Genomic DNA, 57,358 nt, shown 5'->3' on the forward strand with positions numbered 1-57,358 from the left:
TCACCAGGTACGGCGACCAGGAGCCGAAGTTCTGGATCCGGCCCACCCGGGCCGCCGGGTCGTGCACGTAGATCCAGTTGTCCGGGAACGAGAACTCCTCCGGCACCACCAGCGCCACGGTCAGGAAGTCCCGGTACCGCAGGTCGTCGGCGGCGGCCCGCACCTCGGGCGGCGCCTCCGGGCGCATCGCCCGCACCAGCGCGGAGATCGGCATCGAGGAGATCACGTGCGCAGCCGGCTCGGTGCGCGCCCCGCCCGCGTCGGCCACCGTCACGGCGGTGGCCCGCCGCGCGGCCGGATCCCGCTGCACCTCGGTCACCCAGACGCCGGTACGAACGGTGCCGCCGCGCTTGGCGACCTCCTCGGCGCAGCGCTCCCACATCATCCCGGGGCCGTGCTTCGGGTACTGGAACTCCTCGATCAGGCTGGTCACGTCGGTGCGGTTGCGCCGGGGCAGCAGCGCGTTGCGCATCGCCGTGGCCAGCGACAGGTTCTTGATCCGCTGGGCGGCCCAGTCGGCCTGCAACCGGTCCGCCGGCATCCCCCAGACCTTCTCCGTGTACGTCTTGAAGAAGATCGAGTAGAGCCGCCAGCCGAACCGCGCCGACACCCACCCCTCGAAGTGCGACTGGTCCTTCGGCGGGCGCAGCCGGGCCCGGCCGTACGAGCCCAGACAGCGCGCCGCCTCCAGCAGGCCGAGGTTGCGCAGCGCGTTGCCGGCGCTGAGCGGGTAGTCGAACAGCGCGCCCCGGTAGTAGATCCGGCTCATCCGTGGCCGGAGCAGGAAGTCCTCGTCGGGGAGGATCTCGTGCCAGAAGTCCTCGACCCGGGACACCTTGGTGAAGAAGCGGTGCCCGCCGATGTCGAAGCGCCAGCCGTCGCGCTCCACCGTCCGGCTGATCCCGCCCACCACGTCGTCGGCCTCGTAGACCCGGACCGGCTCGCCGTGCCGCAGCAGCTCGTACGCGGCGGTCAGCCCGGCCGGCCCCGCCCCGATGATCACGGTCCCGTCGCCGTCGCCCATGCCGTACGCGCCCCCCGCCTGCCGATGCGGCAGCGCGCATACCCACCCTGACGGCTTCCTCACCTGCCGATCAGCGCCGATCCGCGACGGCTGCGCCGGGTGTGGACCGGTCCGGACGGGGAACGCGCACCGGGTTTTGCGGCCGGGCGAGTCGGCCCGAGGGCCGGACGGTGGGAGCGCGATGGCGGACGAACGGCGGGTCGACCCCGGCGGCGGGGCGTGCGCCGGGCGTACCCGGTGGTGGTCGCGGGGAGTCTCGGTCGCCCGCCGGCTGCCCGAGCCGTGGGGATTCGTGCTCGCCGTCTTCGTCGGTTCGAAGCTCGTGCTCAGCCTGATCGGCGTGCTGGTGCTCACCGCCTGGGGCGGAGTGCCGGGCGCGCCGCCGGCCGACGAGACCGCGATGCGGGCCCAGCAGGACGCGATCTCGTCCCACCGTTGGTTCTCGCTCTGGTTCGCCTGGGACTCGTTCCTCTACGAGCACCTGGCCCGGCTGCCGCTGGACCGGCCCTGGCCCGACTTCGGCTTCCCGCTGCTGTACCCGTTCCTGGCCCGGCCGCTCGCGCCGCTGCTCGGCGGGCACACCGCATGGGCGCTGCTGCTCGTGAGCAACGTGGCGCTGGTGTTCCAGCTCTACTACGCGTACCGGCTGGGGGGCCGGCTGCTCGGCGGCGCGGGAGCGGCCGACGGCCGGCGAGCGGTCCGGTACCTGCTGCTCCTGCCGACGGCGTTCCTGTTCCAGGCGGCGCTGACCGAGTCGCTGTTCGTCTGCCTCGCGCTGGCCGCCTTCTGGTACGCCGAGCGGAGCCGCTGGCTGCTCGTCGGCGTCGTCGGCTACTTCCTGGCGATGAGCCGCTCGGTCGGCTTCCTCGTGGTGGTGCCGCTGGCGCTGGTGCTGCTGCGTGAACACGGCTGGCGGGCCGGACCCCGGGCGTGGCCGCGGCTGCTGCGACAGGGCTGGCCGCTGCTGCTGGTCCCGGCGGGCTGGCTGACGTTCATGGCCTTCTGCCGCTGGCAGAGCGGCGACTGGTTCGCCTACCAGCACGCCCAGGAGACCGGCTGGGGGATCCGGCTGCAGAACCCGATCGCGACGGCCGCGTCCGCGTTGACCGGCGGCAACTCGGCCGACGCGCTGCGGGTCTGGATCGCGGTGGCGACGCTGGCGGTGGCGGTCGTCGGGCTGCGCCGCCGCGCCGACTGGCCGTACCTGGTCTACACGCTCGTCATGGTGCTGGTGCCGCTGTCGATGGGGCCGCCGGTGTACAAGAGCCTGCTGCGCTATCTGCTCGCCGCCTTCCCGGTCGCGTTCGTGCTGGCCCGCTGGTCGCGGCGGCCCGGCCTCGACAGCTGGCTCACCGCCGCGCTGGCGCTGCTCCAGGGCGCGTTGTTCGCGGTCTGGCTCACGTACTGGACCCACCTGATCATCTGACCGCCGTGGCTTTGGCCGTGGGCGCTGCCCGGCGGTTGACACCCGACGACGCCAGCCCGTGCGACGACGTGCCGGCTCAGGCGGCCAGGGCGGCGGTGAGCCGGCGGGCCTCGGCGACGAGCCGGCTGCCGCCGCCCCGGGCCACCACGTCGGCCAGCCCCGGTACCTCGATCCGCACGCCCGTCGCGGTCGCCGTGTCCGCCGCCAGCGCCAGCAGGTCCGGCGTGCCCCGGGGCGGCGTCGGCGCGCCGAGCAGCGGCGGCAACGCCGCGGCGAGAAGCCGCCACACGCTCAGCGGGGCGCCCGCCGCCACCGCGTCGCGCAGCGGCGTGACCGCCCGGGTCAGCGTCACCTGCCCGCCGGCCGCCAGCGCGCCGAGGTGCCCGCCGGTCGCCGGCGCGTCCAGGTCACCGGCGGCGGCCAGGATCAGCACCGCGTCGAGCGTGGCCACCCGGTCCGCCTCGTGGCGGGCGCACAACCCGTAGGCCAGCGCCAGATCGAGGGCCGGTCCGCCCGCGCCCGTGCACTCGGCCAGCACCGGCAGGGCGGCGGCGTGCCCGAGGGTGTCCTCCTGCGCCGCGCCGGCCACCTCGGGCAGCAGGTGCGCGGCGACCACGCCCCGGTGGCCGGGCAGGACGGCCGGCCAGACGTCACCCCAGCCGTCGGTCCACCGGCCGATCGGCGTGGGCGTCAGGGTGAGCAGGCCGAGCCGGTCCTCGACGCCGTCCGGCGGGGTGAGCGCGACGAGCGTCCGGCCCTCGGGCAACTGGTCGTAGCCCCAGTCGTACCCGGCCGACCGCGCCCGCCGGCCCACCGTCACCACCTGCTGCGCGGGGGCCGGCACGGCGTCGCCGCGCAGCCAGCGGGCCAGCTCGTCACCAGCCGGCGTGCGCAGCGCCGCGGCGCGTTCGGCCAGCGGCCCGTCGACGCCGGCCGGCAGGCGCAGCAGAGCCTGCGCGAGATCCCAGCGCCACACCGGACGGTCACCCAGCGCCGCCAGCCGTTCGTAGAGTGCCACCGGCTCGATCGCCCCGGTGACCGAGGTCGGCGCGGACAGCAGGCCCGGATCGTCGCGGCCGTCCAGCCGCTGCCCGATCTCGGCCAGCCGGGTGCAGGCGAGCTGGACGGGCGCGGGCCGGCGTGTGGCCGGAACCGGCGGACCACCCCGGAACGGGAGCGGCGCGCGCGGGCGGGACTCGGCCAGCAGCGTGCTCCACTGGTCGCGGCGGGTCGCCGCCTCGGCCTCGCCGCAGACGGCCAGCAGGAGCCCGTGCATCTGGACCGAGCGGTTGAACACCGACCAGGGATGGTCGTACGCGCCGACCCGCTCGCGGCGCACCACAGGCAGGAGCGCCGCCGCGAGCCGTTCGCGGTCGGCGGTGCCGAGCCGGACCAGCCCGTCCATGACGCGTTCCGCCGTCAGCGCGGGCCAGCGTCGGCCGAGCGACGCCGCGACCTCCTCCACCAGTTCGTCCACGTCCTGGATCGGCGGCGGCGCGGCCGCTGCCGGCAGCGGCGGCGGCAGGTCGTCGCGGGCCTCGGCCACTGAGGCGACGGCCACCGGCCGGTGACCGTGGCGCTGCGCCAGCGTCAGCGCGCGCTCACGCAGGCCGGCGTCCGGATGGCCGGCCGCCACGGCGAGCACCGCACCGATCTCCGGGGCCCGGTCCGGGTGCTGCCGGGCCAGCCGGTCGAGCCAGGACACCTGCGCCCGGACCAGCGCCTTCTCCGGCCGGGCCAGCACCGTCCGGGCGGCCTCCCACAGCGCCTCGGGCTCGGCGACGTCACCGGCCTGCCGCAGCGTCCGCTGGGCGGCGCGGGCCACCGGCCCCGGCCCGTCGGCGAGCAGCCGCAGATAGGCGCTCGACCGCACCGCCACCTCGTCCGGGGTCGGCGCCAGCAGGTCGTGCAGGACCAGGAACGGGCGCAGCGCGCCCGGCCGGTCGCCGCGCAGCAGCCGGCCCAGGACGCCGTTGAGCAGGACCGCCCGGTCGAGCCGGCCCTCCGCCGCCAGCGCCACCAGCGCCCGGGGCACCGCCTCCGTGCCCGTACCGTCGCCGCGGGCCAGCTCGGTGCCCACCCCGTCCACCTCGAACAGGCGCGGCAACAGCGCGTCGAGGAACGGGTCCGCGCGCAGCCGGTCCACGGTCGGCGGTCGCGTCCCGCGTGGGTCCGGCCAGCCCTGCGCGGCGGCCCAGCCTCGCACGAAGTCGTCCCCGGTCGGCGGCGGAGCCTTCTCGGCCGTCAGGAGGCCAGCGACGAACCGCCAGCCCGCGACCATCCGGTCCCGGGGGAGCCGGTCGGCCAGCTTGTACGCCACGTCGGCCAGCCAGGTCACCCCGCGTTCCCGGGCGACGTCGACCACCGGTGCCGCGTCGACGCCGTTCAGCCAGACCGAGCGGCGGCCGAGCAGCGCGGCCACCTTCGTCGGGGTGCTCAGCGTCCCCACCGCTGCGACCGCCAGCGTCGCCGCCTCGCCCTGCCACCACCAGGCGTCCCGCCTGCGGCGCACGTCGGCGACCAGCTCGTCGCCGAGTGCCCGCCGGGCCGGCTCGTCCAACCCGGCCAGGGCCGACCGGACCTGCGACATCCTGCCGCGCACCACCGCCTCGACGAAGCCGGTCACGACAGCGCCCCCACCGGCGCCGCGACCATCGACACGGCCAGCGCGTGCCTGCACGGCCCCCGCTGCCCGCGGTGCCGCGCCCACCAGCGGCAGGAACAGGAGTACGCGCCGTCCGGGTGCCGGCGTACCCGGTAGGTCTCGGCGTCGGTGCGTACCGTCGCGTTCTCGCCGTCGCGCTCGACGGCGCCGCGCTCGACGAGCGCACGCGCGCCGACCAGCCGCGGGTTGTCCCGCTCCGCGCGGCCCGCGTCGTAGGGCATCACCCGGTGGAAGTACGCCCCGTCCGCCACGTCGTACCCGACCCGCCCGGCGGTGCCCAGCTGGGCGAGCGCGGCACGCACCCGCTCGTCGGGCAGCGCGGCGGCGTCGGCCAGCGCGGCCACGTCGATCGCCGGATCCCAGTTGAGCAGCGCGCCCACCAGCTCCGCGTCGTCGACCACGTCGTCACCGGCGAGCGCCGCCAGGGCAGCGCCCTCACCGGAGAAACCCCGGTACGGCTCGGGGGACAGCGTCAGCGACAGCCGCAACGCCCCGGTGTCCAGCTCCCACGTGCTCGGCACGGCGGGGGAACCGGCGCGCACCGCCGGGCCGTACACCCGCAGGGTGCGCGCGTGCCGCAGCACGCCGCGCAGCGCCGCGAGCCGGCCCGCGCCGGCCAGGCAGACAGCGCCCGGCACCGGGCGGGAGGTCAGCCGCAGCGTACGCCCGGCGGGCACCGCCCACAGCACACTCCGGTCACCGGCGGCGGGCAGCCGGCGCAGGAACGCCGCCGCCTCCGCCGCCGCGATCTCGGCGCGCGGCTCGAAGCCGGCGGTGAGCACGTGCACCTCGGCGAAGCCGCGCAGCCAGCGGCCGGGCAGCGGCACCTTCCGCTCGACCACCGAGCCGTCCATGGTGGAGACGGTCAGGTCGTCCGGGCCGACCGCCACGTGCAGCGGCTCGATGCCGTCCACCCGGGCCAGCGCCTCCCGCAGCGGCGGGTTCACGTCCACGTTCGTGGTGCCGTGGCCGCTGATCTCCCCGTCCAGCCCGGCCGGCAGCACGTCCATCCGCGCGTACACCCCGCAGCAGCCGGAGAACGACTCGAACCGCAGGCGGCCGCGGCTGCCGGTCACCACCGGGTCCAGACTGGCCGGGTTGACCGGCTGGTGGTAGCGGGTGCGGGCCACCTCGGCGACGGCGAGCAGCCCGGCCGCCGCCGCGGCGGGAGCGGTGAGGAAACCGGCGAAGAAGCGCGGGTTGGCCGCCGGGCCGCCGCAGGTCTGCAGGTCGAGACCGGCGGCGCGCAGCGCGGACGGCTGAAGATATCGGTACGTCTGGACGGCGTTCACGGCGCAGACCGTAGAGGGACCGACCGACAAAAGCGCGACGGTCCTGCTAGCTTCCCCTGATGTTCGCCCACGCCCTCACCGACGACGCCGAGCTGCGTCCACTGTCGCCCTGGCACGCCGACGAGTTCCTGGCCAACCTCGACCGCTGCCGCGACCACATCTCGCCCTGGGTCGGCGCGTCCTTCGTCGCCACCGACGCCGAGTCGGCCCGCAAGGTCCTCCAGGCGTACGCCGACCGGTGGGCCCGCGACGACGGCGGCATCTGGGGCATCTGGCAGCGCGGCACGCTCGTCGGCGGCGTGCTGTTCGTGTCGCTGAGCACCGAACGCGGGGTGTGCGAGGCCGGCTGCTGGCTGGAACCCGGCGCCGAGGGGCAGGGCCTGGTCACCCGCGCCGCCCGCTTCGTCATCGACTGGGCGGTACGGGAGCGCGGCATCCACCGCGTCGAGTGGGTCACGAAGGCCGGCAACGACCGCAGCATCGCCGTCGCGCGGCGGCTCGGCATGAGCCGCGACGGCGTCATGCGCGGCGCCGCACCGACGCCCGACGGCCGCGCCGACCTGGAGGTCTGGTCCGTGCTGGCGCCGGAGTGGACCGCCTGACCGGGAAATTGTCGTACCCGGACGTGAACATCTGTCCATGGCTGTCCCCGCACTGGCCGACCGGTCCCCCCAGCCGCGCGCCCTGCCGCTGCGCGAGGTCCGCACCCGGCTCACCCAGCTCGTCTCCCTGGCCGAGCTGACCGACACCGTCACAGTCGTCACCCGCGACGGCGACCCCCGGCCGGTCGCCGCGATCGTGCCCGCGTCCGCCGCCCGCACCGGCGCCCAGGCCCGCGCCGACGCCGAACGCGTCGCCGCGATCAGCGCCGGCTGGGCCCGCCGCCTGGAGGAGCTGCACCGGCAGTCCAGCCGGCGGCACGCCGCCGAGTTGCGGGCGCTGGCCGACGCGCTCGCCGAGGCGTGGGCCGAACTGGACCGCCGCGCGCCGGCCGGCGACGCGGCGCTGGCCCGGCTGCGCGCCGCGCACGCCGATCTGCTGCGCCGCTGACCCGTGGCGTCCCGCCGGTCTACGCGGGACGCCATGGACGTGCGGTCAGCTCCGGCCGCGCTCGGCCCGGTAGCGGCGGATCAGCTCGGCGGTCGAGGTGTCCACGTCGGCCAGGTCCGGGTCCGGCCCGGTGAGCTTCCGCGCGAGCTGGTTGGCCATCACCTTGCCCAGCTCCACACCCCACTGGTCGAAGGCGTTGATGTCCCAGATCGCGGCCTCGGTGAACGTGATGTGCTCGTAGAGCGCGATCAGCTGACCCAGCGTCGCCGGGGTGAGCTTCGGCGCCAGGATCGAGGTGGTCGGGTGGTTGCCCGCCATCACCCGGTGCGCCACCACCTCGGGCGCGGTGCCCTCGGCCTCCACCTGCTCCCGGGTCCGCCCGAACGCCAGCGCGGCGGTCTGGGCGAAGAAGTTCGACATGAACAGGTCGTGCATGTCGCCCAGGTCGTGGTTGGGCCGGCTGAACGCGATGAAGTCCGCCGGGATCAGCCGGGTGCCCTGGTGGATGAGCTGGTAGAACGCGTGCTGGCCGTTGGTGCCCGGCTCGCCCCAGAAGATCTCCCCGGTCGGGTACGTCACGGGTGAGCCGTCGACGCGTACCGACTTGCCGTTGCTCTCCATGGTGAGCTGCTGGAGGTAGGCGGGGAACCGGTGCAGGTACTGCGAGTAGGGCAGCACCGCGTGGGTCTCCGCGCCGAGGAAGTCGGTGTACCAGACGTTGAGCAGGCCGAGCAGCGCCGGCACGTTGCGCTCCACCGGGGCGGACCGGAAGTGCTCGTCGACCGCGTGGTAGCCGGCCAGCATCTCGCGGAACCGGTCCGGCCCGATCGCCAGCATGACCGACAGGCCGACCGCGGACGGCAGCGAGTAGCGCCCGCCCACCCAGTCCCAGAAGCCGAACATGTTCTCCGGGTCGATGCCGAAGTCGCGGACCCGCTGCTCGTTGGTGCTGACCGCGACGAAGTGCCGGGCGATCGCGTCGTCGTCGGCGTCCAGCCCGGCCAGCAGCCAGCGCCGCGCCTGGTCGGCGTTGGCGAGCGTCTCCTGGGTGGAGAACGTCTTGGACACCACGACGAACAGCGTGCTCGCCGGGTCCAGGTCGGCGGTCTTGTCGTGGATGTCGGTCGGGTCGATGTTCGACACGAACCGGCAGCTGATGCCCGCGTCGCGGTACGCCTTCAGCGCCTCGTACGCCATCACCGGCCCGAGGTCCGACCCGCCGATGCCGATGTTCACCACCGTGGTGATCCGCTCGCCGGTGTGGCCCCGCCACGAGCCGGAGCGCACCCGCTGCGCGAACGCCGACATGCGGTCCAGCACGGCGTGCACGTCGGCGACCACGTCCTGGCCGTCCACGGTGAGCGACGCGTCCGCTGGCAGGCGCAGCGCGGTGTGCAGCACCGCCCGGTCCTCGGTGACGTTGATGTGCCGGCCGGCGAACATGGCCGCGATCCGGTCGGTCAGGCCGACCCGCTCGGCGAGCGCGCCGAGCAGCGCGATGGTCTCGTCGGTGACCAGGTTCTTGCTGTAGTCCACGTGCAGGTCGGCGACCTCACCGGTGAGCCGCTCACCCCGCTGCCCGTCGGCGGCGAACAGGTCGCGCAGGTGCGTGCCGCGCATCGCCTCGGCGTGCTTGCGCAGCGCCTGCCATTCGTCGGTGGTGGTGACGTCCACAGCCATCGGGTCGATCTTCTCCTTCACGACGGGCGGTCGGCCGGCGCGCGCCGGCGAACCCCACAAGCCTGCCACCCGGACCGGTCGCGCGCGACGCGACCCGGCGGCGACCACCGTGCGGGCGGGTCTTTCCGGTCACCGCCGCGGGACACGCCGTTGGGACGCCTGTACGACACGCCGGTTACTGAAAGACATATTTCGATAGCGGAACGTAGTATCCAGCGTTGCTGCCCGAACGCGTCGAGGGGGTGCCATGGCCGGGGTGATCCACCCTCGTCCACCGTCCGACCCGGAGGAGCCGGCGGGGGAGACGACCCTGCCCGAGCTGGTCGATCCGCACTGGATGCACCGGGCCACCGAGCTGGCCCACACCGGATTCTGGTCGGTGGCACGCCGGCTGCCCGCGTTGATCCGCGAGGCGATCACCCTCGCCTGGGCGACCAGCCGCCGGGACGCCGCCGCGTCGCTGGGTCTCAACGTCGCCGCCGGTGTGCTCACCACGCTGGGCCTGCTCGCCACCACCGGAGTGCTCCACCAGCTGTTCGCCGCCGGCCCGACACCGGACCGCATCCGGGCGGCGCTGCCCGCCCTGACGCTGGCGGCGGCCGCCGTCGCCGGGCGCGGCGCGCTGACCATCGCCGCCGGATGGGCGCAGGCCCGGCTTGTACCGCAGATCAACTTCACAGTGGAGCGGCGGCTGTTCGAGACGACCTCAGCGGTGGAGCTGGCCGCCTTCGACGACGCCGGTTTCGCCGAGGAGATCGACCGCGCCCGCGACCGGGGACTGGTCGAGGCGGGCTCCCTGGTCAACGACACGGTCAACCTGGTCACCGGTGTGGTCGGCGTGATCGCCACGGCTACCGCGGTGACGATCATCCACCCGCTTCTGCTGCCCTGCCTGGTCGTCGCCGCCGCGCCGGAGGCGGTGACGGCGGTGCGGATGGCCCGCCGCCAGCACGTCGACTGGCTCGCCCGGATCACCCGGCGGCGACGCAAGTGGATGCTGGGCGACCTGATGGCCAACCGGCACACCGCGGCCGAGATCCGCGCGTACCAGATGCGCGACTTCCTGCTCTCGGAGTACCACCTCATGACGCGCCTGGAGACCCGCGCCGAGCTGCGCCTGGCCCGGGCGCAGACGATCACCCGGGCGATCGGCCTGTCCGTCACTGGGATCGCCACGTTCGGGCTCTACGCGGTTCTGGGGACGTTGCTCGTCGGGGGCGTGGTGGCGCTCGCGGCGGCGGCCACCGCGCTGCTCGCGCTCCAGTCCGCGCGTACGAGCCTGCGCACGGCGATCTTCGCCACCAACTCGCTCTACGAGGACGCCCTCTACTACCAGGACTACCGCGACTTCCTCGACCGGGCGACCCGGCGGATTCCGGCCGGCGGGCACCTGCCGGTCGACGGGTTCACGCGCATCGACGTCGAACGGGTCAGCCTGCGCTACCCGGACACCGACAGCGCGGCGGTCGACGAGGTCAGCCTCACGGTCCGGCGCGGTGAGGTGATCGCGCTGGTGGGGGAGAACGGCTCCGGCAAGACCACCCTCGCGAAGCTGATCGCCGGCCTGTACCGGCCCACCGGCGGCACGATCCGCTGGGACGGCGTGGACGCCGCCGAACTGGACCCACGGCAGACCGCCGCCCAGGTCGCGGTGATGAGCCAGGACTGGTGGAGGTTCCCGTTCACCGCCCGGCAGAACATCCGCGTCGGCCGCCACGACCGTGCCGGCGGGCCCGGGCCCAGCGTGGAGACCGCCGCCCGCGACGCCGCCGCCCACGACATGATCAGCGAGCTGCCGTTCGGGTACGACACGCTGCTGGACCGGCAGTTCAAGGACGGCCAGGACCTGTCCGGTGGGCAGTGGCAGCGGCTGGTGGCCGCACGCGGCCTCTACCGTGACGCCCGGCTGCTGATCTGCGACGAGCCGTCCGCGGCGCTTGACGCGCGTGCCGAGCACGCCCTCTTCCAGCACCTGCGGCGGCACCCGGACCGGGCCGTCGTGCTGATCACCCACCGGCTCGCCAACGTCCGGCACGCCGACCGGATCTTCGTGATGGACCACGGCCGGCTCGTGCAGTCAGGCGACCACGACACGCTGATGGCCCAGGGCGGGCTCTACCGAGAGCTGTTCGAGTTGCAGGCGGCCGGCTACCTCGCCGGCAGCGCGGAACCCGCCGACGGTTGACCTCCAGCGCACTCGAACTCCTACCGTGACCGGACCGCGCGCCACCCGGCTGGCGCGGTGCAACCCAGGGAGTTCACATGCGCTATCGCGTCCTCGGCGGCACCGGCATCGAGGTCAGCGTCCACTGCCTCGGCGCCATGATGTTCGGCGCGGTCGGCAACCCCGACCACGACGACTGCGTCCGGATCGTCCACAAGGCACTCGATCAGGGGATCAACTTCGTGGACACCGCCGACATGTACTCGGCCGGCGAATCGGAGGAGATCGTCGGCAAGGCCCTGCGCGGCCGCCGCGACGACGTGGTGCTCGCCACGAAGGTCCACTTCCCGATGGGGGAGGGGCCCAACCGGGGCGGCAACTCGCGACGCTGGATCGTCCGGGCGGTCGAGGACAGCCTGCGCCGGCTCGGCACCGACTGGATCGACCTCTACCAGGTGCACCGTCCCGACCACACCACCGACGTCGAGGAGACGCTCGGCGCGTTGACCGACCTGGTCCGGGCCGGGAAGATCCGCGCGTTCGGCTGCTCGACCTTCCCGGCCGAGGAGATCGTGGAGGCGCACCACGTCGCCGAGCGGCGGGCGCTCGGCCGCTTCCGCACCGAGCAGCCGCCGTACTCGATCCTGGCGCGCGGCATCGAGACGTCGGTGCTGCCGGTCTGCCGCCGCTACCGGATGGGTGTGCTGGTGTGGAGCCCGCTGGCCTCCGGGTTCCTGTCCGGCCGGTACCGGCCGGACAGGAACCCGGAGGCCAGCGGGCTCCACACCAGCACACCCATCCGGTAGCGGCGGCAGACCGGCAGCACCGACGTCTCGATGCCGCGCGCCAGGATCGAGTACGGCGGCTGCTCGGTGCGGAAGCGGCCGAGCGCCCGCCGCTCGGCGACGTGGTGCGCCTCCACGATCTCCTCGGCCGGGAAGGTCGAGCAGCCGAACGCGCGGATCTTCCCGGCCCGGACCAGGTCGGTCAACGCGCCGAGCGTCTCCTCGACGTCGGTGGTGTGGTCGGGACGGTGCACCTGGTAGAGGTCGATCCAGTCGGTGCCGAGCCGGCGCAGGCTGTCCTCGACCGCCCGGACGATCCAGCGTCGCGAGTTGCCGCCCCGGTTGGGCCCCTCCCCCATCGGGAAGTGGACCTTCGTGGCGAGCACCACGTCGTCGCGGCGGCCGCGCAGGGCCTTGCCGACGATCTCCTCCGATTCGCCGGCCGAGTACATGTCGGCGGTGTCCACGAAGTTGATCCCCTGATCGAGTGCCTTGTGGACGATCCGGACGCAGTCGTCGTGGTCGGGGTTGCCGACCGCGCCGAACATCATGGCGCCGAGGCAGTGGACGCTGACCTCGATGCCGGTGCCGCCGAGGACGCGATAGCGCATGTGAACTCCCTGGGTTGCACCGCGCCAGCCGGGTGGCGCGCGGTCCGGTCACGGTAGGAGTTCGAGTGCGCTGGAGGTCAACCGTCGGCGGGTTCCGCGCTGCCGGCGAGGTAGCCGGCCGCCTGCAACTCGAACAGCTCTCGGTAGAGCCCGCCCTGGGCCATCAGCGTGTCGTGGTCGCCTGACTGCACGAGCCGGCCGTGGTCCATCACGAAGATCCGGTCGGCGTGCCGGACGTTGGCGAGCCGGTGGGTGATCAGCACGACGGCCCGGTCCGGGTGCCGCCGCAGGTGCTGGAAGAGGGCGTGCTCGGCACGCGCGTCAAGCGCCGCGGACGGCTCGTCGCAGATCAGCAGCCGGGCGTCACGGTAGAGGCCGCGTGCGGCCACCAGCCGCTGCCACTGCCCACCGGACAGGTCCTGGCCGTCCTTGAACTGCCGGTCCAGCAGCGTGTCGTACCCGAACGGCAGCTCGCTGATCATGTCGTGGGCGGCGGCGTCGCGGGCGGCGGTCTCCACGCTGGGCCCGGGCCCGCCGGCACGGTCGTGGCGGCCGACGCGGATGTTCTGCCGGGCGGTGAACGGGAACCTCCACCAGTCCTGGCTCATCACCGCGACCTGGGCGGCGGTCTGCCGTGGGTCCAGTTCGGCGGCGTCCACGCCGTCCCAGCGGATCGTGCCGCCGGTGGGCCGGTACAGGCCGGCGATCAGCTTCGCGAGGGTGGTCTTGCCGGAGCCGTTCTCCCCCACCAGCGCGATCACCTCACCGCGCCGGACCGTGAGGCTGACCTCGTCGACCGCCGCGCTGTCGGTGTCCGGGTAGCGCAGGCTGACCCGTTCGACGTCGATGCGCGTGAACCCGTCGACCGGCAGGTGCCCGCCGGCCGGAATCCGCCGGGTCGCCCGGTCGAGGAAGTCGCGGTAGTCCTGGTAGTAGAGGGCGTCCTCGTAGAGCGAGTTGGTGGCGAAGATCGCCGTGCGCAGGCTCGTACGCGCGGACTGGAGCGCGAGCAGCGCGGTGGCCGCCGCCGCGAGCGCCACCACGCCCCCGACGAGCAACGTCCCCAGAACCGCGTAGAGCCCGAACGTGGCGATCCCAGTGACGGACAGGCCGATCGCCCGGGTGATCGTCTGCGCCCGGGCCAGGCGCAGCTCGGCGCGGGTCTCCAGGCGCGTCATGAGGTGGTACTCCGAGAGCAGGAAGTCGCGCATCTGGTACGCGCGGATCTCGGCCGCGGTGTGCCGGTTGGCCATCAGGTCGCCCAGCATCCACTTGCGTCGCCGCCGGGTGATCCGGGCGAGCCAGTCGACGTGCTGGCGGCGGGCCATCCGCACCGCCGTCACCGCCTCCGGCGCGGCGGCGACGACCAGGCAGGGCAGCAGAAGCGGGTGGATGATCGTCACCGCGGTAGCCGTGGCGATCACGCCGACCACACCGGTGACCAGGTTGACCGTGTCGTTGACCAGGGAGCCCGCCTCGACCAGTCCCCGGTCGCGGGCGCGGTCGATCTCCTCGGCGAAACCGGCGTCGTCGAAGGCGGCCAGCTCCACCGCTGAGGTCGTCTCGAACAGCCGCCGCTCCACTGTGAAGTTGATCTGCGGTACAAGCCGGGCCTGCGCCCATCCGGCGGCGATGGTCAGCGCGCCGCGCCCGGCGACGGCGGCCGCCGCCAGCGTCAGGGCGGGCAGCGCCGCCCGGATGCGGTCCGGTGTCGGGCCGGCGGCGAACAGCTGGTGGAGCACTCCGGTGGTGGCGAGCAGGCCCAGCGTGGTGAGCACACCGGCGGCGACGTTGAGACCCAGCGACGCGGCGGTGTCCCGGCGGCTGGTCGCCCAGGCGAGGGTGATCGCCTCGCGGATCAACGCGGGCAGCCGGCGTGCCACCGACCAGAATCCGGTGTGGGCCAGCTCGGTGGCCCGGTGCATCCAGTGCGGATCGACCAGCTCGGGCAGGGTCGTCTCCCCCGCCGGCTCCTCCGGGTCGGACGGTGGACGAGGGTGGATCACCCCGGCCATGGCACCCCCTCGACGCGTTCGGGCAGCAACGCTGGATACTACGTTCCGCTATCGAAATATGTCTTTCAGTAACCGGCGTGTCGTACAGGCGTCCCAACGGCGTGTCCCGCGGCGGTGACCGGAAAGACCCGCCCGCACGGTGGTCGCCGCCGGGTCGCGTCGCGCGCGACCGGTCCGGGTGGCAGGCTTGTGGGGTTCGCCGGCGCGCGCCGGCCGACCGCCCGTCGTGAAGGAGAAGATCGACCCGATGGCTGTGGACGTCACCACCACCGACGAATGGCAGGCGCTGCGCAAGCACGCCGAGGCGATGCGCGGCACGCACCTGCGCGACCTGTTCGCCGCCGACGGGCAGCGGGGTGAGCGGCTCACCGGTGAGGTCGCCGACCTGCACGTGGACTACAGCAAGAACCTGGTCACCGACGAGACCATCGCGCTGCTCGGCGCGCTCGCCGAGCGGGTCGGCCTGACCGACCGGATCGCGGCCATGTTCGCCGGCCGGCACATCAACGTCACCGAGGACCGGGCGGTGCTGCACACCGCGCTGCGCCTGCCAGCGGACGCGTCGCTCACCGTGGACGGCCAGGACGTGGTCGCCGACGTGCACGCCGTGCTGGACCGCATGTCGGCGTTCGCGCAGCGGGTGCGCTCCGGCTCGTGGCGGGGCCACACCGGCGAGCGGATCACCACGGTGGTGAACATCGGCATCGGCGGGTCGGACCTCGGGCCGGTGATGGCGTACGAGGCGCTGAAGGCGTACCGCGACGCGGGCATCAGCTGCCGGTTCGTGTCGAACATCGACCCGACCGACATCCACGACAAGACCGCCGACCTGGACCCGGCGAGCACGCTGTTCGTCGTGGTGTCCAAGACGTTCTCCACCCAGGAGACGCTCGCCAACGCCGACCAGGCGCGGCGCTGGCTGCTGGCCGGGCTGGACGCCGACGACGACGCGATCGCCCGGCACTTCGTCGCGGTCAGCACCAACGAGCAGCGGGTCCGCGACTTCGGCATCGACCCGGAGAACATGTTCGGCTTCTGGGACTGGGTGGGCGGGCGCTACTCGCTGCCGTCCGCGGTCGGCCTGTCGGTCATGCTGGCGATCGGGCCGGACCGGTTCCGCGAGATGCTGGCCGGCTACCACGCGGTCGACGAGCACTTCCGGTCCGCCCCGGTGGAGCGCAACGTGCCGGCGCTGCTCGGCCTGCTCAACGTCTGGTACACCGACTTCCTCGGCGCGGAGACCCACGCGGTGCTGCCCTACTCGCAGTACCTGCACCGGTTCCCCGCCTACCTCCAGCAGCTCACCATGGAGAGCAACGGCAAGTCGGTACGCGTCGACGGCTCACCCGTGACGTACCCGACCGGGGAGATCTTCTGGGGCGAGCCGGGCACCAACGGCCAGCACGCGTTCTACCAGCTCATCCACCAGGGCACCCGGCTGATCCCGGCGGACTTCATCGCGTTCAGCCGGCCCAACCACGACCTGGGCGACATGCACGACCTGTTCATGTCGAACTTCTTCGCCCAGACCGCCGCGCTGGCGTTCGGGCGGACCCGGGAGCAGGTGGAGGCCGAGGGCACCGCGCCCGAGGTGGTGGCGCACCGGGTGATGGCGGGCAACCACCCGACCACCTCGATCCTGGCGCCGAAGCTCACCCCGGCGACGCTGGGTCAGCTGATCGCGCTCTACGAGCACATCACGTTCACCGAGGCCGCGATCTGGGACATCAACGCCTTCGACCAGTGGGGTGTGGAGCTGGGCAAGGTGATGGCCAACCAGCTCGCGCGGAAGCTCACCGGGCCGGACCCGGACCTGGCCGACGTGGACACCTCGACCGCCGAGCTGATCCGCCGCTACCGGGCCGAGCGCGGCCGGAGCTGACCGCACGTCCATGGCGTCCCGCGTAGACCGGCGGGACGCCACGGGTCAGCGGCGCAGCAGATCGGCGTGCGCGGCGCGCAGCCGGGCCAGCGCCGCGTCGCCGGCCGGCGCGCGGCGGTCCAGTTCGGCCCACGCCTCGGCGAGCGCGTCGGCCAGCGCCCGCAACTCGGCGGCGTGCCGCCGGCTGGACTGCCGGTGCAGCTCCTCCAGGCGGCGGGCCCAGCCGGCGCTGATCGCGGCGACGCGTTCGGCGTCGGCGCGGGCCTGGGCGCCGGTGCGGGCGGCGGACGCGGGCACGATCGCGGCGACCGGCCGGGGGTCGCCGTCGCGGGTGACGACTGTGACGGTGTCGGTCAGCTCGGCCAGGGAGACGAGCTGGGTGAGCCGGGTGCGGACCTCGCGCAGCGGCAGGGCGCGCGGCTGGGGGGACCGGTCGGCCAGTGCGGGGACAGCCATGGACAGATGTTCACGTCCGGGTACGACAATTTCCCGGTCAGGCGGTCCACTCCGGCGCCAGCACGGACCAGACCTCCAGGTCGGCGCGGCCGTCGGGCGTCGGTGCGGCGCCGCGCATGACGCCGTCGCGGCTCATGCCGAGCCGCCGCGCGACGGCGATGCTGCGGTCGTTGCCGGCCTTCGTGACCCACTCGACGCGGTGGATGCCGCGCTCCCGTACCGCCCAGTCGATGACGAAGCGGGCGGCGCGGGTGACCAGGCCCTGCCCCTCGGCGCCGGGTTCCAGCCAGCAGCCGGCCTCGCACACCCCGCGTTCGGTGCTCAGCGACACGAACAGCACGCCGCCGACGAGCGTGCCGCGCTGCCAGATGCCCCAGATGCCGCCGTCGTCGCGGGCCCACCGGTCGGCGTACGCCTGGAGGACCTTGCGGGCCGACTCGGCGTCGGTGGCGACGAAGGACGCGCCGACCCAGGGCGAGATGTGGTCGCGGCAGCGGTCGAGGTTGGCCAGGAACTCGTCGGCGTGCCAGGGCGACAGTGGACGCAGCTCGGCGTCGTCGGTGAGGGCGTGGGCGAACATCAGGGGAAGCTAGCAGGACCGTCGCGCTTTTGTCGGTCGGTCCCTCTACGGTCTGCGCCGTGAACGCCGTCCAGACGTACCGATATCTTCAGCCGTCCGCGCTGCGCGCCGCCGGTCTCGACCTGCAGACCTGCGGCGGCCCGGCGGCCAACCCGCGCTTCTTCGCCGGTTTCCTCACCGCTCCCGCCGCGGCGGCGGCCGGGCTGCTCGCCGTCGCCGAGGTGGCCCGCACCCGCTACCACCAGCCGGTCAACCCGGCCAGTCTGGACCCGGTGGTGACCGGCAGCCGCGGCCGCCTGCGGTTCGAGTCGTTCTCCGGCTGCTGCGGGGTGTACGCGCGGATGGACGTGCTGCCGGCCGGGCTGGACGGGGAGATCAGCGGCCACGGCACCACGAACGTGGACGTGAACCCGCCGCTGCGGGAGGCGCTGGCCCGGGTGGACGGCATCGAGCCGCTGCACGTGGCGGTCGGCCCGGACGACCTGACCGTCTCCACCATGGACGGCTCGGTGGTCGAGCGGAAGGTGCCGCTGCCCGGCCGCTGGCTGCGCGGCTTCGCCGAGGTGCACGTGCTCACCGCCGGCTTCGAGCCGCGCGCCGAGATCGCGGCGGCGGAGGCGGCGGCGTTCCTGCGCCGGCTGCCCGCCGCCGGTGACCGGAGTGTGCTGTGGGCGGTGCCCGCCGGGCGTACGCTGCGGCTGACCTCCCGCCCGGTGCCGGGCGCTGTCTGCCTGGCCGGCGCGGGCCGGCTCGCGGCGCTGCGCGGCGTGCTGCGGCACGCGCGCACCCTGCGGGTGTACGGCCCGGCGGTGCGCGCCGGTTCCCCCGCCGTGCCGAGCACGTGGGAGCTGGACACCGGGGCGTTGCGGCTGTCGCTGACGCTGTCCCCCGAGCCGTACCGGGGTTTCTCCGGTGAGGGCGCTGCCCTGGCGGCGCTCGCCGGTGACGACGTGGTCGACGACGCGGAGCTGGTGGGCGCGCTGCTCAACTGGGATCCGGCGATCGACGTGGCCGCGCTGGCCGACGCCGCCGCGCTGCCCGACGAGCGGGTGCGTGCCGCGCTCGCCCAGCTGGGCACCGCCGGGCGGGTCGGGTACGACGTGGCGGACGGGGCGTACTTCCACCGGGTGATGCCCTACGACGCGGGCCGCGCGGAGCGGGACAACCCGCGGCTGGTCGGCGCGCGTGCGCTCGTCGAGCGCGGCGCCGTCGAGCGCGACGGCGAGAACGCGACGGTACGCACCGACGCCGAGACCTACCGGGTACGCCGGCACCCGGACGGCGCGTACTCCTGTTCCTGCCGCTGGTGGGCGCGGCACCGCGGGCAGCGGGGGCCGTGCAGGCACGCGCTGGCCGTGTCGATGGTCGCGGCGCCGGTGGGGGCGCTGTCGTGACCGGCTTCGTCGAGGCGGTGGTGCGCGGCAGGATGTCGCAGGTCCGGTCGGCCCTGGCCGGGTTGGACGAGCCGGCCCGGCGGGCACTCGGCGACGAGCTGGTCGCCGACGTGCGCCGCAGGCGGGACGCCTGGTGGTGGCAGGGCGAGGCGGCGACGCTGGCGGTCGCAGCGGTGGGGACGCTGAGCACCCCGACGAAGGTGGCCGCGCTGCTCGGCCGCCGCTCGGTCTGGCTGAACGGCGTCGACGCGGCACCGGTGGTCGACGTCGCCCGGGAACGCGGGGTGACCTGGCTGGCCGACGTGGCGTACAAGCTGGCCGACCGGCTCCCCCGGGACCGGATGGTCGCGGGCTGGCGGTTCGTCGCTGGCCTCCTGACGGCCGAGAAGGCTCCGCCGCCGACCGGGGACGACTTCGTGCGAGGCTGGGCCGCCGCGCAGGGCTGGCCGGACCCACGCGGGACGCGACCGCCGACCGTGGACCGGCTGCGCGCGGACCCGTTCCTCGACGCGCTGTTGCCGCGCCTGTTCGAGGTGGACGGGGTGGGCACCGAGCTGGCCCGCGGCGACGGTACGGGCACGGAGGCGGTGCCCCGGGCGCTGGTGGCGCTGGCGGCGGAGGGCCGGCTCGACCGGGCGGTCCTGCTCAACGGCGTCCTGGGCCGGCTGCTGCGCGGCGACCGGCCGGGCGCGCTGCGCCCGTTCCTGGTCCTGCACGACCTGCTGGCGCCGACCCCGGACGAGGTGGCGGTGCGGTCGAGCGCCTATCTGCGGCTGCTCGCCGACGGGCCGGGGCCGGTGGCCCGCGCCGCCCAGCGGACGCTGCGGCAGGCCGGTGACGTCGCCGAGCCCGAGGCGCTGTGGGAGGCCGCCCGGACGGTGCTGGCCCGGCCGGAGAAGGCGCTGGTCCGGGCGCAGGTGTCCTGGCTCGACCGGCTGGCCCGGCAGCACCCGGACCGGGCCCCGGAGATCGGTGCGGTGCTCGCCGTGGCGGCCGGCCATCCGGACGCCGGCCTGCGTGAGCGCGCGCTGACGCTGGCGCAGCGCCACGGTCACCGGCCGGTGGCCGTCGCCTCAGTGGCCGAGGCCCGCGACGACCTGCCGCCGCCGCTGCCGGCAGCGGCCGCGCCGCCGCCGATCCAGGACGTGGACGAACTGGTGGAGGAGGTCGCGGCGTCGCTCGGCCGACGCTGGCCCGCGCTGACGGCGGAACGCGTCATGGACGGGCTGGTCCGGCTCGGCACCGCCGACCGCGAACGGCTCGCGGCGGCGCTCCTGCCTGTGGTGCGCCGCGAGCGGGTCGGCGCGTACGACCATCCCTGGTCGGTGTTCAACCGCTCGGTCCAGATGCACGGGCTCCTGCTGGCCGTCTGCGGCGAGGCCGAGGCGGCGACCCGCCGCGACCAGTGGAGCACGCTGCTGGCCGAGTCCCGCCCGCGCGCGCCGCTCCCGTTCCGGGGTGGTCCGCCGGTTCCGGCCACACGCCGGCCCGCGCCCGTCCAGCTCGCCTGCACCCGGCTGGCCGAGATCGGGCAGCGGCTGGACGGCCGCGACGATCCGGGCCTGCTGTCCGCGCCGACCTCGGTCACCGGGGCGATCGAGCCGGTGGCACTCTACGAACGGCTGGCGGCGCTGGGTGACCGTCCGGTGTGGCGCTGGGATCTCGCGCAGGCTCTGCTGCGCCTGCCGGCCGGCGTCGACGGGCCGCTGGCCGAACGCGCCGCGGCGCTGCGCACGCCGGCTGGTGACGAGCTGGCCCGCTGGCTGCGCGGCGACGCCGTGCCGGCCCCCGCGCAGCAGGTGGTGACGGTGGGCCGGCGGGCGCGGTCGGCCGGGTACGACTGGGGCTACGACCAGTTGCCCGAGGGCCGGACGCTCGTCGCGCTCACCCCGCCGGACGGCGTCGAGGACCGGCTCGGCCTGCTCACCCTGACGCCCACGCCGATCGGCCGGTGGACCGACGGCTGGGGTGACGTCTGGCCGGCCGTCCTGCCCGGCCACCGGGGCGTGGTCGCCGCGCACCTGCTGCCCGAGGTGGCCGGCGCGGCGCAGGAGGACACCCTCGGGCACGCCGCCGCCCTGCCGGTGCTGGCCGAGTGCACGGGCGCGGGCGGACCGGCCCTCGATCTGGCGCTGGCCTACGGGTTGTGCGCCCGCCACGAGGCGGACCGGGTGGCCACGCTCGACGCGGTGCTGATCCTGGCCGCCGCCGGTGACCTGGACGCGCCGGCGACCGGCGGGCACCTCGGCGCGCTGGCGGCCGGCGGGCAGGTGACGCTGACCCGGGCGGTCACGCCGCTGCGCGACGCGGTGGCGGCGGGCGCCCCGCTGAGCGTGTGGCGGCTTCTCGCCGCGGCGTTGCCGCCGCTGCTCGGCGCGCCGACGCCGCCCCGGGGCACGCCGGACCTGCTGGCGCTGGCGGCGGACACGGCGACCGCGACGGGCGTGCGGATCGAGGTACCGGGGCTGGCCGACGTGGTGGCCCGGGGCGGCGGCAGCCGGCTCGTCGCCGAGGCCCGCCGGCTCACCGCCGCCCTGGCCGCCTGAGCCGGCACGTCGTCGCACGGGCTGGCGTCGTCGGGTGTCAACCGCCGGGCAGCGCCCACGGCCAAAGCCACGGCGGTCAGATGATCAGGTGGGTCCAGTACGTGAGCCAGACCGCGAACAACGCGCCCTGGAGCAGCGCCAGCGCGGCGGTGAGCCAGCTGTCGAGGCCGGGCCGCCGCGACCAGCGGGCCAGCACGAACGCGACCGGGAAGGCGGCGAGCAGATAGCGCAGCAGGCTCTTGTACACCGGCGGCCCCATCGACAGCGGCACCAGCACCATGACGAGCGTGTAGACCAGGTACGGCCAGTCGGCGCGGCGGCGCAGCCCGACGACCGCCACCGCCAGCGTCGCCACCGCGATCCAGACCCGCAGCGCGTCGGCCGAGTTGCCGCCGGTCAACGCGGACGCGGCCGTCGCGATCGGGTTCTGCAGCCGGATCCCCCAGCCGGTCTCCTGGGCGTGCTGGTAGGCGAACCAGTCGCCGCTCTGCCAGCGGCAGAAGGCCATGAACGTCAGCCAGCCCGCCGGGACCAGCAGCAGCGGCCAGCCCTGTCGCAGCAGCCGCGGCCACGCCCGGGGTCCGGCCCGCCAGCCGTGTTCACGCAGCAGCACCAGCGCCAGCGGCACCACCACGAGGAAGCCGACCGAGCGGCTCATCGCCAGGAAGTAGCCGACGACGCCGACGAGCAGCCAGCGGCTCCGCTCGGCGTACCAGAAGGCGGCCAGCGCGAGGCAGACGAACAGCGACTCGGTCAGCGCCGCCTGGAACAGGAACGCCGTCGGCAGGAGCAGCAGGTACCGGACCGCTCGCCGGCCGTCGGCCGCTCCCGCGCCGCCGAGCAGCCGGCCCCCCAGCCGGTACGCGTAGTAGAGCTGGAACACCAGCGCCACGTTGCTCACGAGCAGCAGCGCCCATGCGGTGTGCCCGCCGAGCAGCGGCGCGAGCGGCCGGGCCAGGAACGGGTACAGCAGCGGGAAGCCGAAGTCGGGCCAGGGCCGGTCCAGCGGCAGCCGGGCCAGGTGCTCGTAGAGGAACGAGTCCCAGGCGAACCAGAGCGAGAACCAACGGTGGGACGAGATCGCGTCCTGCTGGGCCCGCATCGCGGTCTCGTCGGCCGGCGGCGCGCCCGGCACTCCGCCCCAGGCGGTGAGCACCAGCACGCCGATCAGGCTGAGCACGAGCTTCGAACCGACGAAGACGGCGAGCACGAATCCCCACGGCTCGGGCAGCCGGCGGGCGACCGAGACTCCCCGCGACCACCACCGGGTACGCCCGGCGCACGCCCCGCCGCCGGGGTCGACCCGCCGTTCGTCCGCCATCGCGCTCCCACCGTCCGGCCCTCGGGCCGACTCGCCCGGCCGCAAAACCCGGTGCGCGTTCCCCGTCCGGACCGGTCCACACCCGGCGCAGCCGTCGCGGATCGGCGCTGATCGGCAGGTGAGGAAGCCGTCAGGGTGGGTATGCGCGCTGCCGCATCGGCAGGCGGGGGGCGCGTACGGCATGGGCGACGGCGACGGGACCGTGATCATCGGGGCGGGGCCGGCCGGGCTGACCGCCGCGTACGAGCTGCTGCGGCACGGCGAGCCGGTCCGGGTCTACGAGGCCGACGACGTGGTGGGCGGGATCAGCCGGACGGTGGAGCGCGACGGCTGGCGCTTCGACATCGGCGGGCACCGCTTCTTCACCAAGGTGTCCCGGGTCGAGGACTTCTGGCACGAGATCCTCCCCGACGAGGACTTCCTGCTCCGGCCACGGATGAGCCGGATCTACTACCGGGGCGCGCTGTTCGACTACCCGCTCAGCGCCGGCAACGCGCTGCGCAACCTCGGCCTGCTGGAGGCGGCGCGCTGTCTGGGCTCGTACGGCCGGGCCCGGCTGCGCCCGCCGAAGGACCAGTCGCACTTCGAGGGGTGGGTGTCGGCGCGGTTCGGCTGGCGGCTCTACTCGATCTTCTTCAAGACGTACACGGAGAAGGTCTGGGGGATGCCGGCGGACCGGTTGCAGGCCGACTGGGCCGCCCAGCGGATCAAGAACCTGTCGCTGGCCACGGCGATGCGCAACGCGCTGCTGCCCCGGCGCAACCGCACCGACGTGACCAGCCTGATCGAGGAGTTCCAGTACCCGAAGCACGGCCCCGGGATGATGTGGGAGCGCTGCGCCGAGGAGGTCGCCAAGCGCGGCGGCACCGTTCGTACCGGCGTCTGGGTGACCGAGGTGCAGCGGGATCCGGCCGCGCGGCGGGCCACCGCCGTGACGGTGGCCGACGCGGGCGGGGCGCGCACCGAGCCGGCTGCGCACGTGATCTCCTCGATGCCGATCTCCGCGCTGGTGCGGGCGATGCGCCCGGAGGCGCCGCCCGAGGTGCGGGCCGCCGCCGACGACCTGCGGTACCGGGACTTCCTGACCGTGGCGCTGGTGGTGCCGGAGGAGTTCTCGTTCCCGGACAACTGGATCTACGTGCACGACCCGGCGGCCCGGGTGGGCCGGATCCAGAACTTCGGCTCCTGGTCGCCGTACCTGGTGAAGGACGGGCGGACCTGCCTGGGGCTGGAGTACTTCGTGTTCGAGGGCGACGAGATGTGGCGGACGCCGGACGCCGAGCTGATCGCGTTCGCCACCGCCGAGCTGGAACGGCTGGGCCTGGTCAAGCCCGGGTGCGTGGAGGCGGGCTACGTGGTCCGGATGCCGAAGGCGTACCCGGTCTACGACGAGCGGTACCAGCGCAACGTCGACGTGATCCGGGACTGGCTCGCAGCGAACGTGCCGAACGTGCACCCGGTCGGCCGCAACGGCATGCACCGGTACAACAACGCCGACCACTCCATGCTGACGGCGATGCTGACCGCGGAGAACATCGCGCACGGCGCGGAGCACGACGTCTGGACCGTCAACGTCGAGCAGGACTACCACGAGCAGCGCAGCCCGTCGCGGCACGGCACCGGCCGGGACGCGCCGGTCGTCCCGGCCCGGCGGTGAGGCCCCGGGCGTGAGGTGGTCGTGACGGGCGGCGTTGTGCCGGTCACCTAGCGTGGACCGGGAGCGGCACCCTTCCGGCGTCGCCACCTCCGGGCCCTGCGAGGACTGATGACCTTCAGCATCGGCATCTTCGACCTCTTCACCTACCTCACCCCCGGGTCGCTCTACCTCACGCTGTCCGCCTACCTCGCGGTCCGGCAGGACTGGGTGCGGCTGGACGACCTGAGCCGGCAGCCCACGCCGCTGCTCCTGCTCCTGGCCCTGCTGCTCGCCTACGTGCTGGGCAACGCCACGTACGGCCTCGGTCGTGTCGTCGACCGGGCACTGCCGTTCTGGAACTGGGGCCGATTCGACGCCCGCCGGGTGTTCGCGGAGCAGGCCCTCGGCGCGGCCGGCTCGCGGATGCTCACCGCGCCCTGGGGGGTGCTGCTCGCAGCGGCCGAGTTGCACAACCGGGAGGTGGCCGCCGAGGCGACACGGATGCGGGCGATCGGGCTGATGATGCGGAACGCCACGGTGCCGCTGCTTCTCGGCGCGGTCCTGGCCGTTGTCGAAGCCGGTCGCGGGTTCGGCGGGACCGCGGCGGTCCTCGCCGGGCCGGCTCTGCTCGCCGTCGCGGGTGGCGCCGCCTGGCGGAGCGTCGTGCTGCGGTTCTGGGCCGAGTTGAAGACGTTGGAGATCTGCTTCGTCATCCCGGACATCGAGGACCGGCTCCGCGGTCCGGCCGGAACGGAACCGGCTGAAGGCCCCGGCGCGTGAGGGTGGTCATAACCGCTGGACGACCGCCGCGGCAGTGCTGCTAGCCTTCTGGGCAGGTCATGAGCGCCAGCGCGAAGCCCCGGCTCGCTGGCCGGCAACCCTCCTCCGCGGTGGGGTGCCCCGGGTGAAGACCAGGCACCGGCAGCCGCCGGTGCAAGCGTGGCCTGGCACCCAGGTCAGCAACAGACCAGGGAGACCGATGTCCGCACCACCCTCCACCCCATCCGGCGACGTCGCCGCGTACCCGGCCCGCTTCGCGCTGGTCAAGCGCCGCCATGTCCACCTGATGCGGGTGTGCAGCGACGCCTGTCGCCTCGCGCGCTGAGCGAACGCCACCCTCCTTTCCCCGATCCACCCTTCTCCGGCCCGGTGTCCGTCCGGCGGGCCGGCGCCGACGCGCACCCCGCGCGTCCATCCACTCTGGAGAGACATCGTGCGTTTCCGTACCGTCCTGACCCGTGCCGTCGCCGTCGGCGCGGCCGCCCTGCTCGCCGTCACCGCGCTCACCGCCTGCGGCAACGACGACACCACCGCGGCCGACAACCCGTACGGCCTGCTCCAGCCCGGCGTGATCCGCGCCGGCACGCTCACCGACGCCCCGCCGAACGTCTTCCTGAAGGACGGCAAGTTCACCGGCTTCGACAACGAGCTGCTGCGCGCCGTGGCCGCCAAGATCGACCTGAAGGTGGAGTTCGTCGGCACCGACTTCTCCGGCCTGCTCGCCCAGGTCAACAGCGGCAAGTTCGACGTGGGCAGCTCCTCGATCACGGTCACCGAGGCGCGGAAGAAGACAGTGGACTTCGGCAACGGCTACGACTTCGGCTACTTCGGCCTGGACGTGCCGGCCGGCTCACCGATCACCGGCTTCGACCAGCTCGCCGGCAAGCGCGTGGTGGTGGTCCAGGGCACCGTGCAGGACGACTACGCCACCAAGCAGAACCTCGATCCGGTGCGGGTGCCCGACTACAACAGCGCGATCAACCAGCTCAAGGCCGGTACCGCCGACGCCTGGATCGCCCCGGCCGAGATCGGCGACAAGTCCGCCGCCGACAGCAACGGCAAGATCAAGGTCGCGGCGAAGCAGCTCAGCCCCACCCCTACCGCGTACGCGGTGGCGAAGGGCGACGACAAGCTGCGCGAGGCGCTGAACAAGGGCCTCGACGAGGTCATCGCCGACGGCACGTGGAGCCGCCTGCAGGCCGAGTACTACCCGGGGCGGCCGGTCCCGGCCGACTTCAAGCCGGGCAGCGGGTCGGTGGCGGTGCCGTCGCCGTCGGCCGCCTCCTGAACCGGTAACCGAGCACGAGCGGGGCGGACGGAGCGGACATGGATCCACTGAGCACGCTGTGGGAGACGTTCTTCGACTGGGACTCGATGCGCGAGGCGCTGCCCGAGATGCTCACCGTCGGGCTGCCCAACACGCTCACCCTGGCGGTCTCCGCCGCCCTGCTCGGCTCGGTGCTGGGCATGCTGCTGGCCGTCGCCGGCATCTCGCGTACCCGATGGTTGCGGTGGCCGGCGCGGGTCTACACCGACGTGTTCCGCGGCCTGCCGGCCGCGGCGACCATCCTGCTCATCGGCGTGGGCCTGGCGCCGCTCGGCATGCAGGTGTGGGGCCCGAACCCCTATCCGCTCGGCGTGCTGGCGCTGTCCCTGATCGCCGCCGCCTACCTCGGTGAGATCTTCCGGGCGGGCATCCTGAGCGTCGAGGCCGCCCAGTTGGAGGGCGCGCGGGCGCTCGGCTTCTCGTGGGGTGAGGCGATGCGCCTGGTGATCATCCCGCAGGGAGTACGCCGGGTGCTGCCCGCCTGGGTCAACCAGCTCATCGCGCTGATCAAGGACTCCAGCCTGGTCTACTTCCTCGGCCTGCTGGCCAGCCAGCGGGAGCTGTTCCGGATCGGGCAGGACTACGCGGCGAACACCGGCAACCAGTCCGCGCTGCTGCTGGCCGGGTTGTTCTACCTGGTGCTGACCGTGCCGCTGACCCACGCGGTCAACTGGCTGGACCGGCGCCTGCGGCAGGGCCGCCCCGCCGCGCCGCCCGAGCCCGACACCGAGCCGGCCGACCTCACCCCGTCCGGGAAGGACCCGCGATGACCACCACGACCTCGGTCAGCCTGGCCGTCCGCGACGTGCACCTGGCCTTCGGCGCGCACCGGGTGCTGCGCGGCGCGGACCTCGACGTGGCCCGAGGCCGCGCGGCCTGCGTCATCGGCCCGTCCGGCTCCGGCAAGTCGACGCTGCTGCGCACCATCAACCGGCTGATCGAGCCGGACCGCGGTGACGTGCTGCTGGACGGGCGCAGCGTGCTGCGCGACGACCCGGACGCGCTGCGTCAGCGCATCGGCATGGTGTTCCAGCAGTTCAACCTGTTCCCGCACCTGAGCGTGCTGCGCAACATCACGCTGGCGCTGCGCAAGCTCAAGAAGCTGAGCGAGGACGAGGCGGTGGCGCTGGCCCGCGCCCAGCTCGACCTGGTCGGCCTGGCCGGCAAGGCGGACGCGCGGCCCGCGCAGCTCTCCGGCGGCCAGCAGCAGCGCGTCGCCATCGCACGGGCGCTCGCGCTGCGCCCGCAGGTGATGCTGTTCGACGAGGCGACCAGCGCGCTGGACCCGGAGCTGGTCAAGGGCGTACTGGCGGTGATGGCGGACCTGGCCGCCGCCGGGATGACGATGGTCGTGGTCACCCACGAGATGGGGTTCGCGCGCAGCGTCGCCGACACGGTGGCGTTCATGGACGCGGGCGTGGTGCTGGAGGCCGGGCCACCGGAGGCGGTGTTCGAGGCGCCGGAGCACCCGCGGCTGCGGCGCTTCCTGTCCCAGGTGCTCTGACGGACCTGCGGCCTCAGCCCTTCACCGCGCCGATCAGCACGCCCTTGACGAAGTGCCGCTGGATGAACGGGTAGACAGCGACGATCGGGGCGACCGTCAGCACCACCACCGCCATCTTGATCGCCTCGGTCGGCGGCATGGTCACCCCGCTGCTCGCGCCGGAGGTGTGCGGGGCCTGCCCGGCCAGCAGGTAGCTCTGGAGCACCCGCTGGATCGGGTACATGTCGTTACGGTCGATGAACAGCAGAGCGTCGAACCAGACGTTCCAGTAGCTGACCGCGTAGAACAGGCCGACCACGGCGATCACCGCGCGGGACAGCGGCAGCACGATGCGCGCGAGCGTACGGAAGTCGCTCGCGCCGTCGATGCGGGCGCTGTCCAGCAGCTCCGACGGGATGCCCTGGAAGAACCCGCGCACCACGACCAGGTTGAACACGCTGATCGCCGGCGGCAGGACCAGCGCCCAGATGGTGTCCTTCAGGCCCAGCCCGGTGACCACCAGGTAGCGCGGCACCAGCGGCGGATAGACCAGGAACGGGATCAGGAAGTACGCCAGCAGCCAGCGGTGGCCCAGCGAGCCCGGCCGGGACAGCCCGTACGCGGCGAGCACGGTGACCGTCAGCGCGATGGCGGTGCCGATCACGGTGACGAGCGTGCTGATCCACAGCGCCCGGGTGACCGCGCCACCGGCGAAGATCGTCTCGTACGCGGACGTGTCGATCCCCCGGGGCACGACCACCAGGCCGCCGGCCCGGGCGATGGTCTCCCGGGAGGAGAGGCTGGTCACCAGGATCACCCAGAGCGGGAACAGCACGCCCGCCACCAGCAGTGTGAGCGCGACGGCCTTGAGCCCCTGGCCGACCGGGGTGGGCGGTTCCTGCCACACCGGCCGGCGGGATCGGGTGCCGGACGCCCGGCGGATGAGCGTGGTCATGACTTCGAGTAGATCCCTCGTTCGCCGAGCATGTGCGCCACGCGGTTCGCGGCCAGGATCAGCACCAGCCCGATGACGGCCTTGAACAGTCCGGCCGCCGCGCCGTAGCCGTAGTTCCCGGTGGCGATGGAGAAGTGGTAGACGAAGGTGTCGAGCACCTCGGCGGCCTGCCGGCCGACGGCGTCGCGTTGCAGCAGGAACTGCTCGAAGCCGACCGAGAGCGCGTCGCCCAGGCGCAGGATGAGCAGCAGCACGATCACCGGGCGCAGACCGGGCAGCGTGATGTGCCACAGCCGCCGCCACCGGCCGGCGCCGTCCGCGGCGGCGGCCTCGTAGAGGTTCTGGTCGATGGTGGACAGCGCGGCGAGGAAGACGATGGTGCCCCAGCCGACGTCCTTCCACACCGCCTCGACGGTGACCAGGACGATGAACGTGTCCGGGTTGGTCATCACGTTCCACGGTTGCAGCCCGGCCTCGCGCATGCTCTGGGCGAGCAGCCCGGCACCGCCGAGCATCGCGACGAAGAACGTCACCACCAGCACCCAGCTGAAGAAGTGCGGCAGGTAGACGATCGTCTGGATCAGGCCGCGCAGCCGGCTGGACATCAGGTTGTGCAGCGCGATGGCCAGCAGGATCGGCAGCGGGAAGAAGAAGACGAGCTGGAACGCGGTGATCGCCAGCGTGTTGCGGAACGCGTCCCAGAACGCCGGGTCGTCGAACAGCAGCTGGAACTGCCCGAAGCCGATCCAGTCGCTGTGCAGGAACGCCTGCCACGGGTTGTCGCCCAGGTAGGGGTTGTAGTCCTGGAACGCGATCACGTTGCCGGCGATCGGCAGGTAACTGAAGATCAGCAGGACGAGGAAGCCGGGCGCCACCATGGCGAGCAGTTGCCAGTCCCGGCGCAGCCGGGTGCGCAGCGGCACCCGGCGGCGGGACTGGCGACGTCGGGGCGGGCGGCCCGGTGGGGCCGGCGCGTCCGGCCGGGCCCGTTCGGGCCCGGCCAGGACGGCCGGCTCGTTCACCGGCCCTCCTTGGGCAGCGAGTCGGCGAGCAGTTTGCGGGCCTCCTGGCCGCCGTTCGCCTTCCACTCCGCGACGATGGCGTCCACGTCGCTCAGCGGTCGGCGGCCGCGCAGCACGTCGGTGAACTTGTCCTCGGTGGGCACCTGGTTGGCCTTGTAGGCCGCGGGCATCTCCAGCTTCACCCCGGCCCAGGGGTTGGGCTCCATGTGCTTGACCATCTCGTTGGAGTACGCGAGCACGTCCGGCACGAAGCGCGGGGTGTCCGGGAACGGCCCGATGGTGGGGTTGCGGCCGCTGATGAAGAAGTACTGGTTGGCGATCTCCTTGAACGCCAGGTCGGTCTTGACGGGACCGTTCGGCGACGGGGTGTGGTGTTTGCCCGCGACGCCGAAGTCCCGCAGCTGGGCCTCCTGGCTGCCCAGCGGCGCGGAGCACCAGTTGATGATCCGCAGCAGTTCCTGGACCCGGTCCTTGCCGAGGCCCTTCTTGACGAAGGTGTAGGAGATCGGCTCGTCGTCGCCCCAGACCAGCGGGTCGCCGCCGGTGGCGGAGAAGATCGGCACCGGCTGGATGTTCAGCCTGGGGTTGGTCTTCTGGTGCTCGGCCTGGGCGCCCTGCCAGAATCCGACGCCGTCCTGGTGGAACACGATCGCGCCGTTCTTGGCGAACAGCTGCTTGGCGTCCGCGCCCTTGCTGGCCACGATGTCCGGGTGGACCAGGCCGTCCGCGTAGATCTTGGCCATGACCTCCAGTGCGCGGCGGAACTCCGGGGTCTCGTACTTGAACTCGGGGGTGCCGTCGGGCTTGACCCGCCACCCGCCCTTGTGGCCCGGCACCTTGTGGAACATCTGGATCATGGCGAAGACGTCGTTGAACGCCCACACCTTGCGCGCCGGGTCGGTGACCTGCTTGGCCACGGCGAGCAGGTCGTCGAGGTTCGCCGGCACGGCCAGGCCGCGCGCGTCGAGCAGGTCCTTGCGGGTGAACAGCGCCCAGGGGAACGGCCCGTCCGTGGGGTTCGGCACGGACATGATCCGCTCGTTCCACACCGCGCGCCGCCAGGCCCCGGTGGGGAAGCTCGCCAGCATCGGGTACGCGCCGGCGGCGTCGCCCTTGAGGTGGTCGGTCAGGTCCTCGAAGAGCACCTTGATCGCCTCGGCGAAGCGCGGGATCTTCTCCACCTCCCACCCCGGCACGCACAGCAGGTCCGGTACGTCCCGCGCGCCGAGCATCGCGTTGAGCTTGTCGGCGTACGTGGCGCCGTCCTGGATGGTGAAGTTGACGGGCACGCCCAGCTCGGCGTTCACGGCCTGGAGGTAGGCGCTCTGCGCGACTCCGGGCGGCGCCGGCCCCCAGGCGGGGGTCATCGCGGTGACCTGCTTCCCGCTGGTGCCGGGCTTGTCGGTGATGGCGTCGACGAGGTTCGCCGGATAGCGGGTGTAGCCGTCGGGCACCGGACGGGTGCCCACGATGTCGGGCTTGACGGCGCCGGGCAGGTCCTTGCGGGTGGGCAGCAGGCCGGAGACGGCGTCGAGGTCCTGGGCGGTGCCGGAGCCGGCCGGCTTCTCCGAGCAGCCGGCGAGCAGTGGGCCGGTGGCGGTGGCGGCCACGCCGAGGCCGACCAGGCCGAGGAAGCGGCGGCGGGAGGAGCCCGGGTCGGGGTGGTGCGCGGTCATCGGTCCCCCTTCGGGAAGGGAAGCGCAGTGGATTAGTTCGTATGGATGGTCAACAAACTAATCACGTCGATGAGCTTGCACAAGGGCGGACCGGATCGACACGGCGGTCAGGCCGGGCAGCGGTCGGACAACGCGTAGCGGGTGAGGACCACGTCGCCGATCTGGCGCACCTCGACCACCCGGGCCCGGCGCCCCGGGTGCCACGGGAAGCGGCCGTCCCCGACGAAGCGCGGCGCCCGCCGGTCCCCCACGAAGAACGGCGCCACCACCAGGTGCAACTCGTCGGCCAGGCCGGCGGTCAGGAACTGGCGGTGCACCGAGCCGCCGCCCTCCACCATCAGGCGCGCCACCCCGCGCCCGGCCAGGTCGGCCACCACCGCCTCCGGAGTGGCCGGATCACCGGCGTCGACCACCGTGGACACCGCGCCCACCTGCTCGCGGGCCTTGTCCACCACGCCGCTCGGGCAGTACACCAGCTTGAGCCCGTCACCGGCGGTGAAGAACCGGGCCCGCGGATCGAGGTCGCCGCTGCCGGTGACAGTCACCTTCACCGGCGACGGCGGCAACCCGCGCGCCACCCGCTCGGCGCGCCGGTGCTCGCTGCGCACCAGTAGGCGAGGGTCGTCGCGGCGGACGGTGGCCGCGCCCACCATGATCGCGTCGCACCCGGCCCGGGTCGCGTCGACCCGGTCCAGGTCGTCGTCGTTCGACAGCAGCAGCCGCTCGGTCGTCGCGTCGTCGATGTAGCCGTCGATCGACATCGCGCAGCTGAGCAGCACGTACGGGCGGGTCGTCACGGCACGAACGGCAGGTCGAGGGCATGGTCGGCGCGGGTCACCTTGGCCGCCAGATAGCCCGCGTTCGCCGGTGACAGGTGCACGCCGGTGGACACCCGGCCGGCCACCGTCACGCCCAGCCGTTCGAGCTGCGCCGCCTTGTCCGGGTTGTTGCTGAGCAGGGCCACCCGGTCCACGCCCAGCGCGGCGAGCATCTGCGCGGCCACCGTGTAGTCGCGCTCGTCCGCACCGCGCCCGAGCGCCAGGTTCGCCTCGTACGTGTCGAGGCCGCCGTCCTGGAGGGCGTACGCGTCGAGCTTGGCGTACAGGCCGATGCCGCGCCCCTCCTGCCGCAGGTAGAGCAGGTAGCCACCGGCCTCGGCGATCCGCTCGACCGCCTCGCGCAACTGCGGGCCGCAGTCGCAGCGCTGGCTGCCGAACACGTCCCCGGTGAGGCACTCGCTGTGCGGGCGGACCAGCGGCGGGTCGGCTTCGGCGTGCTCACCGAGCCCGAACGCCAGGTGCTCGCGGCCGTCGACGAGACCGTGGAAGGTGTGCACGCGGGCCGTGGTCACGTAGCCGTCGGGGAACCGGAGCGGAACCGTCACGCGGGTCCGGACCGTCGCGGCGGGCAGCGTTTCGTCCATGGTTCTCCTGTCCTCCGGTCGCCGGGCGGACCCGGCGACGCACACCTCGCTCCCCCACCGTAGGCGGGATCACCGACAGTTGCCGGGCTCGCGCCGAGGCATCCGCCGTGCCAGCAGCACCGCGGCGCCGGGAAGGCTGGCCACGAGGACCAGCGCGCCGTACACCGTGCCGGTCGCCACACCCTGCGCGGCGGTCAGCCCGGCCGAGGCGAACGCCCACGCGGCCACTCCCTCGCGCGGCCCGAAACCACCGACGTTCAACGGCACCGCCATGGCCAGCAGGGCCAGCAGCGTCAGCGGCAGCAGGTGCGACAGCGGTGCCTCCGCGCCGGCCGTGCGGGCCGCCACCACGAACGTGGCCAGGTGACCGGCGAACACCACGGTCGAGGCGACCACCACGCCGGCCCAGGTCCGGCGGCCCAGCACCCCGGAGCGGACGTCGGCGACAGCCGTCCGGGCGGCCCGGGCGAGCCGGGACGCCCCGGAGCGGGGCACCGCGCGGGCGGCGAGCACCAGCGCCAGCGCGACCACGGCGAGCACGGCCGCGAGGGCCGGCAGGTACCGGCGCACCGGCGACGGGAACGCGGCGAGCAGCGCCACCGCGATGACCACCTGCACCACCTGCCCGGCGGTGCGCTCCCACACCACCGCCCGGACGCCGCGGGCCACGTCCCCGGCGTCGCGGCCGTGCCGTACCGCCCGGTGCACGTCGCCGAGCACGCCGCCGGGGAGCGTGGAGTTGAGGAAGACCGCCCGGTAGCAGTGCGCCACCGCGGCGCGCATCGGCAGCCGTACGCCCAGCCCACCGGCTACCAGCGACCAGCGCCAGGCGCAGCAGACGGTGGTGATCACGCCGATGCCGAGCGCGGCGGCCAGCGCCGGCGCGTCGATCAGCCGCAGCCCGGCCAGGAACGGGCCGGTACCCACCGAGGCGACGAGCGCGGCGAGCACCGCCAGCCCGAGCAGCGGGCGTACCCAGGCTCCGTTCAGCCGGGCCCGGCGTGGCCGGATCGGTACGGATGCGACGGCCGGTACGGGTCCGGCGGAGGCGACGTGTGACAAACGGTCCTCCCTTGTTCCCACCGGTTGTCACGTGCCAGCAGCCGGTACGGTTCAGCCGGCGAGCAGGTCGGCGTGGTGCAGCACCACCTCGAGCCGGCCGGCGGCGGCCTCGGTGAGCCGCCACTTCTGATACGTCGCGGCGGGCCCGGACAGATGCGGTCGTTCCTCGACCGCCGCGTCGACCCAGCCGGTGAGCCACTCCGCGGCCAGTTCCGCCTGCTCCGGGCCGAGCCGCCACGGGGTCGGCCGCACGAGCGTCTCGACGCCGTGACGGCGGAACGCGGCCACCGTGACGTCCACCGCGTCCGGTCCGAGCAGGACCCGGCCGTCGACGGTACGACGCTGGTGGGCGTTGAACGCGGCGGTCAGCTCGGCGTCCAGCGGGTCCGGCGGGGTGAACTCGGCCCGTCCGGTCACGGTGAGCGCGAACAGCGTCGGGTGGCCGGCGCAGGCCGCCGCCATCCGCTCGACCTCCTCGGCGGTGAGCATGTCCAGCAGCGCGGACGCGGTGATCAGGTGGGCGTCGGCCAGGTCGGCGGCGGTCAGCCGGGTGACGTCGGAGCCGCGCGTGGTCACCGAGACCTCGGTGCCGTCGGCGGCGGTGAGCCGTCCGGCCCGGGCCAGCGCCAGCAGGTCCGCGTCGCGTTCGTGCAGCACCCAGCGCTGCGGGCCGGGCAGCCGGGGCGCGAGCCAGCGGGCCATCGAGCCGGTGCCGCTGCCCAGGTCGTGCACGACGATCGGCCGGCCGGCGGGCAGCCGGTCGCGGACCGCGTCGGCCAGCTCGGCGCTGCGGGCCGCCGCGTCGGCGGGCTCGCGCAGTCGCAGCCAGTCCGCGAAGCCGGGCGGGAGTGAGGTGGTCATGCCGCGGTCGCCTCCTTGAGTGCCGTCGCCAGCCGGTCCACGGTGACCGGCCAGCCGGTGAGGGTGTGCCGCCGCTGCCGGGCGGCGCGGCGCAGCCGGTCCCGCAGGCCCGGGTCGGTGAGCCAGCGGCGCAGCGCCGCGGCGGTCGCGCCCGGGTCGCCCGGCGGCACCAGCAGGCCGGGCCGGTCGCCGCCGGGGGCGTGCCCGAGCGTGTCCGGCAGGCCGCCCGTGTCGCTCGCCAGCACCGGTACGCCCCGGGCCAGCGCCTCGGTGACCACCATCCCGTACGTCTCCCGCCGGGAGGGCTGAACCAGCAGATCGGCTGCCGCGTACGTGGCGGCCAGGTCGGGTCCGGTGCGCGGACCGGTGAGCCGGACCCGGCCGGCGAGACCGGTAGCGGTGAGCCGTCCGCGCAGCCGGTCGGCGAACGCGCGGTCCCGGTCCGTCGGACCGACCCAGTCGCAGGTCCAGTCCAGGTCGGCCACCTCGGTGAGCGCGGCGGCGAGCACGTCGTGGCCCTTCAGCGGGGTTACCGCCGCGACGCAGAGCAGCCGTCCCCCGCCGGGCGTGCCGTCGGCGACGGGCGCCGGGTCGACGCCGGGTGGCGCGACGGTCACCCGTTCGGGGCGCAGCCGGTAGCGGTCGAGCAGCCGGTCGCGGGTCCACGCGCTGGTGGCGACCACTGCGGTGGCCGCCGCCAGTGACCGCGCCTCCGTCTCGCCCTCGATCGGCAGGTGCACCAGGATCACCAGGCGCAGCCGCGCGGCGTGCGGGGCGAGCACGTCCGGCACGGTCGAGGCCACCAGGCCGTCGAGCAGCACCGGCACGCCGTCGGGCAGCCCGCCGAGCAGTCCGGCCAGGTCGGCGCGTTCCCGTGGCCCCGGGTGTGGCCAGCCGCCGGGGACCATGTGTTCGCGTACCGTCCAGCCACGCGCGGCCAGGCCCCGGCAGGCGTGCCGGTCGTAGGCGTTGCCGCCGCTGGGGTCCGCCGGGTCGTCGATGTCGCCCGGCAGCACCACGTGGACGACTGTCATCCGGTCAGAGCGACCGCTCGTAGCTCGCCCACGCGATGTGCGACTCGTGCAGGGTGACGGTGATCCCGGCGAGCCCGCGCGCGCCCTCCCCCAGCCGGCCGGCGTGCACCGCGTCGGCGAGCCGGTCGGCGATCGTCCGCGCCAGCACCTCGGTGGTGGTGTTCACCCCGGCGAAGGCGGGCTCGTCGTCGAGGTTGCGGTAGTTCAGCTCGGCGAGCACGGCCTTGAGCTGCTCGGTGGCCAGCCCGATGTCGACAACGATCCCGTCGTCGTCCAGATCGGCGCGGCGGAACGTGGCGTCGACGACGAACGTCGCCCCGTGCAGCCGCTGCGCCGGGCCGAAGACCTCGCCGCGGAAGCTGTGGGCGACCATCATGTGGTCCCGGACGGTCACGCTGAACACGATCACTCCTCGCCGTAGGTGATGAGATGACACAGCGCCGGCAGCTCACCCGAGGCGAGCCGGTCCAGCACGTCGGGCAGGTCGTCGAAGCGGGACCGGCCGGTGAGCAGCGCGTCGAACGCCGGGTCGGCCAGCAGGTCGAGGGCGAGCGCGAGCCGGTCGGCGTAGCTGCGGTCGGCCCGCCGGGGCGAGACGGTGCCGACCTGGCTGCTGCGGATGCCCAGCCGTCGGGAGTGGAACGCGCCGCCCAGCGCCAGCGTGACCGGCCGGTCGCCATACCAGCTCAGCTCCAGCACGGTGCCCTCGGGGCGCAGCAGCTCCAGGCCGCGTTGCAGCCCGTCGGCGGTGGCGCTGGCGTGCACCACCAGGTCGCGCTCGCCGGTGGCGTCGGCGGGCGTGGCGAAGCCGGCGCCGAGCGCGGCGGCCACCGCGGCGCGGGCCGGGTCGGCGTCGACGAGTTCGACGCGTACGCCGGGGAAGCGGGCCAGCAGCGCGGTCACCGCGCAGCCGACCATGCCGCCGCCGATCACGGTGACCCGGTCGCCGACCAGCGGGGCGGCGTCCCAGAGCGCGTTCACAGCGGTCTCCACGGTGCCGGCCAGCACCGCACGCTCGGCCGGTACGCCGTCCGGCACGACGGTCACGGCGTCGGCCGGTACCACGTACGCGCTCTGGTGCGGGTAGAGGCAGAAGACGGTACGGCCGAGCAGCCGCTCGTCGCCCGCCTCGACGGTGCCGACGCTGAGGTAGCCGTATTTCACCGGGGCCGGGAAGTCGCCCTCCTGGAACGGCGCGCGCATGGCGTCGTGCTGGTCGGCCGGGACGCGGCCGGTGAACACCAGCGTCTCGGTGCCGCGGCTGACGCCGGAGAAGCGGGTCCGGACCAGCACCTCACCGGGGCCGGGAACGGCGAGCCGGACCGGCCGGATCTCGCCCTCGCCGGGGGCGCGGAGCCAGAACGCGTGGGCGTCGACCGTCACGAACTCTCCTCTTCCCCGCATTCCGACCGAGTTGTCGATCATAGACACGGAAGCGGGGCGTCCGCGGTTCGAACCGCCCGCGACCCGATGCTCAGGCGGCGCGCCGGCGCTGCTCCGTACGCCAGGTCTCCGGATCGGCCCGGTCGGCGTGCCGGTCCCCGGCCAGTTCCATCGCGCGGTGGGCAGCGGTCAGCGCGTCACACGGCGCGACCTGACCGTCACACAGCAGGCTCTCGCACCGGCCGGCCTCGTCGGGCCGGTGGGCGACTGCAACGTCGTACGCGGCCCGCCAGAGCAACGGGTCGGTGACTCCCCGTGGCAGGTCGGCGTCCAGACTGGACCTGTTGCGGATCGTGTCGGGCACCGTGTCCCCCTTTGCGTCGTCGCTACCGTCCCAGTGACCGGTTGAGCGCAGATCAAACCTCTCACCTGCGGACACGTCGCGACCAGCGGTGTTGGTCACGCCGGATAGGCGCGCGTCTCGGCTGCCTTGACCGCCGCCCAGACCGCGCGGCCGGGGATCAGTCCGAGATGGGCCGCGGCGGCGGGCGTGACGTCGGCGGCGACCTCGACCGGCCCGGCCAGTTGCACGCGCAGGTTGTCGCCGTGGCGTTGGACGCCGGTGACGGTGGCGGCCCACACGTTGCGCGGGCTGCCCTCCGGCCGGGACGGGTGCAGCGCGACGGCGGCCGGCGGGTACGCGACGAACGCCTCACCGTGGACGGTGTCGGCGGTGGTGAGCGTCAGCTCACCGACGGTCACGGTGTGTCCGTCGGCGCGGCCGCGGTGCAGGTTGAGGCCGACCAGCCGGGCCACGTAGTCGGTGCGCGGCCGGGCCGTGACGGTTGCGGCGTCGCCCTCCTGCACCACCCGGCCGTGCTCCACGATGACCAGTCGGTCGGCGAGCACCAGGGCGTCGAGGGGGTCGTGGGTGACGAGCAGCGTCGCGCCGGGGTGCGCGCCGAGGTGGCGCTGGAGTTCGGCGCGGGTGTCCAGCCGGGTCCGGGCGTCGAGCGCGGCGAGCGGCTCGTCGAGCAGCAGCAGCGCCGGGTCGACGGCGAGCGCGCGGGCCAGCGCGACCCGCTGCGCCTGCCCGCCGGAGAGCTGCCGGGGCCGGCGCCGGGCCTGGTCACCGAGGCCGACCCGGTCCAGCCACTCCTGGGCACGGGCGCGGGCGGCGCGCTTGTCCGCGCCCCGGCGGCGCGGCCCGAACGCCACGTTGTCCAGCGCGCTGAGGTGCGGGAACAGCAGGTAGTCCTGGAACACCACGCCGACCGGCCGCCGCTCCGGCGGCGTCCACACCCGGCGGTCCGGCCGGTCCAGGTCGGCGCCGCCGAGCGTGAGGTGCCCGGCGGTGAGGGGGTGCAGCCCGGCGAGCACCCGCAGCGCTGTGGTCTTGCCGGCGCCGTTGGGGCCGAGCAGCGCCACCACCTCACCGGCGGCGATGCGCAGCCGCACATCGAGGGTGAACCCGTCCCGCTCGGCGACCAGATGCGCGTCCAGCACACTCATGTCGTCCCGACCCATTTGTCGCGCAGGGCGGCGAGGATGACCACGGAGACGGTGAGCAGGATCAGGCTCAGCACGATCGCGGCCTGCAGGTCGGTCTCCAGCGCCAGGTAGACCGCCAGCGGCATGGTCTGGGTGCGGCCGGGATAGTTGCCGGCGAACGTGATGGTGGCCCCGAACTCACCGAGCGCGCGAGCCCAGCACAGCACCGCCCCGGCCGCCACGCCCGGGGCGACGAGCGGCAGCGTGACCCGGGTGAAGGTGGTGAACCGTCCGGCGCCGAGCGTGGCGGCGGCCTCCTCGTACCGGGGGTCGGCGCCGCGAAGCGCCCCCTCGACGGCGATGACCAGGAACGGCATGGCCACGAACGCCTCGGCCAGCACCACCCCGGCGGTGGTGAACGGCAGCGTCACGCCGAACGTCTCGTCGAGCCACGACCCGACCAGCCCGCGCCGGCCGAAGACCAGCAGCAGCGCCACGCCGCCGACCACCGGCGGCAGCACCAGCGGCACCGTGACCAGCGCCCGGACCAGCCGCCGGCCGGGGAACTCCACCCGCGCCAAGAGCCAGGCCAGGGGTACGCCGAGCGCCACGCAGAGCAGCGTGGCGACGGTGGCGGTCTCCAGCGACAGCCGCAGCGCGGTGAGCACACCCGGCTCGGCCAGCCGCTGGGGCAGCGTGGTCCAGGGCGTCCGGAGCAGCAGGCCGGCGAGCGGCAGGACGAGGAAGGTCAGGCCGAGCCCGGCGGGCACGAGCAGGGCGATCGGCACCCGCTGCCGGCGTACGGTGCGGCTCATGCGCCGGGCGGCGCCTGGAACCCGGCGGCGGTGAGCACGGCGAGCCCGGCGTCGGAGCGGACGAAGTCGACGAAGGCGCGGGCGCCGGCCGGGTTCCCGGCGGCGCGCAGCACCACGATCGGGTAGTCGTTCACCGCGCGCGCCGACTCGGGGAACTCGACCGCGTCGAGCCCGGGTGCGGCGCGGACGTCGGTGCGGTAGACCAGTGCCGCGTCGACCTCGCCGAGACGCAGCTTGGCCAGCGCGCCCTTGACGTCCTGTTCGAGCGTGGCGGGGGTGAGCCGCACGCCCGCGGCGTCCAGGGCGGTACGCGCGGCGGCGCCGCAGGGCACCTGCTCGGCGCAGAGCGCCACCTTGACGCCGGGGCGGGCGAGGTCGGCCAGGCCGCCGACCCGGGCCGGGTTACCACGGGGTACGGCGACGACGAGCTGATTGCGGACCAGCACAGCAGGTTCGCCGTCGGCGTCACCGGCGTCGGTGACCGTCTTCATGGTGGCCGGGGAGGCGGCGGCGAACACGTCGGCGGGTGCGCCCTGGGTGATCTGGGTGGCGAGGCCCGAGCTGCCGCCGAAGTTGAACGTGACGCTGCTGCCCGGGTGGGCGGCCTCGTACTCCTTGCCGAGCGTGGTGAACGACTCGGTGAGCGAGGCGGCGGCGAACACGGTCACCGGGCCGGCACCGTCGGGACCGGCCGGTTCGTCCGCGCCGCCGCAGGCGGTCAGGCCCAGCGCCCCCACCAGCGCGGCGGCGAGCGCGGCGCGGATCCACCGTACGGTCACGGGCTCGTCCTTCCCCTGGGGGTGGTGGCGGGGGCGCGCTCGACCACGACGGTGGTCGACTTGATCACCGCGACGGCGACGGAGCCGACCTGGAGGTCGAGGTCGTCCACGGCCTCGCGGCTCATCAGCGACACCACACGGAACGGCCCGGCCTGGATGTCCACCTGGGCCATCACGGTGTCCTTGACGACGGCGGTGACGATGCCGCGCAGCCGGTTGCGGGCCGAGGACAGCTCGGGGTGGCCGGGGGCGCGGACGAACGCTGCCACGTCGGCGCCGTCGAGCACCCGGTGGCCGTGCTCGTCGCGGGTGGCCGGCAGCTTGCCGGCGTCGATCCAGCGGCGGACCGTGTCCGCGCTGACCCCGAGCAGTTCGGCTGCCTCGCCGATCCGGAACACCGTCACGCGCTCACCCTAGCGGCCCGCAGGTGCGAGCCGGAAGGGGCGTGGTGGCTCGCACCCGCGAGCCGCGATGCGCCTCGGTGCCCGGAACTGCGGTTCAGTCGGCCGGGGTGATCCGGACCCGCCGCAGCAGCTGGGCGTTGAGCGCCACCACGATCGTCGAGGCGGACATCAGCACCGCGCCCAGCGCCGGACTGAGCGCGACGCCCGCCCAGGCGAGGACACCGGCGGCGAGCGGGATCGCCACCACGTTGTAGCCGGCCGCCCAGGCCAGGTTCTGCCGCATCTTCCGGTACGACGCGCGGGACAGCCGGATCACGCCGCCGACGCCGCGCGGGTCGGAGCCGGCGAGCACCACCCCGGCGGACTCGATCGCCACGTCGGTGCCGGCGCCGATGGCCAGCCCGACGTCGGCGCGGGCGAGCGCCGGTGCGTCGTTGACGCCGTCGCCGACCATCGCCACCGTCAGTCCCCGGCCGCGCAGCTCGGCCACCGCCTTGTCCTTGTCGGCCGGGAGCACCTCGGCGAAGACCTCGTCGACGCCGGGCCGGAACCCGAGGTCGGCGGCGACCGCCTCGGCGACCGGGCGCGCGTCGCCGGTGATCATCACGATCTTGCGTACGCCGAGGTCGCGCAGCTCGGCCACGGCGGCCCGCGCCTCCGGGCGGACCTGGTCCTCCAGCCCGAACGCGGCGGTCACCTCCGGCGGGCCACCCTCGGGCAGGCGGACCAGGTGCAGCACCGCGGCGCCCCGGCCCGACCACTCCTGCGCGGCCCGGGCCAGGTCGTCCGGCACCGCGGCGTCGAGTTCGCGCAGCAGCGCCGGACCGCCGACCGCCCAGTCCACGCCGTCCACAGTGGCGCGCACTCCCCGGCCGGTCAGTGCCCGGAAGCCGCGCGCGGCGGGACGGGCGCCGCGGGCGTCGGCGGCGGCCACCAGCGCCCGGGCCAGCGGGTGCTCGCTGTCGGCCTCCACCGCGCCGGCCAGCGCCAGGGCGACCGCCTCGTCCGTCCCGCCGGTGGAGGCCACCCCGGTCACCGTGTGCCGGCCGGTGGTGAGCGTGCCGGTCTTGTCGAACAGGACCGTGTCGACGGTGCGCATCCGCTCCAGCGCGAGCCGGTCCTTGACCAGGATGCCGGCGCGGGCCGACAGCGCTGTGGACAGCGCCACCACCAGCGGGATGGCCAGGCCGAGCGCGTGCGGGCAGGCGATCACCAACACGGTCACGGTGCGTACCACCGCCTGGTCGGGGTCGCCGAGCAGCGCCCAGACCGCGAACGTCGCGAGGCCGGCGAACGCCGCCAGGTAGAACAGCAGCGCGGCGAACCGGTCGGCGAGCACCTGCGCGCGCCCGCCGGAGGCCTGCGCCTCGGCGACGAGCCGCCCGATGCCGGCCAGCGCGGTGTCCGCGCCGACCGCCTCGACGCGTACCCGGAGGGTGGAGTCGGTGGCGACGGTGCCGGCGACCACCCGGTCCCCGGCGGCGCGGGCCACCGGCCGCGACTCCCCCGTGATCATCGACTCGTCCAGCTCGGCGGCGCCCTCGACGATCCGGCCGTCGGCCGGCACCCGCCCGCCGGGGCGCACCAGCACCAGGTCGCCCACCCGCAGCTCGCCGACCGGCACCGGATGCGGCCGCCCGGCGTCGTCCAGGCGCTCGGCGTCGTCGGGCAGCAGCGCCGCGAGGGCACCGAGCGCGCCGCGCGCCTGCCCGACCGCCCGCATCTCCTGCCAGTGCCCGAGCAGCATGATGGTGACCAGCGCGGCCAGCTCCCACCAGAAGTCGAGATCGAACAGGCCGAGGCTGGTGGCGGCCGAGGCGAGGTACGCGACGACGATCGCCATCGAGATCAGCAGCATCATGCCGGGGGCACGTTCGCGCAGCTCACGCAGCCCGCCGGTGAGGAACGGCCAGCCGCCGTACGCGAACACCACGGTGCCGAGCACCGGGCCGACCCAGCGCACGCCCGGGAACTCGAGCGAGTAGCCGAACCAGTCCATCACCATGTGGCTGGTGGCGACGATCGGTACCGTCAGCGCCAGGCTGAGCCAGAAGCGGCGGCGGAACTGCTCCGGGTCGTGCCCGGCGTGCGCGCCGTGCCCGCCGCCGTGGTCGTCCTGACCGCCGCCGTGGCCGCCGGTGTCGTGGCCTCCGTGGTGGCCGGTTCCGTGCTCCATCGGGCGTCACCTCCATCCGCCACCATACCCCCTGGGGGTAACCGCCGGCGTCCGGTCGGCGCGGTGGTCAGCGCTGGGGGCGGGCGCCGACGCTCGGCCGGTCCGCCGGAGGACGGCCCTGCCAGGGCCAGCGGCCGTCCAGCTCCACCTCCAGCGAGAAACTCAGGAACGTGCGGACCAGCACGATCAGCGCCAGCACGCCGACGCTGGTGAAGGTGGGCGACACCGCTACCGTACGGATGATGTCGCCGCCGACCAGGAACTCCAGGCCGAGCAGGATGGCCCGGCCGACCCCCTGCCGGTACGCCCGGTAGTGCGCGACCACCTGGCGGGTCCGGGCGCAGCGCACCGCGAACACCGCCGTGGCGACCGCGACGCCGACCGCGATGACGAGCACCCCGGCCAGGTCGAGCAGTGCCCCGACGTGCTGGACGATCTCCTTCGTCGGCACCCGGCACCCCCGCACCAGCCTGACCCGTCGGCCACGCCCGCGAGCGGGTTTGCCGGTCGGGCAGCCGGTGGGGGGACGTCCGGCCGGGACGGCGGGGCGGGTGCGCCGCCGTCCCGGCCGGCCCGGTCACTGCCCGATGGCGGCCTGCGGCCCGGCGTACGTGCGCAGCAGTGCGGGAACCTGCGCGGCGGGGTCGAGGCGGTAGGAGTAGAAACTCGACGGGGTGAACGCCGAGCCGCCGGTCTCCCGCTGACCGGTGCAGCCGACGCAGACGCTGCCGCTCTGGCGTAGTTCCGCGGTGTCGTCCCGGTAGTAGGGGTCCTTCACGTTCTCGTAGTAGCTGTTCTCGATCACCAGCTTGGTACGGCCCCGGGAGTAGTTGCCGTACCCCCTGATGTTCTGCAGGTAGTTGTTGAAGAAGTGGGCGTACTGGACGTTGTCGGTGCTGGGATTGCGCACGTTCGTGTCGTGGATCCAGTTGTGGTGCATGGTGATCCGGGCGGTGACGTTGTCCGTCCAGCCGATGCCGAACGCCTTGTTGCCCTCGGCGATGACGTTCCAGGACACGGTCAGGTTCGTGGTGTCCTTCCGGCTGTCGATCAGGCCGTCGTTCATCCGCGTGATCGTGTTGTGGTCGATCCAGATCCGGTTCGCGGTGTCCATCTGGATGCCGTCGTAGTCGAAGTCCTTGTCGTCCGGGTCGTCCGAGGCCACCCGGGTGTCCCGGATGGTCAGGTTGCGGATGATGACGTTGGCGGTGCCGGCGCCGAGGTGGAATCCGCCGTTGACGATCTGCCCGTTCCGCCCGACTCCGACGATCGTCTTGTTCGAGCCGACCGGGATCTCCCGGCCGTACGGGCTGACCGTGATCGCCGCGCCGACCCGGATGACGTACGGCGTGCTGGACGCCGCGTACCGCTCCAGGTCGGCCTGGCTGGTCACGGTGACCGTGGCGCCGGCCGCCCCGCCGGTGGTGCCGGCCGCGCCGGCGAACCCGTCCGGCGCGTTCGAGTACGGCACACCGGCCGGCGGCGCGGTCGGCGTCGGGGACGGCGCACCGGTCGTCGGGGTGACCCCGCCGGTGCAGGCGGTGCCGTTGAGCGTGAACACCGTGGGCGCCGGGTTCGTGGCGCCGCGCGAGCCGGTGAAGCCGAACGAGACGCTCCCCCCGGCCGGCAGGGCGGCGTTCCAGTCGACGTTCGTCGCGGTGACGCTCGACGTCCCGGCCGTAACGGTGGCGTTCCACGACTGGGTGACCTGCTGGCCGGCCGGGAACGTCCAGGCCAGCCGCCAGCCGTTCACCGCGTCGCCCAGGTTCGTGATCGTCACGTCGGCGTTGAAGCCGCCGCTCCACTCGCTGCTGACCCGGTAGTCGACCCGGCAGCCGGCCGCCGCCTGGGCGGTGACCGCGGTGACCGCGCCGAGCGCCGCCAGCGCCGCGGTCGTGCCGAGCACCAGCGCGGTACGCCAGGGCCGGCCCTTCTTCGTGACAGTCATGCCGTTCTCCAACATCGTGATCACAACGGGTTCCACCCGTCGGTGCCGGCGAGGTATCTCTGCGGTGTGTAGGTGGCGGCCTGGGCGTCGCTGAGCTGCGGCCGGTTGCCGTTGACCGTCGCGCCGGGGCCGGTGTTGCGGTATTCGGAGAAGCGGGCGTTCTGCCAGGTGGCGTCGCCCATGTTCGTCCACGGCTGGACGTTGCGGACCGTGCCGCTGAGCGTGGACTCCCGGTAGAGCACCTGCGCGCCCTGGCGCCACGGCCGGCCGAGGGTGGTGTTGTTGTTCCCGGTGCCGGTGATCGTCGACCGGTAGAACAGGAAGCCGTACGTCTTGGCGGCGTCCGTGCTGGCGGCGGTGACGGTGCCGCCGCTGGAACGCTTCTCGTGGATGGTGCAGGCGTGGAAGACGATCGTGCCGCCGCCGAAGATGAAGTCGGTGGTGCCCTCGACGTAGGAGTCGACCACGTACGCCCGGGTGCGGTCGTTGACCAGGAAGGTGTCCTGATCACCGAGGAGGCGTACGTTGCGCAGCACCGCACGGTCGGCGTTGAGGTGCAGCGCGACCGCCTGCTGGCCGCTGGTCACCGAGCCCTCGTCGAAGTCGTTGGCGATGGTCAGGTTCTCCGCCACGAAGTCGGACCCGTCGACGAACATGCTGGCGCTGCCGGAGGTGCCGCTGCTGTTCGCCGAGTTGTTGAAGACGATCACGGTGTTCGCCGGTGACGTGCCGAGTCCCCGGAACGTGATGTGGGGTTTGTTCGACGGCACCCGCACCACCTGGCGGTAGGTGCCCGGCTTGATGGTGACGACCCGCCGTGTGGTGTTGTTCGCCGGCACCGCGTCGACGGCCTCCTGCACGGTGCGGTAGGTGCCGGTGCCGTCGGCCGCCACGGTCGCCGTGCCGGTCGGCGGCGGTGACGTCGGCGCGGCGGTGGGCGTGGGCGAGCCGGACGAGCCGGTACAGGTGACGCCGTTGAGCGTGAACGTGGCCGGGCTCGGGTTCGTGACGCCGTTCCAGGTGCCGTTGAACCCGGCCTCGACGCTCGCGCCGGTGCCGATGGTGGCGTTCCAGTCGACGTTGGCCGCGACCACTGACGCGCCTGTCGAGCTGGTGGTGAAGCCCCACGCCTGGGTGACTGACTGCCCGGCCGGGAACGTCCAGCCGAGACGCCAGCCGGTGAGGCTGTCGCCGAGATTCCGGATGGTGACGGCGGCGGTGAAGCCGCCGGCCCACTGCGCGGTGACCCGGTAGCCGACCTGGCAGCCCGCGGCGGCCTGGGACGGGCCGGCGGTGGCGACGCCGACGGCGGCGGTCGCGGTGGTGGTGACGAGGACGGCGAACAGGGCCGCCGCCCGTCGTCGGACGAGTTGTCTCACGGTTCTCCCCGGGGATCCTGGGTGTGCGGTGTGTCGGCCTCCGCCGTCACCGCCATCGCTGGCGGCGGCCCTCACGGCGGCGGCCGGTGCCCGGTGACGGATGCTGCCCGGCTACCCGTCACCACACAGACGGGGCGGTCCGGCCGCGACAACGCTTTTTCTCGCGCCGGTTTTCCGCCGGACGCCTCAGCGGGCTGTCAGGTCGGCGCCGAGCCGGGTGCCGGTGCCCAGGTAGCCGGTGGACGGCAACGTCCCGTCGGCGCGCCGGGGCCCCTCGGCCGTCCGCGGATCGGTGGACCGCAGCCGGGCGGCGCTCCAGCCGTCGTCGTCCCACGAGTTTCCGGTGGCGGCGACGCGCTCACCGCCGCGGGCCGGCGTCCGGTTGTCCAGGGCCAGGTTCCACCGAGCCGTGCCGCCGGCGCCGGTCAGGTCGAAGCCGGCGCCACCGTTGCGGAACGCGGTGTTGCCGGTGAGGTCGATCCGGCCGGCGTTGGCCTCCACACCGAATCCGTGCCCCCGGTTGCCCCAGGCGGCGTTGTCCCGCACCCGGTGACCGGCCGGGACCGGTTCCCCGCCGCCGAGCGAGAAGCCGTACCCGTTGCTGTCCCAGCCGGTCACGCCCCACCGGTTCTGCCCGTTGCCGTAGGACCAGTTCCGCTCCACGGTGACCGGGTCGGCGAAGCCGCCGAGGTCGATGCCGTCGTCGGCGTTGTGGAAGGTCCGGTTGCCGCGCAGCACGTTGCCCGCGCCGTCGCCGAACTTGACCGCGAGCCCCACGCCGGCGCCGCCCGGGTCCGCCGGGTCGTAGCTGCGGAAGAAGTCGCTGTCGAGCACCTGGTTGCCCACTGTGCCCGGGTCGCGCAGCGTCAGGCCGGAACGGGCGTTGTCGTGCACGGACAGGCGACGGAACACGGTGTGGGAGCAGGCCCGGCAGACCCAGGCGTGGCTGCGGGAGCCGCGTACCTCGATGTCCTGCACGGTCCACCAGGCGGTCCGCTGGGTGACGGCCCAGGCGTCCGCGGGCACCGCGGCGGCGTCGAGCACCGGCCGCTCGCCCCGGTATGCGCTGAGCACGATGCGCCGGTCCGCCGTGCCGTCCGTACCGATGGTCACCGGTTCGGTCATCCGGTACGTGCCACCGCGCAGGGCGATGGTCTGGCCGGGCCGGACCACCTCGGCCGCTCGGTTCAGCGTGGCGTACGGACGGCGGAGGCTGCCGTCGCCGTCGTCGCTGCCGTCCGGGGCGACGACGATGTCGGCGTCGGTCACGCCGGTGAGCGCACGCGACGGACGCGGCGACGGGACGGCGGACGGGGCGGCGGACGGCGTTGCGGCGGCCGACGGCCCGCCCCGGACCGGGAGCGTGGGCGCGGCGGCCACCACACCGTCCCGGCCGTCCGGCTCATGGCGCACGGCAAGGGTGAGCGCGGTGACGGCCAGGACCGCGACCGTGCCGGCGGCGACCGCCGCCTTCGACGACAACGCCCGCCGCAGGCCGCCCACCGCGGCCGGCGCCACGGGCGGGACCGCCACCACCGCCGGTTGCGCTTCGAGCGCCGCGCGCAGTCCGGCGGCCAGGCCGGCCGGCACCGCCAGCCCGGCCAGGCCGGGCAGGATCTGCTCCGGCGTGCCGCGGCGTCCGCCCGCGGCGAGGCAGGCCGGGCAGGCCAGGACATGCCGGCTCAGCCGTTTGCGCCACAGCGGCACGAGCGTGCCGTCCCACGCCCGAGCGGCGACGGCCAGGCCGGGGCAGCGCGGCCGGGCCCGCCACGCGGCCAGGACGGTGTACGCCTGCGCGAGCCGGGAGCGCATCCGCTGGATCCGGACCGCCGCGTGGGAGGCGCCGACCCCGAGTGCCTCGCCCACGTCGCCGCGGGTCAGCTCCCCGTCCAGCTCCCGCCACCACAGCGCGAGCACCTCACGGTCGTCGGCGTCGAGCCAGGCGACCGCGGAGAGCACGTCCCGTCGCCGGGCGTCCCGGTCCACCTCGGACAGGGCCGCGCCCGCGGTGTCCGCGTCCGGATCCGGCACCTCCGCGTACGGATCCAGCGGCACCTGGCGGGCCCCGGCCCGGCGGCGGGCGTGTTCGCGGACCTGGCGGATGGCGATGGTGACCAGCCAGGCGCGGAACCGGTCCGGCTCGCGCAGCGTGGGCAGCCGCTCGACGACGCGGAGCATGACCTCCTGCACCACGTCGTCGACATCGGCGTGCCCGGCCAGCGCGCGTCCGACCACGTTGTACACCAGCGGCAGATGGGCGGCGAGAAGCGCGGTGAGCACGGCCCGGTCACCCTGGCGTGCCGCCGTCACCAGTTCGACGTCCACCGCCGCCGTCACGGCGCACCGCCCTCCGGCTCCCGGAAGACGTGCCACCGCCGGCGATCGTGGGAGCGCGCCCACGAGGCTGGCACAGGGTCACCGGGTTGTAAACCCCGCTCGTGGTCGCGTCCGGGGCGCTCAGTCCTGGGCCTGCCAGCGGTAGAAGACGGTGGCCACCGAGTCCTGCGGGCCCTGCCACCGGTCCGGCCGGTACGGCTCGATGTACGGGCCCAGGTCCTGCATCACCTTGCCGAACGCGGGCTTGTCGCCGTGCTGGTCCCGGGTGGCCTCGGCCGCCGACGACTCCTGTTCGAGCAGGTGCACGTAGACGTCGTCGATCGAGTAGAGCCAGCGCCCGGTGACCCCGAGGTCGGCCGGGAGCGACCCGGCGTCGGACTCGGCGAAGACCCGTGCCACGTCCGGCTCGGCGCCCGGCTTGATCCGCCCGACGATCACGGTGAGCGTGGTGTCGGCGGGCGGCTCGCCCTCGGGCGCCCAGTGGTAGAACTCCTTCGCCACCGAGTCCGACGGGTTCTTCCAGTAGCGCGGGTAGGGCGTGACGTACGGGCCGATCTCCTCGGCGATCTTCTGGAAGGCGGGCAGGCCGCGGGTCTGCCCGGAGATCCGCGGGTCCTGCTCCCGCTCGATCACGTGGATGTAGAGGTCGTGGTGCGACAGCAGGTACCGGCCGATGACGCCCAGGTCCTGCGGCCGGGTGGCCTGGTCGTAGTGGCCGAACACGCCGCCGACGATCTGCTCGCTGCCGGGGACCATGTGACAGACGATCACGTTGCGGAAGACCATGACTGCTCCTTGGTGGGTGGGTTCGGACGGCGGCGCCGTCACGCGGTGAAGGTGACAGGCAGTTCCAGCAGGCCGCGGAACGGCGAGGCGGCGGGGAGCCGGCGCACCTCGGCGAGCGGCACGCCGAGACGCAGTCCGGGCAGCCGGCGCAGCAGCGCGCCGAGCGCGAGTTCGGCCTCCATCCGGGCCAGCGAGACGCCCAGGCAGTAGTGGACGCCGTGACCGAACCCGAGGTGCGGGCCCCGGACGCGGCGCAGGTCCAGCCGGTCCGGGTCGGCGAAGTGCGCCGGGTCGTGGTTGGCCGCGTTGATCGCGACCCCGACGATCGCGCCGCGCGGGATGCGTACGTCCTGGTAGTCGACGTCCTCGGTGGCGATGCGCGGGCTGGCCACGGGCAGCGGCCCGTCGAAGCGCAACAGCTCCTCGATCGCGGCGGGCAGCAGACGCGGCGTGGCGCGCAGCAGTTCCATCTGCTCGGGGTGGGTCAGCAGGGCCAGTACGGCGTTGCCGAGGAAGTCGGCGGTGGTCTGGTGCCCGGCGAACAGCAGCAGGAACGTGGTGGTGACCAGTTCCGCCTCGGACAGCGTCCCGTCCTGGTCGACCGCCTTGATCAGCGCGCCGATGATGTCGTCGGCCGGGTCGTCGCGTTTGGCGCGGACCAGCCCGGCCAGGTAGTGGTGCAGCCGGAGCTGGGCCTCCTGCACCGCCGCCCGCTCCTGCGCGGGAGGCCGGCTGGTGGAGCCGGAGGTGCGGATGACCTGGGTCCAGTCGAGCACCCGGCCGTGGTCGACGGGCGGCACGCCGAGCAGTTCGCAGATGACTGTCATCGGCAGCGGGATGGCGAAGTCGTGCATCAGGTCCGCCTCGCCGTGCGGCGCCATCTTGTCGATGAGCTGGTCGACGATCGACGCCACCCGGGGGCGCAGCGCCTCGATCCGCCGGGGCGCGAACGCCTGCGACACCACCCGGCGCAGCCGGGTGTGCTCGGGCGGGTCGGAGTTGAGCATGTTGCGGTTCAGACCCTCGGAGTTCGGGCCGAAGATCTTCAGGTAGTGCTGCTCCGGTCCGTACAGGTCCTTGGACAGGCGCGGGTCGGTCAGCGCGGTGCGGGCGTCGTCGAAGCGGGTGATGAGCCAGGAGTCGAAGCGCGGCGAGCCGACCGGGCAGACCGGCCGCTCGGCGCGCAGCCGGGCCAGGGTGGGGTACGGGTCGGCAGCGAACGCGTCGGTGTAGAGTTCGCTCGCCGGCACCACGTCGTCGGTCATCGCCCCTCCCCCGGCCCGCCGGTCACGCTGTGCAGCACCTGGTAGGTGTGCCGGTCGGCGGACTCCCGCAGCTCACGGATGATGCTCAGCAGCCGGTCCCGGTGCGAGCTGCGCCCGAACGCGTCGAGCCGCTCGCGGTCCGCCCAGTCGCTGATGATCAGATAGCTGCGCGGGTCGTCGGCGTCGCGGACCAGGTCCTGGTGCAGGCAGCCGTCCAGGGTGCGGATCTGTGCGGCGGCGGTGAGCCACTCCGCCTCGAAGCGCTCCTCGCAGCCCTCCCGGGTCCGCATCGACAGCACGGTCCGGACCCGGCTCACCGGGCGCTCCCGAACACCAGGTGCAGGTGCTTGCGCAGCGCGTCGGGGTCGACCGGCGCGCCCCGGAACCCGATGTGCCCGTCCGGGCGGATCAGGTACAGGCCGGTGCCGTCCAGCCCGTACGCGGCGCGGAAGCGGCGCTCGGCGTCGCGCACCACGGGCGGGTCGAGCAGTCGCGGTTCGTCGGCGTCCGGGTCGAGCAGCAGGTACGCCTCGACTTCCCCGCCGGCGAGCCGGCGCGCGTCGGCGCACAGGCCGGTGAACGCGGCCAACTGCCCCGCGTCGACCGTGCGGTCGGCGTAGAGCAGCAGCGTGTGCCGGGTGCCCCGGGTCAGATCGCGCAGCCGCAGCGGGTGGCCGACGCCGCGCCGGCGCAGCCCGTCGACGTCGGGCGCGATGTCGCCGGGGCGGGGCGCGTCACCGAGCGCGGCCGGGTCGGCGACGGTCTCCCCGACCAGCGGGCTGCCGGCGTAACTGAGCAGCATGGACATCTCCTGGAGGAACTGCCGTTCCAGGTCGGCGCGGTCCACCTCCTCGGTGCCGGCCATCCGTACCGCCCGGCCGACGATCTCCTCGCCCTCCGGCCGCCGCTCGGTCTCGTAGCTGTCGAGCAGGCCGGGCGCGGCGAGACCGCGTACCGCCAGGGCGAGCTTCCAGGCGAGGTTCCAGGTGTCCTGGATGCCGGTGTTCATGCCCTGTCCGCCGGCCGGCGGGTGCAGGTGGGCGGCGTCCCCGGCGACGAACACCCGACCGTCGCGGTAGCGGTCGACGATGCCGTGGCTGATCCGGAACACCGACGACCAGCGCAGGTTGCTCGCCCGGGTGCCGGGCGGTGCCAGGCGGTCCAGCGCGGCCTGCACGTCCTCGATCGTCGGTTCGTCGAGTTCCTCGCTGAACCCGGGCGGGGCGTCCCGTCCGCCGGTCTGGGCGAAGAACCGGGGCGGGGCGAGGGTGGCGATGCGGTAGCGGTGCTCGCCGCGCAGCGGTACGCAGACGAGCATCCCGTCCATCTGCCCGTCGGTCATGTGCAGGAACCGCAGCAGGTGCCCGTCCGGCATGTCCCAGTCCACGTCGACGTCCACCAGCATGAACAGTTGCGGGAACCGGCCGAGCCCGCCGGTGAAGGTGAGCCCGAGCCGCTCCCGTACCCGGCTGTGCGCGCCGTCGGCGCCGACCAGGTACGCCGCGCGTACCGTCTCGGTGCCGCCGTCGGCGGTGCGGACTGTGGCGGTCACGCCGTCGGCGTCCTGGGTGAAGTCGACGAGTTCGGCACCGCGCTGCGGGCGGACCCCGAGCGTGGCCAGCCGGGCGGTGAGGATCCGTTCGGTCTCGTACTGCGGCAGGCCGAGGTGGGCGTACGGCAGGCCGGGCAGTTCCCAGCTCATCCGGTGGGTCTGCTCGCCGTTGACGAAGACCGTGTTGCCGGTGAGCCAGATGCCGGCGTCCATGGCCTCGCGGACGACGCCCTGCTCCTCCCAGATCTCCATGGTCCGGCAGTGCACACCGATCGCCTTGTCGGCGTGGCCGGGCGGGGTGGCCTGCTTGTCGATCACCAGGCAGTCGATGCCCCGCCGGGCCAGTTCGACGGCGGCGGTCAGCCCGGTGGGCCCCGCCCCGACGACGAGTACGTCTGTTGTCCTGTGCACGTCGGCCTCCCAGCCCGTGGTGGGTTGTCGGCGGCCGTCCGCGTCGGGCACGACGTGGAACAGCCGGCGCCGGATGTCGAGAAGGAACGGCGCGATCGGCCCGGCCTGCGCCGAGGCGTGGGCCGGGTCGCCGATCCAGGCGAGGAACGGCGCGGCGCCGTCCCACTCGGCGAAGATGTGGTGGATGTCCGAGCCGGGCTCCCGCAGCAGTTGTTCGCGGCGGTAGCCGGGTATCGCCGCCATCCGCCGGACCACCTCGGGGTAGCCGCTGTGGAACTCGGCAAGCCGGTCGAGCGGCACTGTCAGTTCGACGTCCACGTAGACCGGACCCGTCCCGTCCCCGGTCTCGCGCATCAGCGGGTAGCCGGGGTCGCCGTCCGGCTCGGTCAGCGGCCGGAGCAGGTCGGCCAGGCGGGCCGCCACCGGCCCCCGCCGGTACGCGCGCAGTGCCGCGTCGTCGGCCCACTCGGTGACGACGACGAAGCCGCGCGGGTCGAGGGCGTCGCGCAGCAGCTCGTGCCGCAGGTTGCCGGCCAGCGCGCCGAGCTGCCCGGCGACCGTCTCGAAGGCCGGCCCGACCGCGGGCTCGCAGCCGGTGCGCGCGCGCAGCCGGAGCATCGTCCTGATCATGCAGCCCCCTCGAACGGTGCCGTCGTCGTGCCGCGACCCTGCCGCAGCGCGCGTCACCCGCTCGTCACCGTCGACCCGCCGCACGTCCGGTCCCGGTGACGCCGCCGGGACGGCGGCGCTTATTGCAAAACTTTGGCAACAAGTCTCGACAGGTCCATCAGCGGTAACTATCGTGAGCGGCATGACTCCTTACGATTTGGATGTGCGGGCCTGGCAGGAGAGCTGGGACCGGCAGCAGGAGGCGTACCTGCCCGACCGGGAGCACCGCTTCGCGGCGATGCTCGACGCCGTCGAGGCGGTCGCCGGCGACCGGCCGCCACGGGTGCTCGACCTGGCCGGCGGCACCGGATCGATCAGCCTGCGGACGCTGGCCCGCCGGCCGGACGCCGAGGTGACGGTGCTCGACCTCGACCCGGTGCTGCTCACCCTCGCCGAGGCGGCGCTGGCCGGGCGGGCCACTGTGGTGACCGCCGACCTCAACCGGCCCGACTGGGCCGCCGCGCTGCCGCACCGCGACTACGACGCCGTGCTCACCGCGACCGCCCTGCACTGGCTCGACGGCCCGCGCCTCGCGCGGTTGTACGGCGAGATCCGCGACGTGCTGCGCCCCGGCGGGGTGTTCGTCAACGCCGACCACATGCCCGACGAGGGGATGCCGACGCTGACCGACCGGCTGCACACGCGGGCCGGCGAGCAGCGGGCGGCCCGGCACCGCGCGGGCGCGGCGCTGTCCTGGTCGGACTGGTGGGAGCAGGCGGCCGACGATCCGGTGCTCGGGCCGCTCGTGGAGAAGCGGCGGCAGATCTACCCGACCGGGCACAGCCCGGAGTGGAACCCGCCCGCGGCGTGGCACCTGGACGCGCTGCGCGCGGCGGGCTTCACCGAGGCCGGCGTGCTCTGGCGCGGCGGCGCGGACGCCGCGGTGGCCGCACTGCGCTGACCCCGGCGGCGCACCCGGCCCGGCGGCGACCGGCGCCGCGCGGGTGCCCGACGGCGGCGGGCGGTCAGGACAGCAGTCGGGCCAGTTCGGTACGCGAGCGCACGCCCAGCCGGTGGAAGACGTTGCGCAGGTGGTGGTCGACGGTCCGGGTGGACAGGCACATGCGGGTGGCGATCTCCCGGTTGGTCGCCCCTTCCGCGACCAGCCGGGCGATGTGCAGTTGCTGCCCGGTCAGCAACTGCTCCGGGCCGTGCCGCACCGGCCCGACCGACTCCCCCGCCGCGCGCAGTTCCTCCCCCGCCCGGTCGGCCCAGACGGCGGCGCCGAGCAGGGTGAACGCCTCCCGGGCCCGGTGCAGGTGCGCGCGGGCGTCCCGGGGCCGGCGCCGGCGGCGCAGCTCGCGGCCGAACAGCAGCTCGGTGCGGGCGCGCTCGAACCGGTCGGTGTCGGCCGGGTGCAGCCGCAGCGCCGCGTGGAACTCGCGTTCGGCCTCCGGACCGCCGCGCGGCGCGAGCAGCGCCCGGCAGCGCGCGGCGAGCGCCCGCCGCGACGGGCTCGCCGTACTGCTGGCCCAGTGGTCGAACACGGCGAGCGCGGCGGCCGGCCGCCCGCCGTCGTGGGCGGCGGCCTCCACGAGGTACGGCGTGGCCATCACCTGGACCAGCACCTGCCCCCGGCCGGTGCGGGTGCGGGCCAGCGCGGACAGCCGGGCCACCGCGTCGGCGTACCGGCCGTCGATCAGGTCCAGTACGCCGAGCGCCCAGCGGGCGTACGCGTCCGGCCGGCTCCCCGGCGCGGCCCCGTCACCGATCTCGGCGATCCGGGCCAGCGCGGCGTCCCGGTCGGCGCGTACCGCGGCCAGCACGGCGAGGATGCCGAGATGCACCTGGGCGCACACGTGCTGGCCGCCGGCGCGAGCGGCGCGTACGCCCTCGCGGGCGGTCTCCGCCGCGGCCTCGTGCCGGCCCAGCCAGTATTCGGCGACGGCCCGCAGCTCCAGCGCCCGGGGCAGCAGCGACAGCTCGCCGCGTGCGCGGGCCACCTCCACCGCCCGGCCGGCGAGCCGGTGCGCGGGACCGTCCACGGCGACCAGCAGGGCGGCTGCGGCGGCGCAGACGAGCGCGCCGGGGGTGAGCGCGGGCCCGGTCAGCCGGCCGCCGATGACGACGACCCGGCGCAGCGCCGGGCCGCCGCGCCCGTGGTCACCCCGCAGCGTCGCCCCGACGCCCGAGGCGAACGTGGCCAGCAGGTCGAGTTCGGGCGGGTCGCCGGGCCGCCGCAGCGCCTCGGCCCGGCGGGCCACCTCGGCGTACCGGTACTGGTCGCCGGTGACGCAGATGGCCTCGCCGGCCCGGACCAGCGCCAGCAGCGCGGCCCGCCGGTCGGCCGGCGCGACCGCGTCGGCGGCGCCCAGCAGCGTGGCGACCGCGGCGGCGGGCGCGTCGCAGCGCAGCTGCATGTCGCCGCGGAGCAGGTCGGCCCGGCCCTCGGCGGGCGACGCGCCGGGCAGGCGTCGCAGCAGCCCTCGGGCCTGGTCCGGGTCGCCTGCTGTCCAGGCGCACCGCGCGGCCGCGACTGTCAGTTCGGCGGCGCGGCCGGGGTCGGGGCTCAGTTCGGCGGCGCGGCGCAGCACGACCGCCGCGGCGGCGCGGTCCGGCACCTCGTCGACAGCCGCGGTCAGCTCGGCGGCGAGCACGTCGGAGGGACAGTCGGCGGCGGTGGCGTGGCGCAGCGCCCGGCCCAGCGCGCCCTCGGCGAGCGTGCCGGCCAGCAGCAGGTGGGCCGCGCGCAGGTCGGCGAGCGGCGCGACGGCGGTGATCATCGTACGGGCGAGCGGGTGCGGGAACGTCGCCCCGCCGGGCCCGGTGCGCAGCAGGCCGGCGGCCTCGGCGGGGGCGAGCGCCTCGACGGTCAGGCCGGCCGCCCACGCGGCGCGCACCAGCGTGCCCGGGTCGTCTCCGGGGTCGAGCGCGGCGAGCAGCACCATCCGCCGGGTCGGCACCGGCAGCCGGTCCAGGCGGGCCCGGTACGCGGCGGCGAGCGCGCCGTCCACCGGCGGCGCGTCGGGCAGCGGCGCCTCGCCCCGCCACTGGGCGGGGGTGAGCGTGCCGGCCAGGTCGGCGAGCGCGGCCGGGCTGCCCCGGCTGAGCGCGGCCAGTGCGGCGGCCACCGGCGCGGGTGGCCGCTCCCGCAGTCCGGCGAGCATCGCGTGGCACTCGTGGGCGTCCAGCGGACGCAGCCCGTGGGCCGGCACACCGTCGACAGTGGCCGGGGCGGTCGCGGTCAGCAGCATCGCCACCGGCAGCCGGCGCAGCCGGCGCGCCACCACGGCCAGCGTCCAGGCGCTCTGCGGATCGCCGGTGTCGAGGTCGTCCACCGTGCACAGCAGTGGGCGGTCCGCCGCCACGGCGGCGAGCAGGGACCGCACCGCCGCGGCCAGGGCCAGCCGCTGCTCGGCCGGGCACCCGTCGCCGCCCAGCGCCCGGCGCAGCAGCCGGCGTTGCCGCACCGGGAGTGCGGTGTCCGCGTCCAGCACCGGGTCGAGCAGGCGGTGCAGCCCGGCGTAGGGCAGTGTCGCCTCGTCGGCCAGGCCGCCGCCGGCGAGCACCGCGCGCTGCCCGGCCCACCTGCGGGCGTACGCCAGCAGCGCGCTGCGCCCGGAGCCGGGCGGCCCGTGGAACAGCAGGGCGCCGCCGTCGTCGCGGTCGAGGAGCCGGCGGATCGCGTCGCACTCGTCGTCCCGGCCCCGCAAGGCTATATGCACTGTCGATGCAGAAACCATGCATGCAGTGTCACAGATGGGCAACCCGTCGGAAAAGAGGCGGACACGCTCCCGGGGTGGCCGCCGTGGCGACCACCCCGGGAGCGGAGGGGATCAGGAGCTGGGGCAGGTGTTGCGGTACTCCTCGATC

General features: G+C 74.3%; 48 protein-coding genes, 2 pseudogenes and 1 riboswitch (2 of these 51 cut by a window edge). Of the genes and pseudogenes, 15 read left to right on the forward strand and 35 right to left on the reverse strand.

What is annotated here, in order from left to right; all coding sequences use genetic code 11:
• Positions 1-1,024 carry the 5' portion of an NAD(P)/FAD-dependent oxidoreductase gene (locus ABD52_RS00480; protein ID WP_047890416.1) on the reverse strand. Its footprint begins 452 nt before the window's first position, so 1,024 of the gene's 1,476 nt are visible here — the first part of the coding sequence; the start codon lies at positions 1,022-1,024; the stop codon falls past the left edge of the window.
• Positions 1,025-1,205: 181 nt separating this feature from the next.
• On the opposite strand from ABD52_RS00480, the gene ABD52_RS00485 reads away from it, so the two are divergent.
• Entirely contained in the window at positions 1,206-2,450 is a 1,245-nt protein-coding gene (locus ABD52_RS00485) for a hypothetical protein (RefSeq protein ID WP_047890417.1), read from the forward strand.
• 76 nt (positions 2,451-2,526) lie between these two features.
• Here the strand turns inward: ABD52_RS00485 and ABD52_RS00490 are convergent, their stop codons facing one another.
• On the reverse strand, positions 2,527-5,076 hold the full coding sequence (locus ABD52_RS00490; protein WP_047890434.1) for a hypothetical protein: 2,550 nt from the start codon (positions 5,074-5,076) through the stop codon (positions 2,527-2,529).
• Positions 5,073-6,407 (reverse strand): SWIM zinc finger family protein, encoded by a 1,335-nt coding sequence (locus ABD52_RS00495; protein ID WP_047890418.1) that lies wholly within the window; start codon positions 6,405-6,407, stop codon positions 5,073-5,075. The genes ABD52_RS00490 and ABD52_RS00495 overlap by 4 nt, the downstream gene beginning before the upstream one ends.
• A 59-nt stretch (positions 6,408-6,466) precedes the next feature.
• Between ABD52_RS00495 and ABD52_RS00500 the strand changes: the two genes are divergently transcribed.
• Positions 6,467-7,009, forward strand: coding sequence for a GNAT family N-acetyltransferase (locus tag ABD52_RS00500; protein WP_013286746.1), 543 nt, complete (start codon positions 6,467-6,469; stop codon positions 7,007-7,009).
• Positions 7,010-7,046: 37 nt separating this feature from the next.
• Complete coding sequence (locus tag ABD52_RS00505) at positions 7,047-7,457, forward strand: hypothetical protein (protein ID WP_047890419.1); 411 nt, start codon at positions 7,047-7,049, stop codon at positions 7,455-7,457.
• A gap of 45 nt (positions 7,458-7,502) precedes the next feature.
• Here ABD52_RS00505 and pgi (ABD52_RS00510) read toward each other — a convergent pair whose 3' ends face one another.
• On the reverse strand, positions 7,503-9,137 hold the full coding sequence (gene pgi, locus ABD52_RS00510) for a glucose-6-phosphate isomerase (protein WP_047890435.1): 1,635 nt from the start codon (positions 9,135-9,137) through the stop codon (positions 7,503-7,505).
• A gap of 247 nt (positions 9,138-9,384) precedes the next feature.
• Here pgi (ABD52_RS00510) and ABD52_RS00515 point away from each other — a divergent pair, with 247 nt between their 5' ends.
• Positions 9,385-11,322, forward strand: coding sequence for an ABC transporter ATP-binding protein (locus tag ABD52_RS00515; RefSeq protein WP_047890420.1), 1,938 nt, complete (start codon positions 9,385-9,387; stop codon positions 11,320-11,322).
• 77 nt (positions 11,323-11,399) lie between these two features.
• Positions 11,400-12,053: pseudogene (locus ABD52_RS00520) on the forward strand (aldo/keto reductase); the annotation flags it as partial.
• On the opposite strand, the pseudogene ABD52_RS00525 reads toward ABD52_RS00520, so the two are convergent.
• Positions 12,044-12,697: pseudogene (locus ABD52_RS00525) on the reverse strand (aldo/keto reductase); the annotation flags it as partial. The pseudogenes ABD52_RS00520 and ABD52_RS00525 sit on opposite strands and share 10 nt — an antisense overlap.
• A gap of 77 nt (positions 12,698-12,774) precedes the next feature.
• Complete coding sequence (locus ABD52_RS00530; RefSeq protein ID WP_047890421.1) at positions 12,775-14,712, reverse strand: ABC transporter ATP-binding protein; 1,938 nt, start codon at positions 14,710-14,712, stop codon at positions 12,775-12,777.
• 247 nt (positions 14,713-14,959) lie between these two features.
• Between ABD52_RS00530 and pgi (ABD52_RS00535) the strand changes: the two genes are divergently transcribed.
• Positions 14,960-16,594 (forward strand): glucose-6-phosphate isomerase, encoded by a 1,635-nt coding sequence (gene pgi, locus ABD52_RS00535; RefSeq protein ID WP_047890435.1) that lies wholly within the window; start codon positions 14,960-14,962, stop codon positions 16,592-16,594.
• A 45-nt stretch (positions 16,595-16,639) separates the two neighbouring features.
• Here pgi (ABD52_RS00535) and ABD52_RS00540 read toward each other — a convergent pair whose 3' ends face one another.
• Both ABD52_RS00540 and ABD52_RS00545 read right to left on the reverse strand, forming a co-directional pair.
• Positions 16,640-17,050, reverse strand: coding sequence for a hypothetical protein (locus ABD52_RS00540; RefSeq protein ID WP_047890419.1), 411 nt, complete (start codon positions 17,048-17,050; stop codon positions 16,640-16,642).
• A gap of 37 nt (positions 17,051-17,087) precedes the next feature.
• The gene (locus ABD52_RS00545; protein ID WP_013286746.1) at positions 17,088-17,630 is read right to left on the reverse strand and encodes a GNAT family N-acetyltransferase; all 543 of its coding nucleotides are present in this window, start codon (positions 17,628-17,630) and stop codon (positions 17,088-17,090) included.
• Positions 17,631-17,689: 59 nt separating this feature from the next.
• Between ABD52_RS00545 and ABD52_RS00550 the strand changes: the two genes are divergently transcribed.
• Entirely contained in the window at positions 17,690-19,024 is a 1,335-nt protein-coding gene (locus ABD52_RS00550) for an SWIM zinc finger family protein (protein WP_047890418.1), read from the forward strand.
• Complete coding sequence (locus ABD52_RS00555) at positions 19,021-21,570, forward strand: hypothetical protein (RefSeq protein WP_047890434.1); 2,550 nt, start codon at positions 19,021-19,023, stop codon at positions 21,568-21,570. The genes ABD52_RS00550 and ABD52_RS00555 overlap by 4 nt, the downstream gene beginning before the upstream one ends.
• 76 nt (positions 21,571-21,646) lie before the next feature.
• Here the strand turns inward: ABD52_RS00555 and ABD52_RS00560 are convergent, their stop codons facing one another.
• On the reverse strand, positions 21,647-22,891 hold the full coding sequence (locus ABD52_RS00560; RefSeq protein ID WP_047890417.1) for a hypothetical protein: 1,245 nt from the start codon (positions 22,889-22,891) through the stop codon (positions 21,647-21,649).
• Between the two features lie 181 nt (positions 22,892-23,072).
• Between ABD52_RS00560 and ABD52_RS00565 the strand changes: the two genes are divergently transcribed.
• The 6 genes from ABD52_RS00565 (at position 23,073) to ABD52_RS00585 (ending at position 28,138) form a co-directional block, all read left to right on the forward strand.
• The gene (locus ABD52_RS00565; RefSeq protein WP_047890416.1) at positions 23,073-24,548 is read left to right on the forward strand and encodes an NAD(P)/FAD-dependent oxidoreductase; all 1,476 of its coding nucleotides are present in this window, start codon (positions 23,073-23,075) and stop codon (positions 24,546-24,548) included.
• Positions 24,549-24,656: 108 nt separating this feature from the next.
• Complete coding sequence (locus ABD52_RS00570) at positions 24,657-25,307, forward strand: hypothetical protein (protein ID WP_013286751.1); 651 nt, start codon at positions 24,657-24,659, stop codon at positions 25,305-25,307.
• A 55-nt stretch (positions 25,308-25,362) separates the two neighbouring features.
• Positions 25,363-25,473: riboswitch (SAM riboswitch) on the forward strand.
• A gap of 33 nt (positions 25,474-25,506) precedes the next feature.
• Positions 25,507-25,632, forward strand: a complete 126-nt coding sequence (locus ABD52_RS41350; protein WP_255352827.1) for a hypothetical protein — start codon at positions 25,507-25,509, stop codon at positions 25,630-25,632.
• 108 nt (positions 25,633-25,740) lie between these two features.
• Positions 25,741-26,595, forward strand: coding sequence for an ABC transporter substrate-binding protein (locus ABD52_RS00575; RefSeq protein ID WP_047890415.1), 855 nt, complete (start codon positions 25,741-25,743; stop codon positions 26,593-26,595).
• 38 nt (positions 26,596-26,633) lie between these two features.
• A complete protein-coding gene (locus tag ABD52_RS00580; protein WP_013286754.1) occupies positions 26,634-27,404 on the forward strand; it encodes an amino acid ABC transporter permease in 771 nt (256 codons plus the stop codon).
• Positions 27,401-28,138, forward strand: a complete 738-nt coding sequence (locus ABD52_RS00585; RefSeq protein WP_013476488.1) for an amino acid ABC transporter ATP-binding protein — start codon at positions 27,401-27,403, stop codon at positions 28,136-28,138. Before ABD52_RS00580 ends, ABD52_RS00585 begins: the two co-directional genes overlap by 4 nt.
• Positions 28,139-28,151: 13 nt before the next feature.
• Here the strand turns inward: ABD52_RS00585 and ABD52_RS00590 are convergent, their stop codons facing one another.
• The 24 genes from ABD52_RS00590 to ABD52_RS00705 form a co-directional block, all read right to left on the reverse strand.
• Positions 28,152-29,072, reverse strand: coding sequence for a carbohydrate ABC transporter permease (locus ABD52_RS00590; RefSeq protein WP_013286756.1), 921 nt, complete (start codon positions 29,070-29,072; stop codon positions 28,152-28,154).
• On the reverse strand, positions 29,069-30,094 hold the full coding sequence (locus ABD52_RS00595) for a sugar ABC transporter permease (protein ID WP_047890413.1): 1,026 nt from the start codon (positions 30,092-30,094) through the stop codon (positions 29,069-29,071). Before ABD52_RS00595 ends, ABD52_RS00590 begins: the two co-directional genes overlap by 4 nt.
• Positions 30,091-31,770, reverse strand: a complete 1,680-nt coding sequence (locus tag ABD52_RS00600) for an extracellular solute-binding protein (RefSeq protein ID WP_047890412.1) — start codon at positions 31,768-31,770, stop codon at positions 30,091-30,093. Before ABD52_RS00600 ends, ABD52_RS00595 begins: the two co-directional genes overlap by 4 nt.
• Positions 31,771-31,877: 107 nt before the next feature.
• Complete coding sequence (locus tag ABD52_RS00605; RefSeq protein ID WP_047890411.1) at positions 31,878-32,567, reverse strand: dihydrofolate reductase family protein; 690 nt, start codon at positions 32,565-32,567, stop codon at positions 31,878-31,880.
• A complete protein-coding gene (ribA, locus tag ABD52_RS00610; protein ID WP_047890410.1) occupies positions 32,564-33,193 on the reverse strand; it encodes a GTP cyclohydrolase II in 630 nt (209 codons plus the stop codon). The genes ABD52_RS00605 and ribA overlap by 4 nt, the downstream gene beginning before the upstream one ends.
• 69 nt (positions 33,194-33,262) lie before the next feature.
• Positions 33,263-34,204: a lysylphosphatidylglycerol synthase transmembrane domain-containing protein gene (locus ABD52_RS00615; protein WP_174361799.1), complete on the reverse strand. Its 942-nt coding sequence runs from the start codon at positions 34,202-34,204 to the stop codon at positions 33,263-33,265.
• A 102-nt stretch (positions 34,205-34,306) separates the two neighbouring features.
• Positions 34,307-35,116: a class I SAM-dependent methyltransferase gene (locus ABD52_RS00620; RefSeq protein ID WP_013476482.1), complete on the reverse strand. Its 810-nt coding sequence runs from the start codon at positions 35,114-35,116 to the stop codon at positions 34,307-34,309.
• Entirely contained in the window at positions 35,113-36,150 is a 1,038-nt protein-coding gene (locus ABD52_RS00625) for a glycosyltransferase family 4 protein (protein WP_047890408.1), read from the reverse strand. Before ABD52_RS00625 ends, ABD52_RS00620 begins: the two co-directional genes overlap by 4 nt.
• Before the next feature lie 4 nt (positions 36,151-36,154).
• Positions 36,155-36,553: a 6-carboxytetrahydropterin synthase gene (locus ABD52_RS00630; RefSeq protein ID WP_047890407.1), complete on the reverse strand. Its 399-nt coding sequence runs from the start codon at positions 36,551-36,553 to the stop codon at positions 36,155-36,157.
• Between the two features lie 2 nt (positions 36,554-36,555).
• Positions 36,556-37,533, reverse strand: coding sequence for a zinc-binding alcohol dehydrogenase (locus ABD52_RS00635; protein ID WP_047890406.1), 978 nt, complete (start codon positions 37,531-37,533; stop codon positions 36,556-36,558).
• A gap of 91 nt (positions 37,534-37,624) precedes the next feature.
• Positions 37,625-37,897, reverse strand: coding sequence for a hypothetical protein (locus ABD52_RS00640; protein WP_013286766.1), 273 nt, complete (start codon positions 37,895-37,897; stop codon positions 37,625-37,627).
• A 95-nt stretch (positions 37,898-37,992) separates the two neighbouring features.
• Complete coding sequence (locus tag ABD52_RS00645; RefSeq protein WP_047890405.1) at positions 37,993-39,045, reverse strand: ABC transporter ATP-binding protein; 1,053 nt, start codon at positions 39,043-39,045, stop codon at positions 37,993-37,995.
• Complete coding sequence (locus tag ABD52_RS00650; protein WP_013476478.1) at positions 39,042-39,839, reverse strand: ABC transporter permease; 798 nt, start codon at positions 39,837-39,839, stop codon at positions 39,042-39,044. The genes ABD52_RS00645 and ABD52_RS00650 overlap by 4 nt, the downstream gene beginning before the upstream one ends.
• On the reverse strand, positions 39,836-40,618 hold the full coding sequence (gene modA / locus ABD52_RS00655) for a molybdate ABC transporter substrate-binding protein (RefSeq protein WP_013286769.1): 783 nt from the start codon (positions 40,616-40,618) through the stop codon (positions 39,836-39,838). The genes ABD52_RS00650 and modA overlap by 4 nt, the downstream gene beginning before the upstream one ends.
• Complete coding sequence (locus ABD52_RS00660) at positions 40,615-41,022, reverse strand: molybdopterin-binding protein (RefSeq protein ID WP_013286770.1); 408 nt, start codon at positions 41,020-41,022, stop codon at positions 40,615-40,617. Before ABD52_RS00660 ends, modA begins: the two co-directional genes overlap by 4 nt.
• A 94-nt stretch (positions 41,023-41,116) precedes the next feature.
• Positions 41,117-43,198 (reverse strand): heavy metal translocating P-type ATPase, encoded by a 2,082-nt coding sequence (locus tag ABD52_RS00665; protein WP_047890404.1) that lies wholly within the window; start codon positions 43,196-43,198, stop codon positions 41,117-41,119.
• 67 nt (positions 43,199-43,265) lie between these two features.
• Positions 43,266-43,649, reverse strand: coding sequence for a DUF1622 domain-containing protein (locus ABD52_RS00670; protein WP_013286772.1), 384 nt, complete (start codon positions 43,647-43,649; stop codon positions 43,266-43,268).
• Between the two features lie 126 nt (positions 43,650-43,775).
• Positions 43,776-45,146 carry a cellulose binding domain-containing protein gene (locus tag ABD52_RS00675; protein WP_047890433.1) on the reverse strand — a complete coding sequence of 457 codons (1,371 nt, stop codon included), beginning with the start codon at positions 45,144-45,146 and terminating at the stop codon, positions 43,776-43,778.
• 20 nt (positions 45,147-45,166) lie between these two features.
• Positions 45,167-46,525: a pectinesterase family protein gene (locus tag ABD52_RS00680; protein ID WP_047890403.1), complete on the reverse strand. Its 1,359-nt coding sequence runs from the start codon at positions 46,523-46,525 to the stop codon at positions 45,167-45,169.
• Between the two features lie 186 nt (positions 46,526-46,711).
• A complete protein-coding gene (locus ABD52_RS00685) occupies positions 46,712-48,862 on the reverse strand; it encodes a sigma-70 family RNA polymerase sigma factor (protein WP_047890422.1) in 2,151 nt (716 codons plus the stop codon).
• A 120-nt stretch (positions 48,863-48,982) separates the two neighbouring features.
• On the reverse strand, positions 48,983-49,648 hold the full coding sequence (locus tag ABD52_RS00690; RefSeq protein ID WP_013286776.1) for a TcmI family type II polyketide cyclase: 666 nt from the start codon (positions 49,646-49,648) through the stop codon (positions 48,983-48,985).
• A gap of 38 nt (positions 49,649-49,686) precedes the next feature.
• Complete coding sequence (locus ABD52_RS00695) at positions 49,687-50,913, reverse strand: cytochrome P450 (protein WP_047890401.1); 1,227 nt, start codon at positions 50,911-50,913, stop codon at positions 49,687-49,689.
• Entirely contained in the window at positions 50,910-51,230 is a 321-nt protein-coding gene (locus tag ABD52_RS00700; RefSeq protein ID WP_047890400.1) for a putative quinol monooxygenase, read from the reverse strand. The genes ABD52_RS00695 and ABD52_RS00700 overlap by 4 nt, the downstream gene beginning before the upstream one ends.
• Positions 51,227-53,506: an FAD-dependent oxidoreductase gene (locus ABD52_RS00705; protein WP_047890399.1), complete on the reverse strand. Its 2,280-nt coding sequence runs from the start codon at positions 53,504-53,506 to the stop codon at positions 51,227-51,229. Before ABD52_RS00705 ends, ABD52_RS00700 begins: the two co-directional genes overlap by 4 nt.
• A gap of 181 nt (positions 53,507-53,687) precedes the next feature.
• Between ABD52_RS00705 and ABD52_RS00710 the strand changes: the two genes are divergently transcribed.
• Entirely contained in the window at positions 53,688-54,446 is a 759-nt protein-coding gene (locus ABD52_RS00710; protein ID WP_013476471.1) for a class I SAM-dependent methyltransferase, read from the forward strand.
• A 64-nt stretch (positions 54,447-54,510) separates the two neighbouring features.
• Here ABD52_RS00710 and ABD52_RS00715 read toward each other — a convergent pair whose 3' ends face one another.
• Together ABD52_RS00715 and ABD52_RS00720 are read right to left on the reverse strand one after the other, a co-directional pair.
• Entirely contained in the window at positions 54,511-57,228 is a 2,718-nt protein-coding gene (locus tag ABD52_RS00715; RefSeq protein WP_047890398.1) for a LuxR family transcriptional regulator, read from the reverse strand.
• Between the two features lie 93 nt (positions 57,229-57,321).
• Positions 57,322-57,358, reverse strand: partial view of a lipase gene (locus ABD52_RS00720; protein ID WP_047890432.1) — the end only. The gene runs 851 nt beyond the window's last position; 37 of the gene's 888 nt are visible here — the last part of the coding sequence; the start codon falls outside the window, past its right edge; the stop codon is at positions 57,322-57,324.

This window comes from Micromonospora sp. RV43 (assembly GCF_001029515.1).
In the GTDB taxonomy this organism is placed as follows: Bacteria; Actinomycetota; Actinomycetes; order Mycobacteriales; family Micromonosporaceae; genus Micromonospora; species Micromonospora aurantiaca.

What these genes read in the sequence shown, in the direction of transcription:
- ABD52_RS00485 (WP_047890417.1), top strand. Translation starts at nt 1,206, where the DNA reads ATGGCGGACGAACGGCGGGTCGACCCCGGCGGCGGGGCGTGCGCCGGG.
- ABD52_RS00500 (WP_013286746.1), top strand. Translation starts at nt 6,467, where the DNA reads ATGTTCGCCCACGCCCTCACCGACGACGCCGAGCTGCGTCCACTGTCG.
- ABD52_RS00505 (WP_047890419.1), top strand. Translation starts at nt 7,047, where the DNA reads ATGGCTGTCCCCGCACTGGCCGACCGGTCCCCCCAGCCGCGCGCCCTG.
- pgi (WP_047890435.1), bottom strand. Translation starts at nt 9,137, where the DNA reads ATGGCTGTGGACGTCACCACCACCGACGAATGGCAGGCGCTGCGCAAG.
- ABD52_RS00515 (WP_047890420.1), top strand. Translation starts at nt 9,385, where the DNA reads ATGGCCGGGGTGATCCACCCTCGTCCACCGTCCGACCCGGAGGAGCCG.
- ABD52_RS00530 (WP_047890421.1), bottom strand. Translation starts at nt 14,712, where the DNA reads ATGGCCGGGGTGATCCACCCTCGTCCACCGTCCGACCCGGAGGAGCCG.
- pgi (WP_047890435.1), top strand. Translation starts at nt 14,960, where the DNA reads ATGGCTGTGGACGTCACCACCACCGACGAATGGCAGGCGCTGCGCAAG.
- ABD52_RS00540 (WP_047890419.1), bottom strand. Translation starts at nt 17,050, where the DNA reads ATGGCTGTCCCCGCACTGGCCGACCGGTCCCCCCAGCCGCGCGCCCTG.
- ABD52_RS00545 (WP_013286746.1), bottom strand. Translation starts at nt 17,630, where the DNA reads ATGTTCGCCCACGCCCTCACCGACGACGCCGAGCTGCGTCCACTGTCG.
- ABD52_RS00560 (WP_047890417.1), bottom strand. Translation starts at nt 22,891, where the DNA reads ATGGCGGACGAACGGCGGGTCGACCCCGGCGGCGGGGCGTGCGCCGGG.
- ABD52_RS00565 (WP_047890416.1), top strand. Translation starts at nt 23,073, where the DNA reads ATGGGCGACGGCGACGGGACCGTGATCATCGGGGCGGGGCCGGCCGGG.
- ABD52_RS00570 (WP_013286751.1), top strand. Translation starts at nt 24,657, where the DNA reads ATGACCTTCAGCATCGGCATCTTCGACCTCTTCACCTACCTCACCCCC.
- ABD52_RS41350 (WP_255352827.1), top strand. Translation starts at nt 25,507, where the DNA reads ATGTCCGCACCACCCTCCACCCCATCCGGCGACGTCGCCGCGTACCCG.
- ABD52_RS00580 (WP_013286754.1), top strand. Translation starts at nt 26,634, where the DNA reads ATGGATCCACTGAGCACGCTGTGGGAGACGTTCTTCGACTGGGACTCG.
- ABD52_RS00585 (WP_013476488.1), top strand. Translation starts at nt 27,401, where the DNA reads ATGACCACCACGACCTCGGTCAGCCTGGCCGTCCGCGACGTGCACCTG.
- ABD52_RS00590 (WP_013286756.1), bottom strand. Translation starts at nt 29,072, where the DNA reads ATGACCACGCTCATCCGCCGGGCGTCCGGCACCCGATCCCGCCGGCCG.
- ABD52_RS00600 (WP_047890412.1), bottom strand. Translation starts at nt 31,770, where the DNA reads ATGACCGCGCACCACCCCGACCCGGGCTCCTCCCGCCGCCGCTTCCTC.
- ribA (WP_047890410.1), bottom strand. Translation starts at nt 33,193, where the DNA reads ATGGACGAAACGCTGCCCGCCGCGACGGTCCGGACCCGCGTGACGGTT.
- ABD52_RS00620 (WP_013476482.1), bottom strand. Translation starts at nt 35,116, where the DNA reads ATGACCACCTCACTCCCGCCCGGCTTCGCGGACTGGCTGCGACTGCGC.
- ABD52_RS00625 (WP_047890408.1), bottom strand. Translation starts at nt 36,150, where the DNA reads ATGACAGTCGTCCACGTGGTGCTGCCGGGCGACATCGACGACCCGGCG.
- ABD52_RS00645 (WP_047890405.1), bottom strand. Translation starts at nt 39,045, where the DNA reads ATGAGTGTGCTGGACGCGCATCTGGTCGCCGAGCGGGACGGGTTCACC.
- ABD52_RS00650 (WP_013476478.1), bottom strand. Translation starts at nt 39,839, where the DNA reads ATGAGCCGCACCGTACGCCGGCAGCGGGTGCCGATCGCCCTGCTCGTG.
- ABD52_RS00665 (WP_047890404.1), bottom strand. Translation starts at nt 43,198, where the DNA reads ATGGAGCACGGAACCGGCCACCACGGAGGCCACGACACCGGCGGCCAC.
- ABD52_RS00675 (WP_047890433.1), bottom strand. Translation starts at nt 45,146, where the DNA reads ATGACTGTCACGAAGAAGGGCCGGCCCTGGCGTACCGCGCTGGTGCTC.
- ABD52_RS00690 (WP_013286776.1), bottom strand. Translation starts at nt 49,648, where the DNA reads ATGGTCTTCCGCAACGTGATCGTCTGTCACATGGTCCCCGGCAGCGAG.
- ABD52_RS00695 (WP_047890401.1), bottom strand. Translation starts at nt 50,913, where the DNA reads ATGACCGACGACGTGGTGCCGGCGAGCGAACTCTACACCGACGCGTTC.
- ABD52_RS00705 (WP_047890399.1), bottom strand. Translation starts at nt 53,506, where the DNA reads ATGATCAGGACGATGCTCCGGCTGCGCGCGCGCACCGGCTGCGAGCCC.
- ABD52_RS00710 (WP_013476471.1), top strand. Translation starts at nt 53,688, where the DNA reads ATGACTCCTTACGATTTGGATGTGCGGGCCTGGCAGGAGAGCTGGGAC.
- ABD52_RS00715 (WP_047890398.1), bottom strand. Translation starts at nt 57,228, where the DNA reads ATGGTTTCTGCATCGACAGTGCATATAGCCTTGCGGGGCCGGGACGAC.